This is a genomic window from Bradyrhizobium sp. S3.3.6 (genome assembly GCF_040546905.1).
GTDB classification, from domain to species: domain Bacteria; phylum Pseudomonadota; class Alphaproteobacteria; order Rhizobiales; family Xanthobacteraceae; genus Bradyrhizobium; species Bradyrhizobium cytisi.
This window is the reverse complement of sequence record NZ_JBEPOT010000009.1, coordinates 1-55,596: the sequence shown is the minus strand read 5'-3', so window position 1 is coordinate 55,596 and position 55,596 is coordinate 1. Positions and strand designations below refer to the sequence as shown.

Sequence of the window (55,596 nt, the reverse complement as noted above, 5' to 3'; positions counted from 1 at the left end):
TGTGCATCCGCCTCATGCCGGCGTGCGGCGCGCCGCCAGTGCCGTTGGCCGAACCAGACCGCGCAGCCGCCGGCGATCACGCCCAAAGCAGCGACCAGGATCAGCAGCAGGAACAGAGGCAGCGTGACCGACAGGGCCGGATCGGCCGCCATAAAGGGATCGAACGAGACGGTGACGAAATGCCGGTTGGCGACCGCAAAGGTCAACAGGATGAGGGCCAGCGGAATCACGATCAGCGCGGTCAGGAACTTTCGCATCGCGAGCGCTCGTCTTGAATCAAGCTTGCTGCCGCATCATGCGGCCGTTCGGTTAAGCCCGGACGACAGACTTAATCCGGCGCGCCAGGATCCGGATGATCGCGGTTCAACCGCTCGCGCATTTCCTTGCCGGTCTTGAAGAACGGAACGCTCTTCTGATCGACGGGGACATGGGCGCCGGTACGTGGATTGCGGCCGGCGCGCGCAGGGCGGTGCTTCACCGAGAAAGCGCCGAAGCCGCGCAGCTCGACGCGGTCGCCGCGCGCGAGTGCCGCTACGATCTCCTCGAGAATCGCATTCACAATGTTCTCGACATCCCGCTGGTACAGATGCGGGTTGTGCTCGGCGATACGCTGAACAAGTTCGGATTTGATCATCGAGAGATAGGACCCGGGAGCGTGCGGATGACCATTTCCGTGAAAATGCCTTGATCTGTCAAGACGCTAAATGAAGCTTGAGCGTCGTGAAAATGCGTGACAAATGCCGAAAAAGCGGGCTGCGCAGCTACCCGCGAGACGGGAAAAAGCTCTTGAGCTCGCGTTGTTCCCGCCTTTCCGGTCAATTCGACGCAGCCGGCTGCCACAGGGCCAGCATTCCATCCAACCCGACGCGATCGACCGCCTGCACGACGCCGGTTTGCGCGATTTGATGTGCAATCGAGCCGAATCCAAGCGCTTCCAGCGTCACCGCGGCTGCCGTCTTGAGGAACGTTAGGTCGCCAAAGCGTGGCTCGAGCTTGTAATCGCGCACGCTGAGACCCTTCTTGACGCCCTTCTGCTCCTCGAGCCAGGTCACGGCGGTTTTCTCGTCGCCGAGCTGATCGATCAGCTTGAGATCGATCGCCTGGCGTCCGGTGAAGACGCGGCCATCGACGACTTTTTCGAGCTGCGTGTCATCCATGCCACGGCGCTGCTTCACCAGATCCTTGAACCAGGCATAGGAATCCTTCACCAGCGCATCCAGCGCGGCCCGGGCCTCGGGGCTGGTCGGCTCAAAACCGTTGGGCGCGGCCTTCAGCGGCGTGGACTTCACTTCCTCGACCTTGACACCGATGGTCTTCAGGAGGTCCGAGACGTTGGGAAACTGGAACAGCACGCCGATCGAGCCGACCAGCGAGCTCTGCTGGGCGATGATGTGATCGCTGGCAATGGCGGTGATGTAGCCGCCGGAGGCGGCGAGACCCTCGACCACGACGACCAGCGGTTTCTTCGCCTTCAGCCGGGTGAGCGAGTCATACAGCTGCTCGGAGCCGGCGGTGGTGCCGCCCGGCGAGTTGACGTGAACGATGACGGCGGCGGCCTGCGAAGTCTCCAGCCGCTCCAGCGCCTGCGTGCGGTCGGAATCGCTGCGGATCAGGCCATCGATCTGCACACGCGCGATCGAGCCGGCGGTAGCGAAGGTGCCGCGCGCGCCGGGTGTTGCGATCAATGCAAAGCCCGCGATCGCAGCGATCGCGATCAGCGCGGCCATCACGCGCCAGAACGTCAGCTTGCGGCGGATCCTGCGGCGATCGACGATGATGTCCGAATCGAGCGACATCGGAATATCTCCAAATGAAAGGCCGCTGGCGTTGTGCCGTCACAACGTGACCAATGGCTTGTCTGGATACATCAATTGCGGCGCAATTTGAAGAAAACAAGGCCCCGCGTCGCCCGAACGGAGCCGCAGCAAAAAAGCCCCGGCTCGCGCCGGGGCTTTGATGTCAGCGAAAAGAAGCGTTTCGCTTACTTGCTGTCGCGGTTCTTGAGCGCGGTGCCCAGGATGTCGCCAAGCGTCGCACCCGAATCCGAGGAGCCGTACTGCGCGATGGCTTCCTTTTCTTCGGCGACTTCGAGCGCCTTGATCGACACCTGGACCTTGCGGGCCTTCTTGTCGAACTGGATCACGCGGGCATCGACCTTCTCGCCGACGGCAAAGCGTTCGGCGCGCTGGTCGTTGCGGTCACGCGCGAGCTCCGAGCGCTTGACGAAGGTGGTGAAGTCGGTCCCGGCGATCTTCACCTCGATGCCGCTCTCCTTCACTTCGAGCACTTCGCAGGTCACGACCGCGCCCTTCTTGACATCGCCCGGCTCGGCGAAGGGGTCGCCTTCGAGCTGCTTGATGCCGAGCGAGATGCGCTCCTTCTCGACGTCCACATCGAGCACCACGGCTTTCACCACGTCGCCCTTCTTGTAGTTGTCGATCACCTGCTCGCCCGGAAGCTTCCAGTCGAGGTCGGAGAGATGGACCATGCCGTCGACGTCGCCTTCGAGACCCAGGAACAGGCCGAACTCGGTCTTGTTCTTGACCTCGCCCTCGACGGTCGAACCGGTCGGGTGACCTTCGACGAAGACCTCCCAGGGGTTGCGCATGGTCTGCTTGAGGCCGAGCGAGATGCGGCGCTTGACGGAATCGACTTCCAGCACCTGCACGTCGACTTCCTGCGAGGTCGACACGATCTTGCCGGGGTGCATGTTCTTCTTGGTCCACGACATCTCGGAGACGTGGATCAGGCCTTCGATGCCCGGCTCGAGCTCGACGAACGCACCGTAGTCGGTGATGTTGGTGACACGGCCGGTGAAGCGGGCACCCAGCGGATACTTGGCTTCGATGCCCTGCCACGGATCGTCCAGCAGCTGCTTCATGCCCAGCGAGATGCGGTGCGTCTCGTGGTTGATCTTGATGATCTTGACCTTCACGGTCTGGCCGATCGAGAGCACCTCGGTCGGGTGGTTGACGCGGCGCCACGCGATGTCAGTGACGTGCAGCAGGCCGTCGATGCCGCCGAGGTCAACGAACGCACCGTAATCGGTGATGTTCTTGACCACGCCGTCGATGACCTGACCCTCTTCGAGATTCTGCACCAGCTCCTGACGCTGCTCGGCGCGGGTCTCTTCCAGAACCGTGCGGCGGGAGACGACGATGTTGCCGCGACGGCGGTCCATCTTGAGGATCTGGAACGGCTGCGCGTTGTTCATCAGCGGCGCAACGTCACGGATCGGACGGATGTCGACCTGCGAGCGCGGCAGGAAGGCAACGGCACCGTCGAGGTCGACGGTGAAGCCGCCCTTGACCTGGTTGAAGATGACGCCCGTGACCTTCTCGTTGTTCTGGAACGCCTTCTCCAGCTTGCCCCAGCTCTCCTCGCGGCGCGCCTTGTCGCGCGACAGCACGGCCTCGCCGAGGGCGTTCTCGATGCGATCGAGGAACACTTCCACCTCGTCGCCAACCTTGATCTCGCTGTCACGGCCGGGGCCGGAAAATTCGCGCAGCGCAACGCGGCCTTCGGTCTTCAGGCCGACGTCGATGACGGCCATGTCCTTTTCAATTGCAACCACCTTGCCCTTGACGACGGAGCTCTCCTGCAGGTTGCCACCTGCAAAGGACTCGTCGAGCATCGCGGCGAAATCGTCACGCGAGGGGCTATAGGTATCAGCGGAAATCGAAGCCATTTGTTCTCCAGTTGCGGATGTCTTGCCGGCCGTTGGGTTTTTGGGCGTATCGGACGTGCAGTGTCGGAAGGTCCACAAAACCTTCGGGCGACCGCTCGCTGCTCCGGCCTGAAGCCGGAACAGCGGAAGCGGGCCGGCTGGGCCCGCACGTGCGATACGTGGAATCTTTTGTCCGGAGCCTGGATCACGTCGGCCCCAAACAGGGACCGAGAGTATCGACCTCAAAGAGCGGGAGCGGGCGCTTCCTCCAATGACGGCTGCGGCTTAACCCCGCGACCGGCCCGCTCGGACGGCCTCGATAATGTCGATGGCGGCCCGGACGCCGCCTTCTATATCCAGTTGGGAGTTATCTAGCAAGTAAGCATCCGCGGCCGGTTTCAAAGGCGCAATTGGCCTGTTCTTGTCCCGTTCGTCGCGCTGGATGATGTCGGCGAGCACCGCAGCCTCGTCCGCCTCCTCGCCCCGCGCCCTCGCCTCCATGGTGCGGCGGCGGGCGCGGACTTTTGGATCAGCCACGACGAAAATCTTCACGTCGGCATCGGGGCAGATCACGGTTCCAATGTCCCGGCCATCCAGCACCGCGCCGGGCGGACCGGCGGCGAATTGCCGCTGGAAATTGAGCAGGACCTCGCGAACCCTGGGGATCGCCGAAACGATGGAGGCGCCTTCGCCGGCCGCCTGGGTCTTGAGGGCGGGATTGCCGAACTTTTCGGGATCGAGTTCCAGCGCGGCCTGCACTGCAGCCGCCTCGTCCCGGAGATCGTGGCCGGACTGCATCAGGGCGTAGGCGACCGCACGATAGATCACGCCGGTATCGAGGTGACGATAGCCGTAATGATGGGCGAGGCGCTTGCCGAGCGTGCCCTTGCCCGAGGCCGCGGGTCCATCAATGGCGATGATCATGAAAACTCGGCCCCTAGCGACCGCATCATCGGAATGAAGTCCGGGAAACTGGTGGCGATGAAAGCGGTGTCGTCGACCGTCACCGGCTGATCGGACGCGCAGCCCATCATCAGCGCCGACATCGCGATACGGTGGTCCATATGCGTGGCGACCGTGCCGCCGCCGGGGACATGGCCGCGGCCCTCGACAATCAGATCGTCGCCGGAGACAGTGACCTTCACCCCGTTGACGCGGAGCATGTCCGCAGTGGCCTCGAGCCGATCGGATTCCTTGACGCGCAGCTCCTGCAGGCCGCGCATGATGGTCGTGCCTTCGGCGAACGAAGCCGCGACCGCCAGCACCAGATATTCATCGATCATCGAGGGCGCGCGTTCCGGCGGTACCTCGACGCCGCGCAGTTTTGACGCGCGCACACGCAACTGCGCCATCGGCTCGCCGGCGTCGCCGCGCACTTTGCTTTCCTCGATGGAAGCGCCCATTTCACGCAGCGTCGTAAAAAGGCCAGTCCGAAGCGGATTGGTCATCACGTCCGAAAGAACGACATCGGAGCCTTCGACGATCAGCGCCGCGACGACCGGAAATGCCGCTGAGGACGGATCGGCGGGCACGATGACGGTGGCGCCATGCAGCTCGGGCTGGCCGACCAGCGTGATGCGGCGGCCGTGAGCGCCCTCGACGACCGAGGTGATATCCGCGCCAAAATGCTTCAGCATCAGCTCGGTGTGATCGCGGCTGGCCTCGCTCTCGATCACGGTGGTGGTGCCCGGCGCAGACAAGCCCGCCAGCAGCACCGCCGACTTGATCTGGGCCGAGGCGACCGGAGTCTTGTAGGTGATCGGCAGCGGATCACGCGCGCCCTGGACGGTCAGCGGCAGGCGGCCACCCTCAGCGGTAGAAGCGACCCTGGCGCCCATTTTTTCCAGCGGATCGAGGATCCGGCGCATCGGGCGGCTGCGCAGCGAGGCATCGCCGTCGAACACCGCCGAGATCGGGCAACCGGCGACGGCGCCCATGACCAGCCGGCAGCCGGTGCCGGAGTTGCCGAAATCCAGCGCGGCCTTGGGCTGGGCAAAGCCTCCGACGCCGACGCCCTGCACCGTCCAGGCGAAATCGCCGGTGCGCTCGACCTTGGCGCCGAGCGCCTGCATGGATTTGGCGGTGTTGAGGACGTCCTCGCCCTCCAAAAGGCCTGAAATCCGGGTCTCGCCGACAGCCAGCGCACCCAGGATGAGGGCGCGGTGGGAGATCGACTTGTCGCCGGGCACCCGTACTTTTCCGGTCAGGGGACCGCTTGCGCGCGACTTGAGCGGCGTCGGCTTGTCGGAATGGGTCAAGATTGTGTCCTCGAATGCGTCCGAAGAGGCTGCGGGCAGGTACCACATGGTCCCTCCGCCGTCACGAGCATGTCTTTCTCTCGTAATGCGCTATTGACAGCGGGCCGCCAACTAGCCAAGTGAAACACCGCTTTTCAGACATCCCAGGATTCCTCTGCCGTGGCCAAGTCCGAACTCGGAACCAAACGTATTTGCCCGACTACGGGCAAGAAGTTCTACGACCTCAACAAGACTCCGGTGATCTCGCCCTATACCGGCGAAGTGGTCCCGATCGCGCCCGTGGCGCCGGCGCGTGTACCGCGCGGCGCCGAAGCCCGCCACGCTGCAGCAGCGGCGGACACCACGCCGGAGCCGGCCGAGGTCGAAGAGGTCTCCCTCGAGGAGGCCGATGCCGAGGAGAACACCGGCAAGGTCAAGGCCGTCGTCCCCGAATCCGAGGACGATATCGAGGTCGACGAGACCATCGACGACGACGATGACGATGATTCGACCTTCATTGCCGACGAAGAAGAAGGCGATGAGGACGTGACCGACATCATTGGTGATGTCGGAGGCGATGAAGAGACTTGAGATCAGCCCTGATCTGTGAAAAAGGGTGCACCGCGCGAGTCACCAGGCTCGCCGGTCGGGAGTGATCCACCAGGATCGTCCCAGGACTTAAGGGGCCATAGCTCAGCTGGGAGAGCGCTTGCATGGCATGCAAGAGGTCGGCGGTTCGATCCCGCCTGGCTCCACCAGCCTTCGCTCGCTTCGCGAGCTTCGGCTGGGCAAGCCCGGGAAGTCCCTCGTAGCGAGGCCGGGCTTTAGCGACCTACTCCCCAATCACCGCATTCAGCCGATCGCGCAGCGCGACGATCTCGTCCTTCATTGCGACCAGCTCTGCGACCGAGCAGTCCGACGCGGCCAGGATCGACTGGGGGACGCTGCGCGCCTTGTCCTTCAGGGCGTGCCCCTGCGGCGTCAGCGCGATCAGGACCTGACGCTCATCCTCGCTGGAGCGCGTGCGCTTGACGAGGTGCGCGGCTTCGAGTCGCTTGAGCAGCGGCGTCAGCGTGCCCGAATCCAGAAACAGCTTTTCGCCGATATCCTTAAGTGGCACGTCGTCGCGTTCCCACAGCACCAGCATCACCAGATATTGCGGATAGGTCAGGCCGAGCCGGTCGAGCAGCGGCTTGTAGACGCGGTTGAAGGCATGCGCGGCTGAATAGACGGCGAAGCAGATCTGGTTGTCGAGGCGTTGCGGATCCAGGGTCGATAATTTCCGGGCCATAGAGAATCTCACGTGATTGACCCGCATTGTGGGACCGGGCGGGCCGACATTCAATTGCGAACAATTAAATGTGAGGCATGCAAATTTCAATTGCGCACAATCTAATTGTTTGCGATACAGGCGCCACCACAACCCGAAGACCCTGAGGAGACGAAAATGTCCGTGAACGTCCTCTACAAGACCAGCGCAAAAGCCACCGGCGGCCGTGACGGCCACGCCGCGACCCTCGACGGCGCACTCGACGTCAAGCTCACCACACCGAAGGAGCTCGGCGGCGGCGGCGGCGCCGGCAACAATCCCGAGCAGCTGTTTGCGGCCGGCTATGCCGCCTGCTTCATCGGCGCGATGAAGTTCGTGTCGTCGCAGGGCGGCCCGAAGGTTCCCGCCGACGCCTCCGTCACCTCGACCGTCGGCATCGGCCCGCGCTCGGAAGGCGGCTTCGGCCTCGACATCGATCTGGCCGTCTCGCTGCCGGGGCTATCCCGCGCCGACGCCGAGGCGCTGGTCGAGAAGGCACATCAGGTGTGCCCGTACTCCAACGCGACGCGCGGCAATGTCGACGTCCGCCTGACGGTCGTCTGATCTGACGGTGGATTTGGCTGGCCCGAGATCCCCCTTGGGCCGGCCGCTTCCGCCAGATCTGCCGCGCCGCGGGATTGCGCGGCGGCGCATACGCCCCCAAGCGGCAAGCCATTGCTGGCTTGGACGAACCTCGCTAGGCCTGTGATCAGACGTCGACACAGGGGAGCGAAGGCATGACTGAAGCCGTTTTGGGCGCAATGAGCGGACTGCGCGTCGTCGATCTCACGCGCGTGCTCGGCGGTCCCTACTGCACCCAGATCCTCGCCGACCATGGCGCCGACGTGATCAAGGTCGAGCCGCCGGCAGGCGACGAGGTGCGCGACTGGGGCCCTCCCTTCCACGAGGAAGACGCGGCCTATTTCGTCGGCATCAACCGCAACAAGCGCTCCATCGGCCTCGACCTCGCCTCCGAAGGCGGCCGTGTCGTGCTGCTCAAGATGCTGGAGACGGCCGACGTCCTGATCGAGAATTTCAAGCCGGGCACGCTGGAGAAATGGGGCATCGGCAACGACGTGCTCAGCCAGAAATTCCCGCGCCTGGTGCATTGCCGGATCTGCGGCTTCGGCGCCGACGGGCCGCGCGGCGGCAATCCCGGCTATGACGCCATCATCCAGGCCATGACCGGCATGATCGCGGCGACCGGCTCGCCGGAGAGCGGGCCGATGCGGATCGGCGTGCCGCTGGTCGACATCACCACCGGTCTTTACGCAGCGATCGGCATCCTGATGGCGCTGTCCGAGCGGCAGCGCTCCGGCAAGGGCCAGTTCCTGGAGACGACGCTGTACGAGACCGGCCTCGCCATCATGCATCCGCACACCGCGAATTATTTCATGCATGGCAGGCCGCCCGGCCTCACCGGCAACGAGCATCCGAACCTCGTGCCCTACGCGATCTTCCCGACCAGGACCGACGACATCTTCATCGGCGTCGGCAATGACGGCACCTTCCGCAAGCTCGCCAAGGAGATCGGTAAGCCCGAGCTCGGCACCGATCCGCGCTTTGCCCGCAACAAGGACCGCATCGCCAACCGCGACGCGCTGCGCGCCGAGCTTGCCGCGGTGTTCAGCCAGCACGAGGCCGAGCCGCTGTGCAATCGCCTGCTGGCCGCGGGCCTGCCCGCGGGCCCGGTGCAGAAGATCGACCAGGCATTGACCAACCCGCACACGATCGCGCGCGGCGATGTCATCGAGAAGGACTGGTACAAGGGCGTGGCCTCGCCGATCCGACTCGATCGCAACAAGCCGAGCCTGCGCCGCCTGCCGCCGAAATTCAGCCAGCACTCCCAGGAGGTGCTAGGCGAGTTCGGCTACTCAAAGGCGGAGATCGACGCGATGGTCGAGAGCGGCGTAGTCTGCGGGCCCGAGCGCAAGCGCTAGGGCCCTCGCCTCGTCACCCAAGCAAATGCCGCAGTGCGGCACGGGCACGCATGTACACTGCGGACGGAGGAGGCTGCCCGAGCGCGCGTCTTCGCCTATTTGATGGCTTCCCTTTTGGCAGCGCTTGCTGCTTTCGTTTCGGCCGCTTACACAGTCATGTGAACGTCATGTGGCGCTGCTAGCGCAAGCGCTTCTTTTTGACGGCCAAGGGAGGTACTTGATGGCTCTTCGATATTTTGGGGCGGCTGCCGCTGTTGCATTTGCGGTTGGCATGACGGCTTCGCCGGCGCTGGCCGTGACTGAAATCCAGTGGTGGCACGCGATGACAGGCGCGAATAACGACGTCATCGTCAAGCTCGCCAACGACTTCAATGCGTCGCAGAGCGACTACAAGGTCATCCCGACCTACAAGGGCAGCTATCCCGACACCATGAACGCCGGCATCGCCGCGTTCCGCGCCGGCAACGCCCCGCACATCATGCAGGTGTTCGAAGTCGGCACCGCGACCATGATGGCCGCGACCGGCGCCGTGAAGCCCGTCTACAAGCTGATGACCGATGCCGGCGAGAAGTTCGATCCGAAGAATTATCTGTCCGCGATCACCGGCTACTATTCGACCTCGAAGGGCGAGATGCTGTCCTTCCCCTTCAACTCGTCGTCGACCGTCATGTGGGTCAACCTCGACGAGCTGAAGAAGGTCAACGCAGAGATCCCGAAGACCTGGCCCGAAGTGTTCGAGGTCGCCAAGAAGCTGCACGACAACGGCCATCCGACCTGCGGCTTCTCCAACTCCTGGGTCACCTGGGTCAATCTCGAGCAGCTCTCCGCCTGGCACAACGTGCCGCTTGCCAGCAAGGCGAACGGCCTCGACGGCTTCGACACCAAGCTCGAGTTCAATGCGCCGCTGCAGGAGAAGCATCTCGAGAAGCTGGTCGAGCTGCAGAAGGACAAGACCTACGACTACGCCGGCCGCACCAACCAGGGCGAAGGCCGCTTCACCTCGGGTGAGTGCGCGATCTACCTGACCTCGTCGGCCTTCTTCGGCAACGTCAAGGCGCAGGCCAAGTTCAACTTCACCGCTGCGCCGATGCCGTATTATCCTGACGTCAAGGGCGCACCGCAGAACTCGATCATCGGCGGCGCTTCGCTCTGGGTCATGGGCGGCAAGTCGGCCGACGAATACAAGGGCATCGCCAAATTCCTGACCTTCCTCTCGGACACCGATCGTCAGGTCTACATCCACAAGGCTTCGGGCTATCTGCCGATCACCAAGGCCGCCTACGAAAAGGCCAAGGCCGAGGGCTTCTACAAGGATCAGCCCTATCTCGAGACCCCGCTGCTCGAGCTGACCAACAAGGAGCCGACCGAGAACTCGCGCGGCCTGCGCCTTGGCAACATGGTTCAGCTCCGTGACGTCTGGGCCGAAGAGATCGAGCAGGCGCTGGCCGGCAAGAAGACCGCCAAGCAGGCGCTCGATGCCTCCGTCGAGCGCGGCAACACGATGCTGCGTCAGTTCGAGAAGACCGCCGTAAAATAAGGCGAAGGCGCCGGCGGAACCGCACGACGAGCGGCCCGCCGGCGCCACCCCCATCATGCAAAAGCAAGCGATTTTCCAATCAAAGCTGCTGCCCTACGCGCTGGTTGCGCCGCAACTCGCGATCGTTCTGATTTTCTTCTACTGGCCGGCCGTGCAGGCCGTCATTCAGTCCTTCCTGCTGCAGGACGCTTTCGGCCTCTCGACGAGCTTCGTGTGGTTCGAGAATTATGTCGAGCTGTTGAGCGATCCCGCCTATTTCGAGACGATCGTCCGAACCTTCTTCTTCTCGTTTGCGATCGCGGCGTCCTCGCTCTCCGTGGCGCTGCTGCTCGCGGTGATGGCGGACAAGCCGATGCGCGGCGGCGCCGTCTACCGCACGCTGCTGATCTGGCCCTATGCCGTGGCGCCGCCCGTGGTCGGCGTGCTCTGGGTCTTCATGCTGCATCCCTCGCTCGGCGTGCTCTCGCGCTATCTGCGCGCCGCCGGCATCGAATGGAATCCGCTGCTCGACGGCAATCAGGCCGCGACACTGGTCATCCTTGCCGCCGCGTGGAAGCAGATCTCCTATAACTTCCTGTTCTTCCTCGCAGGTCTCGCGAGCATTCCGAAGAGCGTGCTCGAGGCCGCCGCGATCGACGGCGCGCGCCCGATGCGCCGGTTCTGGACCGTGACCTTCCCGCTGCTGTCCCCGACCATCTTCTTCCTGCTGGTCGTCAACATCGTCTACGCCTTCTTCGACACCTTCGGCATCATCGACACCATGACCCGCGGCGGTCCCGGCAAGTCGACGGAGACCCTGGTCTACAAGGTCTACAACGACGGCCTGATCGGCGGAAACCTCGGCAGCTCCGCGGCGCAGTCGGTGATCCTGATGGTCATGGTCATCGTGCTGACCGGAATCCAGTTCCGCTTCGTCGAACGCAAGGTGACCTACTGATGGTAGAGCAAGAAGGCTTTCGACGCTACGTCGCCCACATCATCCTCTGGATCGGGATCGCGATCGTCGCCTTCCCGGTCTACGTCGCCTTCGTCGCCTCGACCCAGGACAACGCGCTGATCGCCAACGGGCAGATGTCGCTGTTGCCCGGCGGACATTTCTTCGAGGTCTACTACCAGACCATCTTCGTCGGCACGAGCGGCTCGACCCGCGAGCCCGTCGGCAACATGATGCTGAACTCGCTGGTGATGGCGTTGGCGATCGCGATCGGCAAGATCGCGATCTCGATCATCTCCGCCTATGCGATCGTCTATTTCCGTTTTCCCTTTCGGATGCCGATCTTCTGGATCATCTTCATCACGCTGATGCTGCCGGTCGAGGTCCGCATCTATCCGACCTACAAGATCGTCGCCGACCTGCACATGCTCGACAGCTACGCCGGCCTCGCGCTGCCGCTGATCGCGTCGGCCACGGCAACGCTGCTGTTCCGCCAGTTCTTCATGACCGTGCCGGATGAATTGCTGGAGGCCTCGCGCATCGACGGCGCCGGCCCCTTGCGCTTCTTCTGGGATACGCTGTTGCCGCTGTCGCGCACCAACATGGCCGCGCTGTTCGTGATCCTCTTCATCCTCGGCTGGAATCAATATCTCTGGCCGCTGCTGATCACCACCCGCGACGACATGCAGACCATCCAGATCGGCATTCGCAAGATGATGACCACTAACGATGCGCTGACCGAATGGCCGATCGTGATGGCGACCGCCGTGCTGGCCATGCTGCCGCCGGTGTTCGTCGTCGTCGCCATGCAGAAACTGTTCGTGCGCGGCCTGGTCGAGACGGAGAAGTAGAGAGTTATGGCCAACGTCACCCTGCGCAACGTCCGCAAGACCTATCCCGGCGGCTTCGAGGCCATCAAGGGCGTCAACGTCGATGTCGGCGACGGCCAGTTCTGCGTGCTGGTCGGCCCCTCCGGCTGCGGCAAGTCCACGCTGCTCCGCATGGTCGCGGGCCTCGAGACCGTCACCGGCGGCGAGATCGACATCGGCGGCCGCGTCGTCAACCAGGTCGAGCCCGCCGATCGCGACATCGCGATGGTGTTCCAGAACTACGCGCTCTATCCGCATATGAGCGTGTTCAACAACATGGCTTACGGCCTGCGCAATCGCGGCATGAAGGAAGCCGAGATCAAGACCCGCGTCGAGGAAGCCGCGCGCGTGCTCGAGCTCTCGGCGATGCTGGAGCGCAAGCCGCGCCAGCTCTCCGGCGGTCAGCGCCAGCGCGTCGCCATGGGCCGCGCCATCGTGCGCCAGCCAAAGGTGTTTCTGTTCGACGAGCCGCTGTCGAACCTCGACGCCAAGCTGCGCATCGCGATGCGCGTCGAGATCCGCAAATTGCAGCGCCGCCTCAAGACGACGTCGGTCTACGTCACCCATGACCAGCTCGAGGCGATGACGCTCGCCGACATCCTCGTCGTGATGAATGGCGGCCAGGTCGAGCAGATCGGCAATCCCCTCGCGATCTACGAGAAGCCGGCCACGACCTTCGTCGCCTCCTTCATCGGCGCGCCGCCGATGAATCTGATGTCGATGCGCACCGAGGAGATCAAGTCGCAGCTTGGCGGCAGCGCGGGCGAGGCCGGCATCCTCGGCATCCGTCCCGAGGATTTTGCCATCACCGACCAGACCCCGGCCGGCGGTGTCGCATTGCCGCTGACGGTGGAAGCGATCGAACGCGTCGGCGCCGAAACTTTTATTTACGGCTCGCGCGCCCAGGACGAGCAGCGCGTCGCCGCCACTCCGGGTGAGCTGCCGCCGGGCGAAGTCATCGTCCGCATTCCCGGGACCGAGGCCCCGGCGATCGGTGAGAAAATCCGGGTCGCGGCAGTGCGCCAAAAGCTGCATTTGTTCAGCGGCGACGGGCGGACGCGGATCGAGGCCTGACGGGTCCGACAGAACGGCCGACTAAAGACCCGAAAACAACCCCATGCACAGTAGAGCGGGGCCTGTTTTCATTGGGATAAATCGCCCGCAAATTCGTCACGGCGGGGCGACGGCGGAAGCAGTGAATCCACAGCCCCTGCTACGTCCTTGAACCCACATGGGGATATGCCCATATTGCTGAGCAAGGGGCGCCGCTTCCGGGCCCTGAAATGCCAAAGTCGCTTCGAGAGGACTTTGTAAACTATGTCTCGTGTTCCCACGTTATCCAGTCCGTTCCTTCTGGGCTTCGACGAGATTGAGCGCGTGCTCGATCGCGTCGTCAAAGGCGCCGACGGTTATCCTCCCTACAATATCGAGAGGTGCGACCGGTCGGACGGCCAGCCCGAGCGGTTGCGCATCACGCTGGCGGTCGCCGGATTTACCCGCGACCAACTCGATGTAACCATTGAGGAAAACCAGCTCGTGATCCGCGGACGACAGCAGGACGACAAGACCCGGCAATACATCCATCGCGGCATCGCCGCGCGCCACTTCCAGCGCACCTTCGTGCTGGCGGAGGGGATGCTAGTGCTGGGTGCGGATCTGAAGAACGGGTTGTTGTCGATTGATCTTGCCCGGCCAGAACCGGAGAGGATCGTTAAGACAATCGCTATCAATGAGCACGAATAATGGAACGAGTAGCGGACTCGACCGCTTAGTTTCTGTGAAGGAGTCGAGACCATGAGTGAAGGTCATGTTGCGTTCGAATATGAAGCCAAGACGGTCTCTCCGGAGACGCTGGCAAGCCTCGGCGAAGGCCACATCGCCTATGTGAAGCAGATCCGCTCCGAGGACGTGCCCGGCCTGTTTCCCGAGGCCCCGAAGATTGCGCCCGGCCTCAAGCTGTTCGCGCTCCACGCCGCCGACGGCACGCCGATCATGCTGACCGACAGCCGCGAAGCCGCAGTCGCCAATGCCTGGAGCAACGAGCTGCAAGCGGTGAGCGTGCACTAAGCACGCTCGCGTCGCACGAATAGAAATTTGGCGGGCATGCCTTCATACGAAGGCATGCCCGCTTTGCGTTTCGAGCAAGGAGAGTTGGCCAGCTCCAGCGGAGGCAGCCGATCACGCTCAAGATAACGTAACAAACGTCGCTCATGTATAATGGTAAAATCATCGAAATTGACGAAAGCGATTGCGTACCTGAGGACGTCGAGTGCGGCCAATGTCGGGGCCGACAAGGACAGCGACAAGCGCCAGCGGGCCGCGATCGAAGCATTGGCGAAGCGGGCCGACCTGGAGATCACGGAGGAGTTCTACGACCAGGACGTCAGCGGTGCGGACCCGATCGAGAGCCGGCCGGGATTTTCGGCCTTGCTGGACCGGATCGAGTCCAACGGCGTGCGGACCGTGGTGGTCGAGGATGCATCGAGGTTTGCGCGCCAACTGATCGTTCAGGAGGCCGGCATCATCGCGCTGATCGAGCGCGGCGTTCGGGTGCTTACCAGTTCCGGCGATGACCTCACTGAGACGAACGACCCGTTCAAGATCGCCATGCGCCAGATCGCCGGCGTATTCGCCCAGCTTGAGAAGGCGCGGCTCGTCGGCAAGCTGAAAGCCGCGCGGGATCGGAAACGCGCCACAGGCTTGAAGGTCGAAGGCCGCAAGAGTTATCGCGAGATCGACAACGAGAAACACGACGGCAAGATGATCGCCATGGCCAAGCGGCTCCGCCGAAAGAAGCCTAAGGGCGGTCGCCGGTCGCTCAGAGCCATCGCCTATGAACTGGCGATGGCAGCCTACAAGAGCGAAAGTGGAAAGCCCTATGCGGCGACCGCGATCGGACGAATGTTGGGAGAGATCAAGTGATACTTCCGTGGCCAGCCACTGCGTAGGATCCGAGCCGTGCCTGTCGCACTAGGCGTAAACTCAAGCTTTACCCCGATCTTGTGTGCGGGTTGGTTCTAGCCTTCACAACCACTACAGAGCTGGGGAGGGTCAGAAAGGATCGCGGAATGCGCTGCGCAATCAGCATGGTCTTGACCCTCCTGCTGTCCCCGGGAGTCGGTCAAGCGGAACAGGCGCCTTCTTCACCGTTCTGTATCATCACGGTCCGAGATGGCGCGCCGACCGAGAAGGACCACAATCAAGCTTGGCGGATGATGGACAAGATGATCATGCTGCCCGGCGTGCCGCGTCCCATCATCTACGCGATCGACCGGGGAGGCGTCTGGACCATCGACGAGAACCGAGCCTTCGTCCCGTTTGGGGGAGACTTTCCTCAGAATATATTTTGGGACAAACTCGCGCACGATCCGGAGACCGGCCGGTTCGTTGGCGTCAACGCCCACAGTGGGATCTTCGCGCTCGATCCCGGCGGAACACAATTCACAAGACTCTACGGTGTTAGCAAGGCTGCTCTGCGGCATCCCTATTCGGTGGAGTTTATTCCGCGTTTCAACGGCTTCGTCATCTCCGACGCAAGCGGTCTCTATCTGTTGGACCGGGCGGGTGCGCTCAAGCCACTGCCGGTCTTCAGCCTCATCTCCACAGGCATTCCCTTCACCGTATTTGACTTGCCAGCATTCGACGCGCTCTTGATCAATGCGAGCATACAGGGACCTGCAATGGCGACCGGCTCTCCTGCAGTGGTCGTCCGCTATGACGACGGTCAGGCCATTGTTCCGACCTCGCTCAAGCGGTACGACTTTGTTCGAGGCATCACCGTAGGGGCTGATGGCAGCATCTCCGTGCGGACGCAATTTGATCATCGGACCGTCCGCTTGAGCCGGATACCGAACGCGCCCATTGCTCAGGGCCAGTCGTTTGTCGTGGAGGAGCGCCTGGTACGTCTGGGGACGACTCGCATCGAAGCTCGAAGCATCGGCAAGATCATCGCGAAGGACCCAAAGTCGGGTCTTGCCGAATTGGGACCCGGCGGACCTGCACCGATCGCACTTCCGTTCGATCCTATCCGGGAGCGAATCGACGATATGGTGGACATGCCAGAGTACAGCGCGGTCCTGATCATTACGAATGCTTCGGCTTACATGCTTCGGGAGAACGGCGGCGTCAGCGAAATCAGAGGGGCGCGAGAAGTTGGGGTTTCTCCGATCACGGCTTCAAAAATCCGCCTCATCCCAGTCCGGAACGAAACGATCTTCCTCGGCCGCAACAGCATCAATCTGCTCGTAGACACGCGAATTTCCGGCGAGGCTGCCTGCAACTCCGGCGCTCCGCCGAGGCCATCGGGAACCGCTCACTGAAATTGATCGTCGGCCGCAGGCTCATGGCACGCGCGACGCCCTTAAAAAGCTGGTGAGGCGCCCGTCTCTTCCGACGTGGTCCGGCTTGAAAATGGTACACGACGTCGGTACACAGACCCTACCGGACGGCTTAAAAATCCTAGAAAATGCAGGTTTTCTGGCTGGTGGCGACCCAGTCCTTTCCTGGACACCGCACTTTTTATATCCGTGCATCAGTTGGCTCGCCTGCTTTTGCTGGCACTTGCGTGGGGCGAAGGCCGCCTGGAGCAACGAGCTGCAGGCGGTGAGCGTGCACTGAGCACGCGCGCGTCACACGATAGAGTTTCAGCGGGCGTGCCTTCGTACGAAGGCGTGCCCGTCTTCTTTCTCTTGGGCACCAGCTAGGCCCTCACGGTGATGGCGTTTGCTTGTAACGATCCGACAGCCGCGCGCGGATGTCCGGCTTCAGCACCTTGCCGACCTTGGAGCGCGGCAGGTCGTCCCAGACTTCGATCTGCTTTGGTGTCTTGACGCTGCCGATCCGCTGCTTGACGAACGCCGCCAGCCCAACCGCATCGACGCTCTGGCCGGCGCGGGGCTGCACCACGGCGACGATCCGCTCACCCCATTTTTCGTCCGGAAGGCCAATCACGGCGCAATCCTGCACCGCCTCATGCGCCCGCAGCGCGTTCTCGACCTCGATCGAGTAGACGTTGAACCCGCCGGTGATGATCATGTCCTTGGCGCGATCGACGATATAGAGGTAGCCGTCGTCGTCGATGTAGCCGATGTCGCCGGTGTGGTGCCAGCCATGCGCGGAGGCCTCCACTGTCGCCTCTGGATTTTTGTAATAGCCCTCCATCACCAGCGAACCGCGGACCACGATCTCGCCGCGCGCGCCGGTCGGCAGCAAATTGCCGTCGCCATCCATGATGCCGGCCTGCACCAGCGGGCTGATCCGGCCGGCCGAGGCGAGACGCTCCATCGCGATGGTGCCGTCGGCATTGTAATGCTCGCTAGGTGCCATCATCGAGATCATCATCGGCGCTTCGGTCTGACCGAACAACTGCGCCATCGGCCCGATACGCTGGAGCGCCTCCGCAAGCCGCGCGGCCGAGATCGGCGCCGCACCGTACCAGAAGCATTGCAGCGACCCGAGCTTCGCGGAATCGAGCTTTGGATGATCGAGCAGCATGTAGATCACGGTCGGCGGCAGGAAGGTATGCGAGACGCGATAACGCTCGATCAAATCGAGAAATTCGGCGATGTCGGGGTGATGCATGATCACGATGCGGCCGCCGAGCGCCATGATCGGGAAACACAGCACGCCGGCCGCGTGGGTCAGCGGCGCGAGCGCGAGATAGATCGGACGCCCCTTGAAAGGATAGCCCATCAGCGTCAGTGCCGTCATAGCCTCGATATTTCGGCCCGACAGCATGACCCCCTTCGGCTTGCCGGTGGTGCCCCCCGTGCCGGGGATCATTGCGAGATCGTCGATCGTCTCACGTTGATAGGGATCGTCGGCGAGGCCGGCGAGCCAGCTGTCGAACGAGGGGGCGAAGGATAACTCGGCATCGAGGCAGACGAGGGCGCGCAGCTTTGGCAGCTCTGTGCGCACCGCCTCGACCATCGGCGCGAAGCTCGAATGAAACAGCAGCAGGCTGCAGTCGAATTGGTCGAGGATGAGCCGATTTTCGACCGCCTCGTTGCGCGGATTGATCGGGCACCAGACCGCACCGCCACGGGAAATGCCGAACACGCAAGCAAACGCGACCGGATCGTTGCCGGAGAGGATTGCGACCTTCTCGCCGGCAGCAATACCCGATCGCGCGAGCCCGCGCGCGACGCGGTAGCTCAGCCCCTGCACCTCGCGATAGCTGAGGTCGCGCCCGTCCATGGTCAGGCACGGCGCACCAGCGCCGAGCGAGGCACCTTTGTCCAGGTAATCGATGAAGCGCATGATCAACACCCGAAGCGGCAGCGGGTGACGCGGAGGTCCGCGCCACCCGCGATTGACTTAATCGTGCACGGTCAGAACAGGCTTGCTGACGAGCCCGAAGCTGCGCAATTGCCCGAGCAGCTCGTGATGGCCGAACGCCTGGCAGCCGGAGGCGAACCCCACGCGCTTCGGAGGCTGCTGCAGCAGGTGCGCCGCGGCATAGGCCTGCAACATGCCGGTCTGCTTGTAGTTGCTGTTGCCATTGATGACGCAGTGCGCGCGCCCCAACGGGCCGGAGGCATGCACCGAATCCAGCGACTTGTTGACGCGCGGGTTCTCGCGCGGCGGCATAGTGTTCATCACACCGGCGGCGGTCTGCGCCAACGCGGCGTAGCGGTCGTCGGGCTTCATGTCCTTGGTCGCGTCCAGCGCGGCGGCGACGATCTGCGGCACGGCCAGCATCAGCCCGCGGTTGAACACGCCGCCCAGCACCTTCACGTTGGCCACGCGCGGATCGCGCTTGAACCACACCGGGTGCGAGGTGCCGCCCCAGGGCAGCGCCAGCGCCAGCTCGTGCTGGCCGGGGATGGCGAGGTTGTAGAGGCCGGCATCGGGCTGATGCTCGACGTACTTGTTTTGCTCCAGGTAGTAGGCCTTGGCCATCGCGGCGTTGACCAGGATGGTCTGCGTCGATGCGATGGTCGGGCTGCCACCCCAGAACACGGCGATATCAAGCGTGTCGAGGCCGGGCGTCTCCAGGCACAGCTGCGCGGCGATCTCGCCGGTGGTGTACATCTGCGCGATGCCTGGCGCCAACAGCAGCCCGGCATTGGCGAACTTCGCGCCCCACTCCTGCTCGAGCGTGATCAGCCAGTCCTGCTCGCCGGTGGTGTCGCTGTAATGACACTTGGAAGCCAGGCAAGCCTGCACCACTTCGCCACCGAACTTGGCGAAGGGGCCCACGGTGTTGAGCACCACCGAGGCGCCCTTGAACAATTCAGTCAGCGCGGCCACGGTGTGCGGCACCTTGACCACCTCGTAGTCGGCGGTCTCGATGCCGGCCACATTCGACTTCATCGCGGCGTTGAGCTTCTCAGCGCTGCGGCCGGCGGCGATGAAGGGGATGTTGTACTCGCGTAAGTATTCGCAGACCAGCCGGCCGGTGTAGCCGGAAGCGCCATAGACGATGACGGGCTTCTTCTCGCTCATTGCGATCCTCCAAATTGCTTGTTGTCGGCCTTGTTGTCACATGCCCATGCCGCCATCGACCGGCAGTCCGATGCCGGTGATGAAGCGCGCCTCATTCGAGCACAGGAACACCGCGGCATCGCCAATGTCCGAGACCTCTGCGAGCCGGCCGAGTGGGGTTTGCTCGACCACCGAGCCGACTGCGGCGTTGACGTCAGCCGCGAGTCCTACCTTGACGATGTCGTTGGCGAGCTGCACTCCCATGTCGGTCGGGATCAGGCCCGGATAGATGCAGTTGACGCGGACCCCATAACCGAGCTTGCCGGCTTCCATCGCCGCGACCCGCGTCATGCGGTCGACCGCGGACTTGGTGCCGGAGTAGACCGCGATGCTCGGGAAGGCGATCGTTGCCGCGACCGAGGCGATGTTGACGACGGCGCCGCCCTTGCCGGCCGGCCCGCCCGGGCGCATGGCACGGAAGGCGTGCTTCATGCCGAGCACGGTGCCGACGATATTGACGTCGCACATCCGCCGCGCGTCCTCGGCCTTGACCTCGCTGACGAGCGACGTGATCTCGATGCCGGCATTGTTGATCAGGATGTCGTAGCCACCGAGGGTTGCGACCGTCTTGGCGATCGCCCGCTCCCATTGGGCGTCATCGGTGACGTCGAGCTGGACGAATCCCGTCGTCACGTCTTCCTTCGCGACTGCAGCCGCGCTGGCACGGCCGGTCTCTTCCAGGATATCGGCGATCATGATCGAGGCGCCGGCTCGCGCCAACGCCTGTGCGATGGCCGCGCCGATTCCGCGGGCACCTCCGGTGACCAGGGCTTTCCTGCCTGCAAGGCTCTTCCCACTCATGACGCACTCCTCCGTTGCTGGTGATTGATCGATGCGTGCTGCGCCAATCGGCGCGCACCAGGTCGATGGGCGCCAAGCCTTTCGGCGGCACCCAGCGAAGCGTTCCTCCATGGTCGGATGTCTTGACGACCGTCCAAATTCTTGATGCGAACCTCCGCCAGAAGCTTGACACTTGTCAAGAACGAATTTGACAGTTGTCAAAGGAAGTGGTTGTGAGGGGATGGAGCATTCCGCGGTCGGCGCGGTATAAGTCCTTAAAAGAACGGGACTGAGGATAAGGACAAGATGGCGCGGCAGGTGACGGGAGCGGCCCGGCGTGTGGCTGATGCGGCCGAGGTGCTGCGCGACGAGAAGTTCAATGCACGGCGCATCGAGCTTGCCGAGGCCGCGCTCGAAACGCTTGGAGAGCTCGGCTTCGCACGCACCAGCCTGCGCGAAATCGCGCAGAACTCGGCGTTCACGCACGGCGTGTTCCACTATTATTTCAGCGACAAGCTCGACCTGATCTGCTGCTGCGTCCGCCACTACAAGGCGAAGTGCGTGACGCGATATGATGATGTCGTCACGACAGCAACGAGCCGCGACGAGCTGACGGAGGGTTTCCTCGCCAAGCTCGCCGCAACGCTGCAGAACGAAGCCCGTATGCACCGTCTCTGGTACGACTTGCGCTCGCAGGCGATGTTCGAGGCGGCGTTTCGCAAGGACGTGCTCGAGATCGACAAGAGCCTGGAAGCGATGATCTGGCGCATCGCCTCCCGCTATGCCGAGCTCGGCGGCAAGCGGCCGGCGTCGTCGCCGGCCGCGCTCTATGCACTGTTCGACGGTCTATTCCAGAGTGCTCTGCTCAAGCACCTCGCGGGTGACAAGACGGCGATGCCCGAACTGCTCGACGAAGTCCGGCACCTGCTGCCGACGGTCTGCTGAAGCGCACGAGACGCGTCGGCGATGTTTCCGCGTCGTCATTGCGAGCGCAGCGAAGCAATCCAGAATCTTTCCGCGGAGGGACTCTGGATTGCTTCGCTGCGCTCGCAATGACGGCGTTGAGACAGCTACGCGCTCGATGACGAGCGATTACGCCGCGGTCGCGGGCGGCAGCGCCAGCACCGAATAGATCGCCTGCGCATCGCGCGAGGCGCGCAGCTTCTTGGCGATGTCCTGGTCGCGCAGCAGGCGGGCGATGCGGGCCAGTGCCTTCAGATGATCGGCGCCGGCGCCTTCGGGGGCGAGCAGCAGGAAGACGAGGTCGACCGGCTGGCCGTCCATCGCTTCGAAATCGATCGGGCGATCGAGCCGGGCGAACAGGCCGAAAATCTTTTCCAGCTTGGGCAGCTTGCCGTGGGGAATGGCGACGCCGTAGCCGACCGCGGTGGTGCCGAGCTTCTCGCGCTGGAGCAGCACCTCGAACACGGAGCGCTCGTTCTGGCCGGTCAGCTCAGCGGCCCTGGCTGCGAGCTCCTGGAGCGCCTGCTTCTTGCTGTTGACCTTCAATGCCGGAAGTATCGCCTCGGGCGCGACCAGATCGGTAATCGGCATGGAAGTGTTCCGAGGTGAATTAAACCGTCAGGTTCCGAATTGGCCGGCTCGATCAGATCGAGCCCGGCCGGCGTCAAGAAGGTGAAGCAGGAGGCGGACTTAGCCCCGATCCTGATGTTGGGGCGCTTCTACTCCAACGCAATCCCGGTGCCAACTCCCGCGTGCGGCTTTGCCCTGCTCATTGTTAAGGGCTGTGGTTGATACGGGGACTCCTAGCCGCCCGATTTGGCGCCCGGGGGGTCGATCCAGCCGACATTCCCGTCGGCCCGGCGGTAGATGATGTTCACCCGGCCCGAGGAACCGTGCTGGAATACCAGGCAGGGTGCCCCGCTGAGGTCGAGTTCCATGACGGCTTCGCTGACCGACATCTGCTTTAGCGACGTCGTGGCCTCGGCGATGATCACGGGGCTGTAGCCGGTGACCTCGTCGTCGTCCTCCCCCTCGCCCGGCGCCTCGAGCACGTAAGCAGTCGCGTCGAGCGCAGCCAGCGCCGCGGAAGCGACATGGGTCTTGCGGGCCGAACGGTCCTTGAGCCGGCTCTTGTAGCGCTTGAGCCGCTTCTCGATCATGATCAGAGCCTGGTCGGCGCTAGCATAGGCGTCCGGCGCGTTCGATTCGGCCTCCAGCGTAATTCCCGAATCGAGATGCAGCGCGCAATCGGTCCGGAAGCCGAAGCCATCCTTGCTCAGGGTGATGTGGCCGGAATAATTGCCGTCGAAATATTTACGCAGGACCTCATCGGTCCGGTCGGTCACGCGGCCGCGCAGGGCCTCGCCAACGCTGACGCTCTTGCCCGAAATCCGAAGAGTCATGTGATGCCTCGCTTGGTTTGACGCCGAGCTACCATGACTGCGTCATCGCAGCTCGGGTTGTTCCCTGCGCATGATCTGGCCGGAAAACCGCCGGACACTTTTCCGGATCATGCGCGTGCTTGGATCGATCGCGACAGGGAGGATGAGAGTAGCGCGATTTCGCGCCAGCGCAATCAGGCCGGTTCGGTGTTGCGGGAGCGATCGGACATTGCGGTGGAAAGGACGTTACCAAGAGCGCTCTGCTTGTCACGACGGCGTTGCACCGAGGACGGAATGCGCATGGCTTCGCGGTACTTCGCGACCGTGCGGCGGGCAATATCAATGCCCGAGGCGCGCAAGCGTTCCACGATGGTATCATCCGACAGGATCGCGGCCGGTAGCTCCGAATCGATCAGCTGCTTGATGTGGTGACGCACGGCTTCGGCCGAATGCGCCTCGCCGCCGTCGGCCGAGGCGATCGACGCCGTGAAGAAATATTTCAACTCGAATGTGCCGCGATTTGTCGCCATGTATTTGTTGGCGGTGACGCGCGACACCGTGGATTCATGCATCTGGATGGCGTCGGCGACGGCCTTCAGATTCAGCGGCCGCAGATGCGCGACACCGTGGGTGAAGAAGCCGTCCTGCTGCCGCACGATCTCGGTTGCAACCTTCAGGATGGTACGGGCGCGCTGGTCGAGCGCGCGCACCAGCCAGGTCGCGTTCTGCAGCGCGTCGGTGAAATACGACTTGTCGCCGTCCTTGCCTTTTTTCTTCGACAGCTCGGAATAGTAGGTCTGGTTCACCAGCACGCGCGGCAAGGTGTCGCTGTTGAGCTCGACATGCCAGCCGCCGTCCGGACCCGGGCGGACATAGACGTCCGGCACCATGGTCTGCAGCCGCGCCGAGCCGAACTTCATGCCGGGCTTGGGATTGAGGCGGCGAATTTCGCCGATCATGTCGGCGATGTCCTCGTCGTCGACGCCGCAAACCTTGCGCAGACCTGCGATGTCGCGCTTGGCAAGGAGATCGAGATGCTCAACCAGCGCCTGCATCGCGGGATCGTAGCGGTCGAGCTCGCGGAGCTGGATCGCCAAGCATTCGCTCAAGTTGCGCGCGCAGACGCCGGGCGGATCGAATTTTTGCAGCACGGCAAGAACACCGTCGACGTCGGCTTGCGACGCGCCAAGCCGTTCGGCGGCTTGCCCGAGATCGCCCGGCAGATAGCCGGCCTCGTCGACGAGGTCGATCAAATACTGCCCGATCATGCGCTGCGCCGCACCGGTGAAGGCAACCGAGAGCTGCTCGGCAAGATGGTCGCCGAGCGTGGTTTCCGCCGCAACGAAGGCTTCGAGATTGTAGTCCTCGTCGCCAGAGGCGCCGCCGCCCCATTCCGTGTAGGTGGTCGGCGCGACGTCCTGGGCGTTGCGCGCCGCCGCCTCGGCGGGCTCCTCCGAGAAGACGTTGTCCAGGCCCGTATCCAGGGTCTGCTCGATCTCGGCGCGGGTGCCGAGATCCTTGCTCATCCATTCTTCCTGGCCCGGCTCGAAGGCGTTGCCGCTGCCGCCAAAACCGTCATCAGCACCCTGGCTGCCTGAATCATCGCCATCGTTGTCGCTGAACTGGCCGGCCTCGGCCGGGGCTTCGCCGCCGGGGGCCTCGTCATTGGCCCGCTCCAGCAGGGGATTACGCTCGAGCTCCTCCTCCACGAAGGTGGTGAGATCGAGATTGGACAATTGCAGCAGCTTGATCGCCTGCATCAGCTGCGGCGTCATGACCAGCGACTGCGATTGCCGGAACTCTAATCTCTGCGTAAGCGCCATTTAACAAGAACCGTTCCCAAAAATTGGTCCAATTCTTGCTTATCTTAGTCCTGGCCCGATGTACACGCCTTGACGAAATGGAAAAAAGGGCTAGAGGCGGAACTCCTCGCCAAGGTAAAGGCGACGAACATCCGGATCGGCGACGATCTCGTCCGGGCTCCCCTCCGTCAGGATTTCACCGGCATAGACGATATAGGCGCGATCGGTGAGGCCGAGCGTCTCGCGCACATTGTGGTCGGTGATGAGCACGCCGATGCCGCGATTGGTGAGATGGCGAACCAGGTCCTGAATGTCGCCGACCGCAATCGGATCGATGCCGGCGAAGGGCTCGTCGAGCAGCATGTAGTTCGGACGCGTTGCGAGCGCGCGCGCGATCTCGACGCGGCGGCGCTCACCGCCGGACAGCGCGATCGACGGCGATTTCCGCAGGCGCGTGATGTTGAACTCGTCGAGCAGGGAATCGAGCTGATGCTCGCGCTTCTTGCGCGAGGGCTCGACCACTTCGAGCACGGCGCGGATGTTCTGCTCGACGGTGAGACCGCGGAAGATCGAGGCTTCCTGCGGCAGATAGCCGATGCCAAGCCGCGCGCGCTGATACATCGGCAGCTTGGTGACGTCGTGGCCGTCGAGCTCGATCGCGCCGCGATCGGCCTTGATCAGCCCGGTGATCATGTAGAACACGGTGGTCTTGCCGGCGCCGTTCGGACCAAGCAGGCCGACCGCTTCGCCGCGCCGCACATAGATGCTGACGCCGCGCACGACCTGGCGGCTGCCGAAACTCTTTTCCACGCTATGCACAGCCAGGAAACCCGGCCGCTTCAGGAGTTGCGGTCCGCTTGTGCCGTTGGACTTTGCAGCGGGCCTGGCGCTGGATTTGGCTTTGGGCGGTTGAGCGGCCGGCTGACGCGTCCGCGGCCGGGCCTCAACGCCATAGGGGTCCGAGGCCTGCATGGGCTGGTCACGGGCAATCGGCGGCGCGTCCCGCACCGGGCTCGCCACCAGGCCGCCGACGCTGTCACCGAGCGCGGTAATGTCCTGACGGGCAAATCCTGGCCGGCCGCGCTTGGCGGGGCGCCGACGGAACATGCTGAATAGATCGACCATCCCCGCCTTCTTTACGGATCCTGCGCGGTGCTCGCGCGGTCTGCCGCGCCGGCCGCTTGCTTCGCCGACGCAGCATGAGTGTAGGGATGTCTCATGCCCAGTGAAACACGCCCGAAAAGCGGCGGACCCCGCTTAGAAAGCCCTGCGCGCTAGATACAGCCTCGCCGGGCAAGCTTCAACCTCGGATCGGCCGCACCTGGGCCAAGCTCTTGAATTTACTTTTGTTTACCTGAACCGGGCAACTGCAAGGGCGAGCCCGCGCCCGGGGCTACCGGCGTTCCGCATTTGCCGTTCGCGCCGCCCTGGGACTGGATGAACAGGCCCTGCACCTTGCCGCTGTCGGATTCCACCCGGGAGACGCCGGTGGTCATGTCGACCATGAGGCGGTCGCCGCGCAGCACGTTCTGGCACTGCGTCAGCACGACGCCGCCGAGCATGGTGATGAGGTTGGTCTTGGTGTCGAACACCGCGGTCTCGCCGGTCACCACCTGGTCCTTCTGGGTGACGACGACGCTGCCGCGCGCTTCCAGCCGCTTGATCGAGGAGGCGCCGCCCGGCCCCGGTGTCGCCGATTGCATCGGCGCCGCCTTCTGGCCTTTTGCAGAAGCGGATTGGGCCGGCGCAGCCTGCGGCGCGGCGGCCTTGTCGCTGCTCGATTCGTAGAACACCACCAGCGTCTTCGAGGTCATGGTGGTGTCGCCCTGCACGACCTTCACATTGCCGGCGAAGGTCGCTTCCTTCTTCTTGTCGCGCATCTCGAGCGAGGCGGCCTCGATCTGGATCGGCTGATCGCGGTTCTGCGAAAAGCCCTGCATCGCATTGGGCACGCCTTGCATCGTGCTTTGCGCGAGGGCTGCACCGGTCGCAATCAGCGCAGCACCGCCAAGCGCGATCGCTGCGACGATGGCGCGACGCCTGCTGTCGTTGCGCGGAAAAAAATCAGCCATGAAAATCACTTTGAGTTCGCAGATTTGTTCTTGGACTTCACGGGCGCTGGCGCGGGCTGCTCGACCGGCGCGGGCGCAGCGTCATCCGTGCTGATCTTGTCCAGATGCATCACGACATTGCCTTCGAAGCGGATGACGTCGCCGCCCTCCGTGATGCGCAGTCTATCCGCGGTCAGCGTGCCGTTGGTCAGCTTGACGTCGACGTGGTCATCGGAGGAGACCGTGCCCTTGTTCATGTCGACGAAAGCCGAGTTCAACCGCGCCTCGTAGCCTGTCGAGGTGCGCAGGAAGATGTCCTTGTGCAGATCGAGCTGCTGCTGCTTGTTGTCGAAGCGGCCGGTGCGGGCATCAAGAAACAGGGTCGACTGGTCTTCCATCAGCACCTTTGCCTTGAGGTCATTGAGATCGACGTGGTCGGGGTCGGTGATGTCCTGCGTCGCGGTCTTGGCCCAGAGCTCGTAGGGCCGCTGGTCCGGCGTGAAGCCGGACAAATGCGGCGATTCCATCGTGATCCTGGTGCCCGTCACCACCATGTTTCCGGAATCGACCTTCACGGGGATCATGGTGAAGGGGTTGAGGAAGGTCGACACCGCGACGATCGAGGCCATGGCCAGAACCACGGTCACCGGCACCGCGATGCGCAGAATCCGCACCAGGCGGCTGTGGCGCGCCGCGCGGGCAAACTTCGCCGCAAGCGCGGCGTCGTAGGTTGGAAACTGGGCCGAGTTCACCGCTGCTCCGGGGGCATCGCTTGCCTGGTCAGAAGGCTCCAATCGAGGGCGCCCCATTGTACCCGCGACCTCAGGAATATGCAGCCTTTGGAATAGGCAGCCTTGGGCATACCAGCTTTGGACAGGCCGTTACGAAAGTGTCCGAAACGGGGCGGCAACCTCAGCCTGGGTGCCGCTAAACGGCTCAGGAGTGCGCGAAAATGTCCTCTTCCGCCCAGCCCTGGAGGTCGAGCAGGGCGCGGGTCGGCAGGAAGTCGAAACAGGCCTTGGCCAGCGCGGTGCGGCCCTCCCGGACCAGCATGGCGTCGAGCCGCTCACGCAGGGCGTGCAGGTGCAGCACGTCCGAGGCAGCGTAGGCAAGCTGCGGCTCGCTCAGGCTGTCGGAACCCCAGTCGCTGGATTGCTGCTGCTTGGAGAGGTCGATATTGAGCACCTCGCGCACGAGGTCCTTGAGGCCATGGCGGTCGGTATAGGTACGGGTCAGGCGGGAGGCGATCTTGGTGCAGTAGATCGGCCCGGTCATCACACCGAGGCTCTGGTACAGCACCGCGACGTCGAACCGGGCGAAATGGAAGATCTTCGTGATGGCGGGATTGGCGAGCAGGGCCTTCAGGTTCGGTGCGTCGGTGTGGCCCTTGGGGATCTGCACCACGTCGGCGCTGCCGTCGCCTGGCGAGAGCTGGACCACGCAGAGCCGGTCCCGATGCGGGTTCAACCCCATGGTCTCGGTGTCGATCGCCACCGCGCCGGTGTAGCGGGTGAGGTCAGGCAGGTCGCCGCGATGCAGGCGTACGGTCATGGCGTTTCAAACCCTCAATCGAATCGGCGCTAGATCAAATTAATGCCTGAAGCGGCAACTGGCGAGGGCCGGCCGGACCGAACATCCGCCAGCAGCCTTGCGCGCCGCGATGTAGCTGCTGGCCACGGTCGGCGCAAGCATCGGGGCCGTATTTCAACCGGCCGGCGCGCGTTCGGCGGCCGAGACGCAGAGCCGTCCGGTCCGGAACACCACGTCACGCTGCGAGGACAATGTCTCGCAGCGATCGACGACGTAATCGATGCCGTGCCCCGCGGCATAGGCCAATCGTGCGGCGTGGGACTCCAGCGCCTCCGTCTCGGTCATGCGCTCGTGCCAGATCGGGTAGTAGGACGGCGTCCACATCGCGGCGGCGCCGCGCTTCTGGTCGACCCAGATGCGGCGATGCGCCACGAATTCGAAGATGGTCACCCGCGCGAGCGCGAGGTCCCCGGGATGCGCCGTCGTGGTTTCCGCGCCATGGGGTAGCGGCAGGAAGATCGCATCGGTCCGTGTCGCAGCGCGCGCCCAATTGCCGACGTCCTGCCACTCACCGACCGCTTCGTTGAAGAGGCGGTTGACGGCGACGTTCTGCCAGACCGCAAGCGGCCATAGCACCAGACCCGCCAGCGCCAACGCCGCATAGCCGAACCGGCGATGCGAGGCGGGCGCGTCGTCCGTCACGCCCGTGGCCAGGATCACGCCCACAACCAGTGGAACGACGAGCGCGATTGCGATGCCGTTGATGCCAAGGCAAAGCACCATCAGGCACCCCGGGAGGAAGGCGATCGCACGGTCACGGCTCAGCCAGTTGGTCGCGAGCGCCGCCATGGCAAGTCCGGCCAACAGATAGATCTGCGTCCCAGACCGCAGCAGCTGAAGATTGAGAATGAGATTCGCACTGGAGACAAATGGAATGACGATACCGACCGCATAGACCAGGACCGCGCCGAGATAGGCCGCCCACAACGCGCGCGCCCCGGCGCCGAACCACGCCAACGCGGCGGCGCCGGCGGCGATCACCGCGACCATCACGAGGATGCTGTCGAGATCCACCGCCGTGATCAGCGAATGGCCGGCATAATATTCACGGAGATAGGCCGGATAGTCGAAACCGGGCGGCTTGCCGAACTCTGGATTGCCGAGCACGGCATGCAAGACCGGATAGGCAATGGGGAGCGAGATCATGAGCCCGGCGAGGGTCCGCCAGCAGACGGTCCGCAGCGTCGTCTCGCCTCGAAGCATCGAGGTGACCGCGACGAGAACCAGCAGCGGCGCCAGCCAGACGGCAACGAAGGCATTGACGAAGAAGGTGACACCGCAGGCAATGGCCGCCGACGTGAACCATCCTCGCGCCGCGAAATAGATTGCGAGCAGGACGGTGCCGTTGGCGATCTCGGAATGCGTGAAATAGTTCACGAACAGTCCGCCCATGCCGGCCCGGCCGTAACCGTCGAGGAACGCGATCGCGCACAGGATCAGGCTGAAGACGATCTTGTCGCGCCGCGTGACGACGCCGAGCAGCGAGGCGCAGCACAGGAACCCGACGAAGGACAACAGGCGCGACAGATAATTCAGGACGAAGAACAGCACTTCCGTCTGCCCGACGTCCTTCTGGGTGTCGTTCAGCAGGATCCAGACGCCGGAGGCGAAATAGCGCAGGGACTGGATGAAGGCGTCATCGTGAAACTGCGGCTCGTTGCCGAGCCCGGCGACGATCGGAAGATGGAACAGGTTATTCCAGATGCCGAAGGCGAAGCCGGTGCGCAGCAGGGACACCACGGCCGCGAACGCCGCAATCACCAGCGTATCCACGATCGCAGGCGAGAGCGCCCGCAAGCCCTTCCGGCTCGCGGTACCCAGGCTCGATATCGCCAGGCTCATCAGATCGCCGCCAGCATGATGCAGACCATCGCCGCCACGGTGGTGCGGCTCGCGCCGTCCCGGAAGGCGTAGATGATGGGATCGTCGGGCATCTCGCGGCGATGCGCGATCATCAGGGCGCGGCCGAACCAGTACAGCAGCAGCGGCGCGAGCAGCCACAGCAGCCAGGGACGGCTGTAGAGCGGCGTCACCGCGGAGGACGAGACGTAGAGCGCGAACACCGTCACCGCATTCATGGCGCTCGCCGCCGCCATCGCGGCGATGATGTGCAGATCGCTGATGCGGTAGTCGCGGTTGGAGGGATCGGCGAGGCCTTCGCCCTGGCGCATGCTGAGCTCGCTGAAGCGCTTGATCAGCGCGAGCGAGGTGAACACGAACAGCGAGAACACCATCAGCCACTCCGACAGCACGACGCCGGCCGCGACCGCGCCGGCGCCGATGCGCAAGGAATAGAGGCCGGCGAGCGTGACGACGTCGACCAGCATCTTGCGCTTGAGCACCAGCGAATAGGCGATGGTGGTGGCGAGATAGGCGGCGAGCACGCCGAGGAAGGTCAAGGAGATGCAGAGGCTGGCAGCGAGGGCGAACAGCCACAGCACAGGGATCGCCGATAGTGCCGAGGAGATCGGCAGGTCGCCCGACGCGAGCGCGCGATGGCGCTTGGTCGGATGCTGGCGGTCGGCGGCGAGGTCGAGCAGATCGTTCAACAGATAGGCGCCCGACGCACAGGCCGAGAACGCCAGGAACGCCAGCAGCGTGGTGCCGAGCGTGGCAAGGTTCAGCTGATGCGCCGTGATGACAGGCACGAACACCAGCGTGTTCTTGGCGTATTGATAGAGCCGCAGCGCCTTCGCCCAGGTATTCAGACTCGCGCGGCCGCGGCCTCGATGCGCGATGCGCTCGATCGCGGCGCGGTTGAACGGAAGGTGATCGCCCGCAGCAAGATCGGCCGCCGTAATGACGCCGTCAAAACCGAGATGGGCGGCGATGCAAGCGGCATGATTGGCGAAGCGGCCGGCGACCAGGAAAATCTTGGCGCCGCGCGCCCGCGCCGCCAGCGCCTGGTTCAGCACGTCGGCATCATAGGGAAGCTGGGCGTAGTCGAGCTCGGCGCGCGCCAGAATATCCGTGAGCGCCGCCATGCCTGCGCGCCCCCCCGCGCCGAAGCGGGCCAGCATGCGCGCGGGACTCGAGAACAGCGCCTCCATCAGCAGCTCCGAGCGCAACAGGGCGCCCTCGAGATCGATGACGAGGGTGCGCCCGGACGCGGGCGCTGTCGGCGCGGCCTCACTCCGATCGTGCTGCCTGACGGGCTGCTCCATCCGAAAACGCTCTGACTGACCGCGACACGGCCGGCCCAAGGGCTGGGGAGGCCGGGGAGCAGGAAAATGGACGGCCGCGAGCCTAGGGAGCATTCGCTAAGGGCGGCTTAATTCGACCGGCCGAACGGCGGCCGAGAGGGTCCGCCGCCAGGCTGTGTTGCCGGGATCCCACAATCCGGCGTGCGCGCGATATACCAGCGGAACTTGAGGCCGGTGCCCGTGGAAATCGCCCTCGCCCACCCTATCTGAGCCCAGCTTCTTACACGCATCAGGTGCCATGACAGACCAGACGCTCGCCGCGCCGATCGACGATCAACAGCAACGCCAGCGCGGCTTTTCGCGCTACCAGTCACTCCTCGTGGCATTGCTCGCGTTCGCCCAGTTCACGATCATCCTCGATTTCATCATCATGTCGCCGCTCGGCGCCATCCTGATGCCCTCGCTCGACATCACCGCTGGGCAATTCGGCGTCGCGGTGTCGGCCTATGCGTTCAGCGCCGGACTCTCCGGCATCCTCGCCGCCGGCTTTGCCGACCGTTTCGATCGCAAGCGGCTGCTGCTGTTCTTCTATGTCGGCTTCACGCTCGGAACGCTGCTCTGCGCGCTGGCGCAGACCTACCACGTGCTGCTGCTCGGCCGGATCGTGACCGGATTGTTTGGCGGCGTGATCGGCTCGATCGTGCTGGCCATCGTGACCGATCTGTTTCCGCTGCATTTGCGCGGCCGCGTGACGGGATTCGTGCAGACGGCGTTCGCCGCGAGCCAGGTGCTGGGCGTTCCGGCCGGACTGTTTCTCGCCAGTCACTGGAGCTGGCATGTCTGCTTCTTCGCGATCATCGGCCTGTCGATCCTGGCGATCGCCATCATCGCCTTCGCCATGGAGCCGGTCGACGCGCATCTGAAGCTGAAACAGGACAAAAACCCGTTCCACCATCTGGTCGCGACCATCGGCGAGCCGCGCTACACGCTGGCCTTCGCGGTCACGACATTGCTGGCGACGGGCGGCTACATGCTGATGCCGTATTCCAGCGCCTTCACCGTCAACAATATCGGCATCGACATCGTGCATCTGCCGACGATCTATCTGGTCTCCGGCCTGTTCAGCATCGTCACAGGACCGCTGGTCGGCCGCGCCAGCGACGCCTTCGGCAAATATCCGACCTTCGTGTTCGGCTGCGCGATGACCGTCGTCATGGTGCTGATCTACACCCATCTCGGCCACGTCTCGCTGGTGACCGCGATCATCGTCAACGTGCTGCTGTTCGTCGGCATCTTCTCGCGCATGATCCCGTCGCAGGCGCTGATATCGGCGATCCCCGATCAGAGCCAGCGCGGCTCGTTCAGCGCAGTCAGCGCCTCGCTCCAGCAGCTCTCTGGCGGGCTCGGCTCGGTGCTTGCGGCTGCGATCATCTCGCAACAGCCGGATGGTTCGCTGCTGCATTTCGAGCGGATCGGCTACGTCGTCGTCACCACGACGATCATCACGCTGGTCGCGATGTATTTTGTGCAGAAGTCGGTGACGGAAAGGGCGGGGCGGAGTGTGCTGTGAGGGCGCTGGTGGAGGAGCAGCATGGCGATACCAGCGGATTCGGGCGACGCGCTTGAAAACCTTGCCACAAGGCTGGTTGAGCTAGATGCTGCGATCGCACGCGGGCTGTCACAGCTGAGATCGATGACACCACCGTGAAACACCCCAATCCAAGGAAGCATCGATTGGTTCGGCGGCTCCAGTGGAATCCCGATCGCGCGGGCATCATGTGGATGCTGGCGTCAGCAATTATCGCTACGACCATTTTTGCGGCGGTTGTAATTTACTATCCTTTCTTACCACAGCGGAACGCTGGTGCGGGCTTTGGACCCGACTGGGATTGCACCCCTCACCCCAGCGGCGAACCCACATGCATCAAGAAAATCGGCCGCTGAAAGTGAAGTTTCGATGAGGCTTGAACCCAGCCGTCGCGAGCCCTCGCTTTAATCGTTCAATCGAAAAGCAAAGCAATTCCGCTGGGACCAAATTCTTGAACGCTTGGCGATGCTACGAGCGCTGCTTCCAAACTAGGGGATCGCGACTCGTATGAAACACCGCAATGACATAGACCGCATCGTGCGTCTCACGAAATACGAGAATGTAAGGGAAGCGGCGTAGCAAAGCGCGGCGTGTGTTCTTGAGAGCCGGCGGAAACTGCTTCGGATTCTCCGCGATCCGCATCAGCGCTGTGCGCAAGGCCTAACGAAATTGCGGCACGACATGCGGAGCGTGGGTGTCGTACCAACCGACGGCATCGGCGAGGTCCGCCCTCGCCGCAAGCGTAAAAAGAATTTTGGCCACTTATCGGGACCGGCGGTCAAGCTCGGTGTCGATATCCTCCCAGGGGATCGCTTCGCGACGGTCCGCGTCAAACGTCGCAAGCCGACGGTCGAGTTCGGTCACCTGCGCCGGGGTCAATTGCACGTCGGCAGCGGAGAGGCTGTCCCAGAGCTCGCCGATAAGGTCAAGCCGTTCCTTGGGCGTCAAGCGGCTGATGTCGAGCGTTGCCATAGTCTCGAATCCTTTGGCCCTTTTGCCAACGAAATCACAATCCGCACGGAACCGTCGAGACCAATATCGTTATCGCCGCGATGAACGGAAAGAGCCGGCTCCGATGACTTTAGGACGATTCCGCAACATTATTGCGGACCAAGCTGCCGCCGGCACCCGCGACGGGTGAGCGCCTAACAACCTTCGGACTGCACCTTGGGGGTATCCAAAGAAAAAAGCTGGTGCCCAGGAAAGGACTCGAACCTTCACGGCCGTTAAGCCACTGGCACCTGAAGCCAGCGCGTCTACCAATTCCACCACCTGGGCATGCCGTTTGGGGCACGGAGGCGGTTACTACGGTTCAGTGACGCTGTTGTCAATTCATGGTTCGGCTTGCCGATTGCGCATTGCAAACCGGGCCGATACAAGCCTGACAACACTCTGCTCTTCCGCAGGAATGGACCCCGGGAATAGATCTCATGGCATCGAATCTGGAAACTCTCGTCACGGTTTTCGGCGGATCGGGGTTTTTGGGCCGGAATGTCGTCCGCGCGCTGTGCAAGCGGGATTACCGGATCCGGGTCGCGGTGCGGCGGCCGGAACTGGCCGGATACCTCCAGCCCTCGGGCAAGGTCGGCCAGGTCCACACCATCCAGGCCAATCTGCGCTATCCGGCCTCGGTCGAGGCGGCGGTGCGTGATTCGGATGTCGTGATCAACCTGGTCGGCATCCTCACCGAGGGCGGCGGGCAGACCTTTGACGCCGTCCAGGCCAAGGGCGCCGAGACCGTCGCCAAGGCGGCAGCCGCCGTCGGCGCAAGGCTGATCCACGTCTCCGCGATCGGCGCCGATGCCGAATCGCCCTCGCGCTATGCCAAGGCCAAGGCCGCGGGCGAAGCCGCGGTGACGGCTGCGGTGCCGGCGGCCACGATCTTCCGCCCCTCCGTGATGTTCGGGCCCGAGGACCAGTTCACCAACCGCTTCGCGGCGCTGGCGCGGATGTCGCCGGTGCTGCCGCTGATCGGCGCGAGCACCCGGATGCAGCCGGTCTATGTCGGCGACGTCGCCACCGCGATTGCCGATGCCGTCGACGGCAAGGCCAAGGCGGGCGCCACCTACGAGCTCGGCGGGCCGGAGGTGCTGACCATGCGCGAGATCATCGAGGCCATCGTCGCCATTGCCGATCGCAAGCCGATGCTGGTGCCGCTGTCGTTCGGCCTCGCCCGCTTCCAGGCCAACTTCCTGCAATTTGCGCCTGGGGCCTTCAAGCTGACGCCGGACCAGGTCACGCTGCTCGAGCGCGACAATGTCGTGTCGGATGCGGCCAAGGCTGCCGGCCTGACGCTGGAAGGCCTCGGCATCACCCCCGATTCGCTGGAAGCGATCGCCCCGCAATATCTCTGGCGCTTTCGCCCGCAGGGCCAATTCCAGCGCAAGAGCGTGTGAGGCTTCCGCGCCGTCATGGCCGGGCTTGACCCGGCCATCCACGTCTTTCTTAACGCGGATGCTAAGAACGTGGATGCCCGGCACAAGGCCGGGCATGACGAGCTTGTCGCGCGAGCAGCAGCAACCTCAGAACTTCAGCTTCTTGAACACCGCCTCCGGCAGCGTCTTGATGATGAGCATCACGAGACGCCATTTGCCGCTGACATAGACGACATCGGTCTTCTTCTCGACCGCGCCCAGGATCGCATCGCCGACGACAGGCGCATCGACGGTGAGCGGGCCGATCAGCTGCATGCCTTCCGTCATTTTTGTGCGAACGAAACCGGGTTTCACGGTGACCACATGCACGCAGCCGCGGCCGGCGCGGGCGCGCAGGCCCGACAGGAAAGCCGAGAAGCCGGCTTTCGCCGAGCCGTAGACATAATTCGAGGCGCGGCCGCGATCGCCTGCCACCGACGACACGCCGACAATCGTGCCATTGCCGCGGCCTAAGAATTTTTCGGCGAACAGGCCGAGGATCAGCGACGGTCCCTCGTAGTTCGAGCGCATGATCGTGGTGGCGTGCGCGAGGTCGCTCTCGGCATTTTGCTGGACGCCGAGGAGGCCAATGATCGAGACGACGACATCAGGCAACACGGGAAGGCCGGCGACAAAGCCATCGAATGATCGCGTGTCGAGCACGTCGAATCTCCACGTGCTCGCTTCGATGCTGTAGCGCGCGCGCAGATCCGCCGCGTCGGGCTCCAGCGCGGCGACATCGCGGCCGGCGAGGCCAACATCGTATCCCGCCTTGGCAAAGGCGCGTGCCGCGGCGCGGCCGATATCGGAGGAGGCACCGAGCACCAGAACGGTCTTGCGTGACGTCACGGCTTAAACCTCATCGAACAGGCGTTGTGAAAGCTTGGAGCGGATGTTGCTGGCGGGATCGAGCGATTTGCGGATCGCGTTGAAGCGTGACAGCGCGGGATAGCCGGCCTCGAAAGTCGCGCGCGACTGCCGCGCATCCTTGGCGAGATAAAGCCGCCCGCCGGCGGCGACGACGAGACGGTCGATCTCGTCGAGGAAGTTCAGGATGTCGCCCTTCACCGGAAAATCCAGCGCCAGCGTGTAGCCGGGCAGCGGAAACGACAGCAGGCCATCGCCGTGACTGAGCTTCTTCAGCACCGCGAGGAACGAGGCATCGCCGCGCTTCGAGACACGATCGAGGATGTCGCCGAGAGTGGCGCGCGCGCCAGCTTCCGGAATCACGCATTGATGCTGGAGGAAGCCGCGCCGTCCGTAGATGCGATTCCAGTCACCGATGCTGTCGAGCGGAAAGAAATACGGATAGAGCGAGACCACATGGTCGCCGCCGGCGCGCCTTGCGCCCATGCGGTAGTAGAGCTCGTTGAAGGCACGGACGCTCAAGCGATTGAGCGTCATCGACGGCAGATCGAAGGGCACGGCGAGGTGGGGATTTTTGCCGATTGGAAAGCGATCGGCGTCCTCAGTAAGCTCGTCGGCGCGGGCGTGCTCACCGAGATAGATCAACGAGCGGCCGAGATCGCGCCCTCGCGCCACGCAATCGATCCATGCCACCGAATAGGTCGCGGACTCGCTCGCCTCGAGCGCGCGCATCGCGGCGTCGAGATCGGATGCGGATATCACCCGCTCGCGGATCCAGCCGGTCTCGACGGGACGCAGCCGCATCGTGGCTTCGAGGATGATTCCTGTAAGGCCCATGCCGCCGACGGTCGCGAAGAAGGCATCGGAATTTTGCTCGCGCGAGATCTCGATCGTCTCGCCCGCCCCGGTGCGCAGCAGAATGCTGTCGACATAGCGGCCAAATCCGCCCTCGCCATGATGATTCTTGCCATGCACGTCGGCCGCGATGGCGCCGCCGACCGACACAAATCGCGTGCCCGGCACCACGAACGGCAGGAAGCCGCGCGGGCCAAAGGTGTCGATCAGGTCTGACAGCAGCACGCCGGCTTCGAGCCGGATGCGGCCAGTTGCCGGATCGAACCACCTGACACGGTCGAACGTGGTCATCCCGATCGTCCTGACGGCGCCGATCGCGGCATCGCCATAGGCGCGGCCATTGCCCCTGGCCACGGAGCCGGTCACAGCGACAGCCGCACCCACGGCCTCGAACGACCGCGGCCGCAGCACTTCGCTATCGACGACCGGGAAGCGCCCCCAGCCGCTGACGAGGGTCATCATTCAGCTCCGCCTGCGGGCCACCCCGCTCCGGACACTGCCTACCGGTCAAAAGCTGATATTGCGTTGAGGCTTGTCAGCAGATTGTCAAAGGTTAATGGCCGAGCGCCAGCGCGATCAGGCCGAGCGTGCCGACGATGACGCGCCACCAGGCGAACACCACGAAGCCGTGGCGGGTGACGTATCCGAGGAACGCCTTCACCACGATGACCGCGGTGATGAACGACACCACGAAGCCGATCGCGACGATGCCCATGTGGTCCATCGTCATCTCGGAGCGGTTCTTGTAGAAATCGTAGGCGAACGCGCCGATCATGGTGGGGATGGCGAGGAAGAACGAGAACTCCGCCGCCGCCCGCTTGTCGGCACCCAAAAACATCGCGGCGACGATGCTGGCACCGGAGCGCGACACGCCCGGGATCATCGCAACGCACTGGGCGATGCCGATATAGAGATACATCAGCAGCGGAAACCTGGTGGCGTCATGCTCGCGCGCCTTGAGATCGAGCCGATCGACCCACAACAGGATGGCGCCGCCGACGATCAGCGAGAAGCACACGACCCAGGGGTTGAACAGCATGCTCTTGATGTATTTGCCGGCGATGAGACCGACGATCACCGCAGGCAGGAACGCCACCAGCACGCCGATCACGAAGCGCCGCGCATAGGCATCACCCGTGAACATGCCGATCGCGACGTCCCACAATTTCTTGAAGTAGAGCACGACGATCGCAAGGATTGCGCCGAGCTGGATCAAAACCGTAAACGAATCCCAGAAGGCGCCCTCGCCAAGGCCGAAGAAGCGCTCCGCCAGCAGCAGGTGCCCGGTCGAGGAAACAGGAAGGAACTCGGTCACACCCTCGATGATGCCGAGGATCACTGCCCGTATTGCATCTGACATATTTACGGTCCATTTCCGCTGGAAAAGCGGGGCTCTTCTCGCCCATTCGCCTCTTTCCCGCAATCGCAAAATGCGGCATCGCACCCTTGCTTCGCGGTTTTGAAAGACTAGTGTGGCGCCGCACAAACATTGATGGATTCTTAAGCACCATCAAATAGTCAAAGGCTTCATGTTTACGCTCTTTCATCATCCGTTCTGTCCGCATTCGCGCTTCATCCGCCTGATCGCGGGCGAATACGGGCTCGAACTGAAGCTGGCCGAGGAGCGCAGCTGGGAACGGCGCGAGGCATTTCTGCTGCTCAATGCGGCCGGGACGACGCCGGTGCTGGTGGACGACGAGCAGCCGCCGATCCCCGGCGCGGCCATCATCGCGGAGTATCTCGACGAGGCCTATGGCGCCGAGATGGGCCCCAAGCGCCTGATGCCGGAGACGATCGCCGAGCGCGTCGAGGTGCGCCGGCTGATGGCCTGGTTCAACGAAAAGTTTTTCGAGGAAGTCTCCCACCCGCTGGTCACCGAGCGCATCTACAAGCGCTTCATGAGCGAGGAGAATGGCGGCGGCCCGCCCTCACCCGACGTGATGCGCGCGGCGAAGGCCAATGTGCGCTACCATCTCGCCTATATCGGCTGGCTGGCGCAGACGCGTAACTTCCTCGCCGGCGACCGGCCCACTTACGCGGATTTCGCCGCCGCGGCGCATCTCTCGGCGATCGACTATCTGGGCGACGTGCCATGGAGCGAGGACGACGCAGCAAAGGCGTGGTACGCGCGGGTGAAATCCCGCCCGTCGTTCCGTCCGCTGCTGAGCGAATGGCTGGCGGGCGTGCCGGCGTCGCGGACCTACGTGGATCTGGATTTCTGAACGCCGATCCGACCGAACTGAAGGCGGCGCTGGCGCGCGAAGCGCGCGCGCTCGGCTTCGACTGCATCGGCATCACTGAGCCCGGCACGATCGAGAACGCTGGAAAACATTTCCTCGAGTTCATCGCCTCCGGCGGCCATGGCGACATGGACTGGCTCGCGAACCAGCCGGAGCGCCGGGTCGATCCACGCGGGCTGTGGGCTGATGTGCGCAGCGTGATCATGCTCGGCGTCAATTACGGCCCCGACCAGGATCCGCTCGCGATCCTGCGAGAGCGCACGCGTGCGGCGATCTCGGTCTATGCGCAGGGCGACGACTATCACGACCTCATCAAGAAGCGGCTGAAGGCGCTGGCGCGCTGGCTGGTCGCAACCGCGACTTGTGAGGTGAAGACTCGTGAGGTGAAGACTCGTGAGGTGAAGACTTGCGAGGTCAAGGTGTTCGTCGACACCGCGGCGGTGATGGAGAAGCCGCTCGCGCAAGCGGCCCATCTCGGCTGGCAGGGCAAGCACACCAATCTGGTCTCGCGCGAATTCGGCTCGTGGCTGTTTCTCGGCGCGATCTACACCACGCTAGAGCTGCCGCGCGACGGCGCCGAGATCGATCATTGCGGCTCGTGCCGCGCCTGTCTCGACATCTGCCCGACCGCAGCGTTTCCCGCGCCCTACAAGCTCGATGCGCGGCGCTGCATCTCCTATCTCACTATCGAGAACAAGGGACCGATTCCGCGCGAGTTTCGTAAAGCGATCGGCAACCGCATTTATGGCTGCGACGATTGCCTCGCAGCGTGCCCCTGGAACAAGTTTGCGCAGGAGGGACGTGAAGCCAGGCTCTCCGCACGCGACGAGCTGCGTGCGCCCGGTCTTGCTGAACTTTCACGGCTCGACGATACCGCGTTTCGCGCGCTGTTCACGAAGTCGCCGGTGAAGCGGATTGGTCGCGATCGCTTCTTGCGCAACGTGCTGATTGCGATCGGTAACTCCGGCGATGCAGCCTTGGCAGAAGAGGCGCGGCGATTGCTCGGAGACGAGAGCGCGCTGGTGCGCGGGGCCGCTGTGTGGGCGCTGGGGCAGTTGCTGTCGCGGGATGAGTTTGCAGCGATGAAGACGAATGCGACTGCCAACGAACGCGACGAAAGCGTGCGTCAAGAGTGGCAGGCCGCTTCCTAACACTCGGTGTCATGCCCCGCCTTGTGCGCAGTTGCGCACTGGGGCGGGGCATCCAGTACGCCGCGGCCTCTCGATTTAATCACAGCCTTCTTGGAGTACTGGATCGCCCGGTCAAGCCGGGCGATGACAGTGGCTGTTGGTAACCCCGCTGTCATTCCGGGGCGTGCGAAGCATGAGCCCGGAATCCATCAGGCCGCAAGAATGGTGGCGGAATGGATTCCGGGCTCGCGCCAAGTGGCGCGCCCCGGAACGACAGCTACGCCAGATGCCGCTTCATCTCTGGCCGCGCCTTCAGCTCCGCGCCCTGCTTGCCGACGATCTTCGCAATCCGCTCTGGCGCAAACTTCAGATCGACGAACGCCGGCGCGGTGTTGGCGACCTCGTGGTAATTCACGATCTTGCCGTCGCGCAGCGTCATGATCGCAACACCTTCGAACATCGCCCGCGAACCGTTCGCTTCCGGCAGGGTCGATGTGTAGCTGAAGGTGTAGCGCGCATAGAGCGTGGTGCCGTTGCTGACGGGATCATGCATGTCCCAGCGAAAATCCGTCGCCGTGCGATAGAACCAGTCGTCGACCATCGCGGCGATCTTGTCGCGGCCGGCGAACGCGCCGTAGAACACGTCGTGATAGACGCCGTCGTCGGTGAACAGATCGGCAAAGGCGCGACCGTTGCGCTGTTCGACCGCGTCGCAGAAGGCGCGCAGCATGGCGGTGGTGGTCATTGGGGTTTCTCCCTCTCCTCCGTCATGCCCCGCGAAGGCGGGGCATCCAGTACGCCGAGACTTTTCGGCTCAAACACAACGGCCTCTGGAATACTGGATCATCCGCCTTCGCGGATGATGACATCGAATTCTGGGCACCACGTCACCCGATCTCCGCCACCGCGGCAAGAATGCGCGCGATGTCTTGCGGGCGGGACAGGCGGTGATCGCCGTCCTGGATCATGGTGAGCACGACGTCGTCGGCCGGCAGGCGATGTGTCAGCGCGAACGCGTGCTGCCACGGCACATCGGGATCCTGGGCTCCCTGCAGAATTCGGACGGGGCAGCCGAGATCGATGGCGCTGCCGAGCACGAGGTGGTTGCGCCCCTCCTCGATCAGGTTCCGCGTAATCGGATAGGGCGTGCCGTCGCCATATTCGGATGGCCGCAGCCAAAAACCCTTGGTCTCGATCTCTTTCCTCACCTCGGGCGAAAAGTTCTTCCACATCAGCTCTTCCGTGAAGTCGGGCGCCGGCGCGATCAGCACCAGGCCCGCGAGCGATGCCTGTCCCGAACGCTTCTTGATCTCGCGCGCGAGCAGCAGCGCCATCCAGCCGCCCATGGAGGAACCGATCAGGATTTGCGGACCGGTGCAGAAACGCTCGAACACCGCGACGCTATCCTCGAGCCAGCGTCCGATGGTCCCGTCGGCGAAATCGCCGCTGGATTCGCCATGGCCGGAATAGTCGAACCGGACCGCGGCACGGCCATGCTCGCCGGCCCAGCCGTCGAGCGCCACCGCCTTGCCGCCCTGCATGTCCGACTTGAAGCCGCCGAGCCAGACCAGGCCGGGCCCTTGTCCGGCGCGGCTGCGCACCGCGATCCGGCGCGCCGACGGACCCTCGCCCAATTCGACAAAGTTGAGCACGGCATCGGGAATTGCTGGGGTCATGGAACGTTTACTCTGGCTGTGGGGTTTGAGCTGTCCGGGCGCATTTCCGCGAAGCAACCCTATATTGGCATTGACCCTTTGGGACGCTTGCGGAACGGGTGCAAGGTGTCTATGTCGAGCACCGTGCCGATGGGCGTGACCAAAATGCCTCGCATTTGAGGGTTTTCGCTCTCCGCAGGAGCGACTTGCTTGCCGGCAAACGCATCTTCCTGCAAAATAGCCGCTTCCTTTCACAACTTTGGAGAACCACCCATTCGCCGTCCCAATAGAGCCCCGGCCCCTGCCGCCAAAGACGGGCCGCGCATCAATGATGATATTCGCAATGCGCAGATCCAGCTGATCGATCAGACCGGTGACAACAAAGGCACCGTCGAGACGATGCTTGCCATCAAGTTGGCCCAGGAAGCCGGCATGGATCTGGTCGAGATCTCGCCAAATGTCAGCCCTCCCGTCTGCAAGATCATGGACTACGGGAAGTATAAGTATTCCGCCCAGAAGAAAGCCGCCGAAGCCCGCAAGCGTCAGAAGACCGTCGAGATCAAGGAGATCAAGCTCCGCCCGATGATCGACGATCACGATTATGACGTGAAGATGCGCGCGATGCTGCGGTTCTTCGAGGAGGGCGACAAGGTCAAGATCACCTTGCGCTATCGCGGCCGCGAAATGGCGCACCAGGAGATCGGCACCAAGCTGCTGGACAAGATCAAGACTGACGTCGCCGAGCTCGCCAAGGTCGAGCAGGATGCCCGATTCGAGGGCCGTCAGGTCGTCATGGTCCTGGCGCCGCGCTGACGCCGGCTCTTCAGGACTGAAAGTTCAACGGCCCGTCCGGATCTCCGGCGGGCCGTTTGTGTTTTCAGGTCCGCGTTGCCTGCCAGGTGCCGCTGCATTGGTCGCCAGAGATGATACCCCTCCAGGAGCCCGCACCCGCCGCGCCGCCAAGCCGGCCACCGCCGCTGGCATGGGAGGCGCCGACCGACACCTGGACCGCGACAGCACCGCCGCGATTGATCGTGCCGGACACCCGGCCGCCGCCGGCGGACGACACCCGGCTGCCGGTCACGGTGAAGGGCACGCTGTAACCCGAGCTGCAACTGCCGCGGGTGGTCGCGAAGGTGACATTCCAGACCCCGTCATAACTGACGATGCGGGCATCGGCGGCCGAGGGGACGGCGGCAGCGAGCACGGCGAATAGCGCCAGGTGGCGCGGACGGGCGAAAACCGACAAAATCGATTGGGAAAAATGGGCCATTTTGGTCCTGCTCCGGACGGGACGACGTGAACAATGAGGTGGTAACCCCCAATAGTCGGCGGCCAGGTTCCGGCGGTTCATCGTTGCCAATTGGCCTGTCCTCTGTCATAAGGCCGACCTTCATCGCCCGGCTGATTAAGGGCTGCCGTGGCGGTGTTTCGTGCGGGTTTCGCGCTTGTTCGCAAAACCTGAGCACAATCAACGCTCTAACGAGCATTTTGACGGCCAGCCGCCTTCGCGGGCGGAACTCTGTGGCCATTAGGAGAGCCAAATGCCCAAGCTGAAGACCAAATCGGGCGCTAAAAAGCGCTTCAAGGTGACTGCCACCGGCAAAGTGATGCACGCCCAGCGCGGCAAGCGTCACGGCATGATCAAGCGGACGAAGAAGCAGATCCGTCAGCTCCGCGGCACCCGCGTGCTGTTCAAGACCGACGGCGACAACGTCAAGAAGTACTTCTTGCCGAACGCCTGACCGCGTCCACGATCATTGCCATCTCTGCCGCGCTTTAAGCGGCGATCCGAAAAACCAAGTCATCTCTGAAGGATTTTGTCATGTCTCGCGTCAAACGCGGTGTGACCGCCCACGCCAAGCACAAGAAAGTCTACAAGGCCGCCAAGGGTTTCTACGGCCGCCGCAAGAACACCATCCGCGCCGCCAAGCCGGCCGTCGAGAAGGCCCAGCAGTACGCCTTCCGTGATCGCAAGCGCAAGAAGCGCACTTTCCGCGCGCTCTGGATCCAGCGCCTCAACGCTGCCGTCCGTCCGTTCGGCCTGACCTACAGCCGATTTATCGACGGTCTCGCCAAGTCGGGCATCACCGTGGACCGCAAGGTGCTGTCGGATCTCGCGATCCACGAGCCCGCGTCGTTCCAGGCGATCGCCGAGAAGGCCAAAGCTGCGCTCGCAGCCTGAGGCTTGCGCTAGCGGGCGTTCCGGCCCGCGGCCTTCAGCGCGTGGTGGGAGTAACGCCGGGCCACCTCCGCCCGGCAGAATGCCGTAAACGAGAGATACATGGTGCCGGACTTGTTCCGGTACTTGCGGTCGCACACGCGCAGCTCGCGTTGGTAGGCCTGCGCCTGCGCGGCGTTGAGGCCGGACTTGAAGTCGGCCTCACATTTCTTTTCGACGGCAGCACCGAGCCCGACATCGCCGCTTGCGGTCAGTTCGCAATCCCTGAAGACCTTCATCGCGCTTTCGCAGCTCTTCTGCGCGCTGATGGTGTCTGCGACCTCGTCCAGCGTCATGGATTTGTCCATGCAGACCATGGCGCGCGCCGGGGTGCCTGCCACCGACAGAACGACCGCCACGACGGCAAGAAGAACAGCAAGGCAGCGTTTCGAAAGCATCGCAAAGGCCTCCACGTATCCCCCTTGGTGCCCGGCCCCCATGCGAGGTTCAACCCAGCTGGTCCCACGCTCGAAATGACCGGCTTTTTGCTTGACGTTACGGCCTTCGGGCGGCGACAACCCAGCCGAATTTGGAGCTAAGGATTTGACTGTGTCCGACCTCGCAACGCTCGAAACATCCATCCTCGACCAGATCGCCGCCGCCGGCGACGAAGCCGCGCTCGAAGCGGTGCGCGTCGCAGCCCTCGGCAAGAAGGGCACGATCTCGGCGCTGCTTGCCACGCTCGGCAAGATGTCGCCCGACGAACGCAAGTCGCAAGGTGCGGCGATCAACCAGGCCAAGGACAAGGTCACCGAGGCGCTCGCCGCACGGCGCGACGTGCTGAAGTCGGCGGCGCTCGATGCGCGGCTGGCATCGGAGACCGTCGACGTGACCTTGCCGCTGCGCGATGCGGCAACTGATGCCGGCCGCATCCATCCGCTGAGCCAGGTCTGGGACGAGCTGACCACGATCTTCGCCGACATGGGATTCTCGGTCGCCGAAGGTCCTGACATCGAGACCGACGACTACAATTTCACCAAGCTCAACTTCCCGGAAGGCCATCCGGCGCGCGAGATGCACGACACGTTCTTCTTCCATCCGAAGGAAGACGGCTCGCGCATGCTGTTGCGCACCCACACCTCGCCGGTGCAGGTGCGCACCATGCTCACCCAGAAGCCGCCGATCCGCGTGATCTGCCCGGGCCGTACCTACCGCATCGATTCGGACGCGACCCACACGCCGCAATTCCACCAGGTCGAAGGTCTCGTCATCGACAAGCACTCGCATCTCGGCCACCTCAAATGGATCCTGCACGAGTTCTGTAAGGCGTTCTTCGAGGTCGACCACATCAACATGCGCTTCCGGCCGTCGTTCTTCCCGTTCACCGAGCCGTCGCTGGAAGTCGACATCCAGTGCCGCCGCGACAAGGGCGAGATCCGCTTCGGCGAGGGCGAGGACTGGCTCGAGATTCTCGGCTGCGGCATGGTGCATCCGAACGTGCTGCGCGCCTGCGGCATCGATCCCGACGAGTACCAGGGCTTCGCCTGGGGCATGGGCATCGACCGCATCGCCATGCTGAAATACGGCATCGCCGATTTGCGCCAGCTGTTCGACAACGACGTCCGCTGGCTCAACCATTACGGCTTCAAGCCGCTCGAGGTGCCGACACTCGCGGGAGGGCTGAGCTCGTGAGGCTCGTGTTCGGACATGAGTTTGCCATGACTCTCTCCGTTCCCTCCCCCCTTGTGGGGGAGGGTCAGGGAGGGGGGTAGCCGCGGATGCCGCACGCAGTCGTAAGCGAGCGTCAGCGCAGCCGGGCGAAGCAGCTTCGCCGGGCGATGACGCGCGCCGAAACACTGCTGTGGCGCTATCTGAAAGCTAACCGAATGGACGGTGTGGGCATCCGTCGCCAAACGCCGATCGGAAACTACATAGCCGATTTCGTGTGCTTCTCATCGAAGATTATCATCGAGCTCGACGGGGAATCTCACGATTTCGAAGAGCGTCAAAAGGCAGATCAACGTCGCGACGCGTTCTTTGCTGCCGAGGGATTTCTGGTTCTACGCTTCACCAATAATCAGGTGATGACCAATTTGGAGGGAGTCGTTGAGGTAATTCGCCAGGCAGCTTCTGCCGGAGCCCGCGGCTTACCCCCCTCCCTGACCCTCCCCCACAAGGGGGGAGGGAACACTACCACCGACCAAAGCAATTCAGTCATCACCGATAAGAGCCGAGGCACACAGCCATGAAATTCACCCTCTCCTGGCTGAAGGATCATCTCGACACCGACGAGCCGCTGGAAAAGCTTGCCGACAAGCTCACCATGATCGGGCTCGAGGTCGAGAACATCGAGGACAAGGCGAAGGCGCTGCAGCCTTTCACCATTGCGAAGGTGATTTCGGCCGAGCAGCATCCCAATGCTGATCGGCTGCGCGTCTGCATGGTCGACACCGGTGACGGTGGCGCGCCGGTGCAGGTCGTGTGCGGGGCGCCGAATGCGCGCGCCGGGCTCGTCAGCGTGTTCTCTCCGCCCGGCACCTACATTCCCGGCAAGGACATCACGCTCGGTGTCGGCACTATTCGCGGCGTCGAGAGCCGCGGCATGCTGTGCTCGGCGGCAGAGCTGCAGATCTCCAACGACCATGACGGCATCATGGAATTGCCGGCGGATGCGCCGATCGGCGCCGGCTATGCCGAATGGGCCGCGCTCGGCGATCCCGTGATCGAGATCAATCTGACGCCGAACCGGCAGGACTGCACCGGCGTGCACGGCATCGCGCGCGACCTTGCCGCCGCCGACATGGGCAAGTTCAAGGACGCCTCGATCAAGCCGATCAAGGGCGAGTTCCCGTGTCCGGTGAAGGTCACGGTCGAGGACGCTGCGCTGTGCCCGGGTTTTGCGTTGCGCCTTGTGCGCGGCGTCAAGAACGGCCCGTCGCCGGAATGGCTGCAGAATCGGCTGACCGCGATCGGCCTGCGCCCGATCAATGCGCTGGTCGACATCACCAACTTCATGACCTACGACCGCGCGCGTCCGCTGCACGTGTTCGACGCCAAGAAGGTGGTGGGCAATCTCGTGGTGCGCCGCGCCCGCGACGGCGAGGCGCTGCTCGCGCTCGACGGCCGCGCCTACAATCTCGATCCCTCGATCTGCGTGATCGCGGACCAGCACGGCGTCGAATCGCTCGCCGGCATCATGGGCGGCGAAGCCTCGGGCTGCGATGAGAACACCACCGACGTGCTGATCGAATCGGCACTGTGGAACGAGATCAATGTCGCCCAGACCGGCCGCAAGCTCGGCATCAACTCGGATGCGCGCTACCGCTTCGAGCGCGGCGTCGACCCGGCCTTCATGGTGCCCGGGCTGGAGCTCGCCACCAAGCTGGTGATGGAGCTGTGCGGCGGCACTCCGTCAGAGAACGTCGTGGTGGGCAAAACCTTCGGCGACGATCGCGTGATCGATTTCCCGCTCACCGAGGTCAAGCGTCTCTCCGGCATCGAGGTGCCGCAGGTCGAGATGAAGCTCATCCTGACCCGTCTCGGCTTCATGATGGCGGGGCCCGGCCCTGTGGTGAAGGTCGCGGTGCCCTCCTGGCGCTCCGACGTGCACGGGAAGGCCGACATCGTCGAGGAGGTCATCCGTATCTACGGCGTCGACAAGGTGCCGATGACGCCGTTCGAGCGTGGCGAGGACGCGCGCAAATCCGTGCTGACGCCACTGCAGCTTCGCACCCGCCGCGCGCGGCGCGCACTCGCGAGCCGCGGCATGACCGAAGCCGTGACGTGGTCGTTCATCACCAAGCCCGCGGCACAATTGTTCGGCGGCGGCCAGCGCGAGCTCGAAGTCGCCAACCCGATCGCCGCTGATCTATCGGACATGCGGCCGAGCCTGCTGCCGGGCCTGGTCGCAGCCGCACAGGCCAATGCCGATCGCGGTTTTGGCGACGTCGTGCTGTTCGAGGTCGGTCAGGTGTTCAGGGGCGATCGCCCGCAGGATCAGTTCATGGCCGCAAGCGGCGTACGCCGCGGCCTTGCGTCGTCGGACGGATTGGGACGGCACTGGTCGGGCTCGGCGCAGGCCGATATCTTCGACGCCAAGGCCGACGCGCTCGCCGTGCTGGCTGCGGCCGGTGCTCCGATGCAGGCGCTCCAGATCGTTGCCGGCGGCCCCGCCTGGCTGCATCCGGGCCGCTCCGGCACGATCCAGATCGGCCCGCAGAACGTGCTCGGCACTTTCGGCGAGATGCATCCGCGCGCGCTGGAGGCGCTCGGCGCCGACGGCCCGCTGATGGTGTTCGAGGTGATCCTCGATCGCATCCCCGAGACCAAGAAGAAGCCGACCCGCGCCAAGCCGCTGATCGAGCTGTCGGCGTTCCAGCCGGTGTCGCGCGACTTCGCCTTCATCGTCGACCGCGCCGTGAAGGCGGGCGATATCGTGCGCGCCGCGCAAGGCGTCGACAAGAAGCTAATCACCGGTGTCAACGTGTTCGACCTCTATGAGGGCAAGGGCATCGACGACGGCAAGAAGTCGATCGGCATCGCCGTGACGATCCAGCCGCGCGAGAAGACGCTGACCGATCAGGAGATCGAGGCCGTCGCGGCGAAGATCGTGGCCGAGGTCACCAAGAAGACCGGCGGCTCTTTGAGAGCATGACGATTGCCGACCTCCTTCCCAAGGACGTCAGTCTCCGCGGCATCTGCTATGCGCTGATTGCGACGGCGGTGATCGCCGGGCTGCCGGTGCTGGACGGGATCTTGCGGCAGTTCGCCTACTACCGCGGCGCGCGGCGCCGCTTGGTCGACTGCGTCGGCACCTCGGCCGGCTCATCCTTCAGCGCACCGATCTTGCGGAGCGCGGCGTCCGCGGCGCGCTCGCCGCTTTCCCAGGCGCCGTCGACCGTGCCCCACAGCGTCTCATGCGTGGCTTCGCCGGCGAGGAACATGTTACCGATCGGCTCGGTCAAGACTTTTCGCGACAGCTGGCCGCCGGGCGAGGCCGCCGACATCGCGCCCATCACATAGGGCGAGGCGTTCCAGCGCGTCACAGCGGTCTTCTGCACGTTCGCCACCGCCTCGCTGCCGAACAGCTTCGTGATCCACTCCTTTGCGAAGGCCGCCATCGCCTTCTCGCCCTGCTCCGAGAGATCGCGGCCGAACGAACCGCCGACGTCGATCGAGCACAGCGAGGAGCCGCCGATATTGGCGAACATCAGCGCGGTGCGCATCGAGTTGCTCTGCTCGATCAGGATGTCGTCGCGCGAGAGCCCGAGCGGATTTCCCGGCAGTTGCAGCACGATATGATCGTAACTGCCGAGCGTAAGCTTGGACGCCGCATCGAGCGTGCGCTTGGGGATATCAGGCGCGAACTTGATCGCGCCGCCGGCGAGCACATTGGTCGAGACCGTGATGATGGCGGCGCGCGCGGCGATCTTCCCTCCTTGCGTCTCCACGCTGACGTCGCGATTGCTCCAGACAATCCGGCTTGCCGGTGTCGCAAGCGCAACCGGCGCCTGCTCGCCGAGCCTGGCGATCAGGGTACCCAGACCCTGGCGGCAGGCGATCGGGGCATTGCGGTCCTGCGCACGCGCCTTGTCGATCGCCGACAGCTCCTTCAGGTCCTTGCCGGCAAAACTCGCACCAAGCACGAACTCGGTGGCGCCCGCCCAATCGCCGAGATCTTTTGGCTGGACCGACGCGCAGGACGTATCCAACTTGCCGCGCGCTGCCTCGTCGATGGCACGATTGGCGCGCACCAGCGCCGCCAGGAACTCCTCGGTCTCGCCCGCGCGCGCGTTGCGGCGGCCGATGCGCATCTTCTGGCCCGACGGTGCCGGGAACACATCGAGCCCGGCACTGCGCGCCAGCCGGATCATCGGGTTGGTGTCGGGATTGTGCATCCAGCGCGCGCCGCGATCGAACGGCACGTCGAATGTGGTGGTGTCAGTGATACAGCGCCCGCCGATTTGCGAGGCCGCCTCCACCACGATCACCTTGCGATTGGCGGCCATGACGCGCCGCGCTGCAGCGATTCCGGCCGCACCCGCACCGATCACGACAATGTCAGCCTCGCGCGGCAGCGGCGCGGCCGTTGCGCCCAGGACCGGCATCGCGGCAAAGGCCGCCGAAGCCGATAGGAAGCCGCGGCGCGTGATTGTCATGTCATGGTTTCCGGGGACTTGCAGCGAACGGGAACAGCAAGCGAACCTTGCCGCATCTGATGTTGCGCAGCAACTATCATGGTGAATCAATCGTGCTTGATCTCACAGACTGATGAACCGAATGGCAACACGTTTCGACCATGATAGAGAAGGAAAAAAGCGGCCGGAAAGGCCTGGGGGAGTTCGATATGGGGACGGTCCTGGATTCAGTCGGCAAGTTGATTGCCGCGTACCTCTCGAAGGAGGTGCCGGGCTATGAGCCGTTCACGCCGAGCGACCCCGAGCATCTCCGCGGCGTGATCCAGCCCGGCGATGTCATGCTGGTCGAGGGCAACAACCGCATCTCCGGCATCATCAAATATCTGACGCAGTCGACCTGGTCGCATGCCGCACTCTATGTCGGTCCGGTCGAAGGCGCGGTGGAGCCCGACGGCGAGCCGCATGTGCTGATCGAGGCCAATATCGGCGAGGGCGTCACCTCCGCGCCGCTGTCGAAATATTTCCCCTACCACACCCGCATCTGCCGCCCGGTCGGGCTGTCCTACGAGGACCGCACCACGGTCTGCCGCTATGCGATCAACCGCATCGGCTTCGGCTACGACACCAAGAACATCATCGATCTGATGCGCTTCCTGTTTCCTCTGCCGATACCGCAGCGATGGCGGCGGCGCATGATTGCGATCGGGTCGGGCGATCCGACCAAGATCATCTGCTCGGCGCTGATCGCGCAGGCTTTCGACGCGGTGCGCTATCCGATCCTGCCGAAGATCACCAAGGCCGGCAGCCGCGCCGCCCGCCGCGAGATCCTGCACATCCGCGATTCCTCGCTCTACATGCCCCGCGACTTCGACATCTCGCCCTATTTCGAAGTGGTCAAACCCACCATCGTGCACGGCTTCGACTACACAGCCTTGCACTGGGCCGACAAGCAAAAGCCGCTCGAGGAGGTAGCGGGCTCATTCGGTGTGTTTCCAGAAACGCTCCGTGCGCCGCCGCTCGTTCCTGAAGCGGCTGACGAAGAAACGCCGGCCGAAATTCCGGCTGAGCAAGTGATGCGTGAGGCGGTGGCCGAGATGGACGCCACCTTCTCCGATCAATTTGTGCTGCTGAACGAGCTCGCGATGTACCGTGCGCGGGCGCAAGAGATCGCGGCTTAGACCATCACTCCCGCCGTCGTCATTGCGAGGAGCAAAGCGACGAAGCAATCCAGAAATCCTTCCACGGAGGGATTCTGGATTGCTTCGCTGCGCTCGCAATGACGACGGTGAGACCCTACCTTTCCGCCCGTCCAATCACCGCCATCAGCTCCGCGAGCTTCTCGCGCTGATCCGCCTTGTCCCCGCTTGCGATCGCGTGCTCGACGCAATGGGCGACGTGGTCCTTCAAGACCTCCTCCTCGACCCGGCGCAGTGCGGCGCGCACTGCCGAGATCTGCGTGACGATGTCGATGCAGTAGCGGTCCTCCTCGACCATTTTCGACAGGCCACGAACCTGGCCCTCGATCCGGCCGAGACGTTTTCCGACGGATGCCTTGATGTCCTTGCGCATGGCGCCTATATACCCCTACCGGGTATAGGTTACAAGGCCGGAGTGCAGGAATGAACGACGCGGACCACAAGCACCATCACGACGGGGACACGCATTCCGGAGGCTGCTGCTCGCCCAAGACCGCGGCGCCCCCCAAGCCTGCGGCTTCGTCCTGCTGCGGCGATCATGCTGGCCATGCCCATCACCACGCCCATGACCTTGGCGCAGCCGCGCCAAAAGTCCTCGATCCCGTTTGTGGCATGACGGTCGACCCCGCGACCTCAAAGCATCGCTTCGAGCCTCACGGCGAGACCTTCCATTTCTGCTCGGCCGGCTGCCGCACCAAATTCGCTGCCGATCCCGCCAAATATCTCGCAAAAGAGAGGACGCCCGAGCCGGAGACCCCGGCGGGCACGATCTATACCTGCCCAATGCATCCGGAGATCCGCCAGGCCGGACCCGGCAGCTGCCCGATCTGCGGCATGGCGCTGGAGCCGGAGGTCGCGAGCCTGGAGACCGGGCCCAATCCGGAGCTCGCCGACATGACGCGGCGGTTCTGGATCGGCGGCGCGCTGGCGCTGCCGCCTGTGGTGCTGGAGATGGGCGGACACCTCGCGGGTCCGCACAACTGGATCGAGCCTGTGCTGTCGAACTGGATCCAGCTCGTCTTCGCGACACCCGTGGTGCTCTGGGCCGGCTGGCCGTTCCTGGTACGCGGCTGGCAATCGCTGCTGACGCGCAACCTCAACATGTTCACGCTGATCGCGATGGGCACCGGCGTTGCCTATATCTACAGCCTGATCGGCACCATCGCGCCGCAGATTTTCCCCACCACCTTCCGCGGCCATGAGGGCGCGGTCGCCGTCTATTTCGAAGCCGCCGCTGTCATCACCGTCCTGGTTCTGCTCGGCCAGGTGCTGGAGCTGCGCGCCCGCGATGCCACCTCGGGCGCGATCAAGGCGCTGTTGCAGCTCGCGCCGAAGACCGCACGGCGCGTCGAGCCTGATGGCAGCGAGCATGAGGTCGAAATCGACTCTCTGCACGCCGGCGATTCCTTGCGCGTACGTCCCGGCGAAAAAGTGCCGGTCGACGGCACCATTCTCGAGGGCCGCTCCTCGCTCGATGAATCGCTCGTGACAGGCGAATCCATGCCTGTCAGCAAGGAGGTTGGCGCAAAAGTCATCGCCGGCACGCTCAACCAATCCGGCAGCTTCATCATGCGCGCCGACAAGGTCGGGCGCGAGACGTTGCTGTCGCAGATCGTGCAGATGGTCGCCGATGCACAACGCTCGCGCGCGCCGATCCAGCGGCTGGCGGACCAGGTCGCCGGCTGGTTCGTGCCGACCGTGATCGCAGTCGCTGTCACCGCCTTCGCCGCCTGGGCCTGGTTCGGCCCGGAGCCGAGGCTCGCCTTCGGCCTCGTCGCGGCCGTCAGCGTGCTGATCATCGCCTGCCCCTGCGCGCTGGGCCTGGCGACCCCGATGTCGATCATGGTCGGCGTCGGCCGCGGCGCGCAAGGAGGCGTTCTGATCAAGAACGCCGAGGCGCTGGAGCGGATGGAGACAATCGACACACTGGTGGTCGACAAGACCGGCACGCTGACCGAGGGCAAGCCGAAAGTGGTCGCGATCGTGCCAGCGGCCGGCTTTGCCGAGGACGACATCCTTCGGCTTGCAGCCAGCGTCGAGCGTGCCAGCGAGCATCCGCTCGCCGACGCCATCATGCGCGCCGCGAAAGAAAAGCAGCTCACGCTCGGCCAGGTCGAGCAATTCGATTCGCCGACGGGCAAGGGCGCAACCGGCAAGGTCGATGGCAAGACTGTCGTCCTCGGCAACGCCAGGTACCTGACATCGATCGGCATCGACACCAGTACGCTCGATGCGGGGGCCGAACGCCTGCGTGGCGACGGCGCCACCGTCATCAACATGGCGATCGACGGCAGGCTCGCCGGACTGTTCGCCATCGCCGATCCTGTCAAGGCTTCGACGGCGGAGGCGCTGAAAGCGCTCGCGGCCGAAGGCATCAAGGTCATCATGCTGACCGGCGACAACCGCACCACGGCCGAAGCCGTCGCGCGCAGGCTCGGCATCGCCGATATCGAAGCCGAGGTGCTGCCGGACCAGAAGAGCGCAGTCGTGACCAGGTTGCAAAAGGCCGGACGCAGCGTCGCGATGGCCGGCGACGGCGTCAACGACGCTCCGGCATTGGCGGCGGCCGAGGTCGGCATCGCCATGGGCACCGGCACCGATGTGGCGATGGAAAGCGCGGGCATCACCCTGCTCAAGGGCGACCTCACCGGCATCGTCCGCGCCCGAAAACTGTCGCAGGCGACGATGAGCAACATCCGGCAGAACCTGTTCTTCGCCTTCATCTATAATGCCGCCGGCATTCCGATTGCCGCCGGCATCCTCTATCCCGCCTTCGGCGTACTGCTCTCGCCGATCATCGCGGCCGCGGCGATGGCGCTGTCCTCGGTGAGCGTAGTCGGCAATGCCCTGCGGCTGCGCGCGACGCGGCTGTGAAGATGATGGCGCGCTCCCTCGCCCCGTTCTTACGGGGTCGCGACGAGCTTCGCTCGCGCTGAGAGGGTTGGGGTGAGGGGCTGCTTCCACAACGACGGTAAGAGTTGCGTTCGCGGAGAGTCCCCCTCACCCGGAATTCAAGCTACGCTTGAATTCCGACCTCTCCCCGCAAGCGGGGCGAGGTAAGAAGAGCGCCACCCGCGGAGAGGACCTGATGCAGCGGATTACGATCACGATCGAGGACGATTTGCTGGCGGAGATCGATGCCGCAGCCGAAGCGCGCGGCTACCAGAACCGCTCAGAGATTATCCGCGACCTCGCCCGCGCCGGGCTGCAGCAATCGAGCGAGGACACGGCGCAGAGCGGCGCTTGCGTCGCCGGCCTCGTCTATGTCTACGACCACGCCGCGCGCGATCTCTCGAAGCGGCTGGTGCAGGAATTCCACGGCCACCACGACCTCGCGCTGGCGACCCTGCACGTCCACCTCGACGACAACAATTGCATGGAGATGACGGCGCTGCGCGGCGACGCCGCCGGGGTCAGGCACTTTGCCGACCACATCATCGCGGAGCGTGGCGTACGTTATGGACGTGTGGTGATGATCCCGACGGGAGAGAGCAAGCCGGCGAAGGTGCGGAAGCACGGGCATCGGCATGAGTAGGCTTGCCGCAAGGACGGTGCGTCCCCTCTCCCCTTGTGGGCTATGGGATGCCCGAAAGTGATTCCCCGGAGTTTATGGATGTGATTCAAGGCCTTTCGACCTGTCTGGGACGGAGGGCCTGCGATGTCT

The 55,596-nt window shown here is 63.9% G+C and carries 55 protein-coding genes and 2 tRNA genes (1 of these 57 only partly in view); 26 read left to right on the top strand and 31 right to left on the bottom strand.

What is annotated here, in order from left to right; all coding sequences use genetic code 11:
* The 6 genes from ABID59_RS24455 to aroA all read right to left on the bottom strand — a co-directional run.
* Positions 1–257, bottom strand: partial view of a lipopolysaccharide assembly protein LapA domain-containing protein gene (locus ABID59_RS24455; protein ID WP_354085080.1) — the 5' portion only. Its footprint begins 136 nt before the window's first position; 257 of the gene's 393 nt are visible here — the first part of the coding sequence; its start codon is at positions 255–257; the stop codon falls past the left edge of the window.
* 71 nt (positions 258–328) lie between these two features.
* Entirely contained in the window at positions 329–634 is a 306-nt protein-coding gene (locus tag ABID59_RS24450) for an integration host factor subunit beta (RefSeq protein WP_007598410.1), read from the bottom strand.
* Between the two features lie 181 nt (positions 635–815).
* Positions 816–1,796: a signal peptide peptidase SppA gene (sppA, locus tag ABID59_RS24445; RefSeq protein ID WP_354031291.1), complete on the bottom strand. Its 981-nt coding sequence runs from the start codon at positions 1,794–1,796 to the stop codon at positions 816–818.
* A gap of 185 nt (positions 1,797–1,981) precedes the next feature.
* Positions 1,982–3,688: a 30S ribosomal protein S1 gene (rpsA, locus tag ABID59_RS24440; protein ID WP_148749073.1), complete on the bottom strand. Its 1,707-nt coding sequence runs from the start codon at positions 3,686–3,688 to the stop codon at positions 1,982–1,984.
* 264 nt (positions 3,689–3,952) lie between these two features.
* Positions 3,953–4,591 carry a (d)CMP kinase gene (gene cmk, locus ABID59_RS24435; protein WP_354085079.1) on the bottom strand — a complete coding sequence of 213 codons (639 nt, stop codon included), beginning with the start codon at positions 4,589–4,591 and terminating at the stop codon, positions 3,953–3,955.
* Positions 4,588–5,973, bottom strand: a complete 1,386-nt coding sequence (gene aroA, locus ABID59_RS24430; RefSeq protein ID WP_502916827.1) for a 3-phosphoshikimate 1-carboxyvinyltransferase — start codon at positions 5,971–5,973, stop codon at positions 4,588–4,590. Before aroA ends, cmk begins: the two co-directional genes overlap by 4 nt.
* Positions 5,974–6,084: 111 nt before the next feature.
* On the opposite strand from aroA, the gene ABID59_RS24425 reads away from it, so the two are divergent.
* Positions 6,085–6,495: a TIGR02300 family protein gene (locus tag ABID59_RS24425; RefSeq protein WP_148749070.1), complete on the top strand. Its 411-nt coding sequence runs from the start codon at positions 6,085–6,087 to the stop codon at positions 6,493–6,495.
* A gap of 91 nt (positions 6,496–6,586) precedes the next feature.
* Positions 6,587–6,662, top strand: a tRNA-Ala gene (locus ABID59_RS24420).
* A gap of 74 nt (positions 6,663–6,736) precedes the next feature.
* On the opposite strand, the gene ABID59_RS24415 is transcribed toward ABID59_RS24420, so the two are convergent.
* The gene (locus ABID59_RS24415) at positions 6,737–7,195 is read right to left on the bottom strand and encodes a MarR family winged helix-turn-helix transcriptional regulator (protein ID WP_354085077.1); all 459 of its coding nucleotides are present in this window, start codon (positions 7,193–7,195) and stop codon (positions 6,737–6,739) included.
* Positions 7,196–7,351: 156 nt separating this feature from the next.
* Here ABID59_RS24415 and ABID59_RS24410 point away from each other — a divergent pair, with 156 nt between their 5' ends.
* The 10 genes from ABID59_RS24410 (at position 7,352) to ABID59_RS24365 (ending at position 16,812) form a co-directional block, all read left to right on the top strand.
* Entirely contained in the window at positions 7,352–7,777 is a 426-nt protein-coding gene (locus tag ABID59_RS24410) for an organic hydroperoxide resistance protein (protein ID WP_148749068.1), read from the top strand.
* 173 nt (positions 7,778–7,950) lie between these two features.
* Positions 7,951–9,153: a CaiB/BaiF CoA transferase family protein gene (locus ABID59_RS24405; protein ID WP_354085076.1), complete on the top strand. Its 1,203-nt coding sequence runs from the start codon at positions 7,951–7,953 to the stop codon at positions 9,151–9,153.
* Between the two features lie 220 nt (positions 9,154–9,373).
* Positions 9,374–10,690 (top strand): sn-glycerol-3-phosphate ABC transporter substrate-binding protein UgpB, encoded by a 1,317-nt coding sequence (gene ugpB, locus ABID59_RS24400; RefSeq protein WP_148749066.1) that lies wholly within the window; start codon positions 9,374–9,376, stop codon positions 10,688–10,690.
* Between the two features lie 55 nt (positions 10,691–10,745).
* Positions 10,746–11,627, top strand: a complete 882-nt coding sequence (gene ugpA / locus ABID59_RS24395; RefSeq protein ID WP_148749065.1) for a sn-glycerol-3-phosphate ABC transporter permease UgpA — start codon at positions 10,746–10,748, stop codon at positions 11,625–11,627.
* Complete coding sequence (ugpE, locus tag ABID59_RS24390) at positions 11,627–12,475, top strand: sn-glycerol-3-phosphate ABC transporter permease UgpE (protein WP_354085075.1); 849 nt, start codon at positions 11,627–11,629, stop codon at positions 12,473–12,475. The genes ugpA and ugpE overlap by 1 nt, the downstream gene beginning before the upstream one ends.
* Positions 12,476–12,481: 6 nt before the next feature.
* The gene (locus tag ABID59_RS24385) at positions 12,482–13,567 is read left to right on the top strand and encodes a sn-glycerol-3-phosphate import ATP-binding protein UgpC (RefSeq protein ID WP_354085074.1); all 1,086 of its coding nucleotides are present in this window, start codon (positions 12,482–12,484) and stop codon (positions 13,565–13,567) included.
* 243 nt (positions 13,568–13,810) lie between these two features.
* The gene (locus ABID59_RS24380) at positions 13,811–14,236 is read left to right on the top strand and encodes an Hsp20 family protein (protein ID WP_011083554.1); all 426 of its coding nucleotides are present in this window, start codon (positions 13,811–13,813) and stop codon (positions 14,234–14,236) included.
* 51 nt (positions 14,237–14,287) lie between these two features.
* Entirely contained in the window at positions 14,288–14,560 is a 273-nt protein-coding gene (locus ABID59_RS24375; protein ID WP_148749062.1) for a BQ00720 family protein, read from the top strand.
* 168 nt (positions 14,561–14,728) lie between these two features.
* Entirely contained in the window at positions 14,729–15,415 is a 687-nt protein-coding gene (locus ABID59_RS24370) for a recombinase family protein (protein ID WP_354085073.1), read from the top strand.
* Between the two features lie 146 nt (positions 15,416–15,561).
* The gene (locus tag ABID59_RS24365; protein ID WP_354085072.1) at positions 15,562–16,812 is read left to right on the top strand and encodes a hypothetical protein; all 1,251 of its coding nucleotides are present in this window, start codon (positions 15,562–15,564) and stop codon (positions 16,810–16,812) included.
* A gap of 388 nt (positions 16,813–17,200) precedes the next feature.
* Here ABID59_RS24365 and ABID59_RS24360 read toward each other — a convergent pair whose 3' ends face one another.
* Genes ABID59_RS24360 through ABID59_RS24350 form a run of 3 tightly spaced genes read right to left on the bottom strand, consistent with a single transcriptional unit; the run spans position 17,201 to position 20,779 of the window.
* Positions 17,201–18,751, bottom strand: coding sequence for an AMP-binding protein (locus tag ABID59_RS24360; protein ID WP_354085071.1), 1,551 nt, complete (start codon positions 18,749–18,751; stop codon positions 17,201–17,203).
* A 57-nt stretch (positions 18,752–18,808) separates the two neighbouring features.
* Entirely contained in the window at positions 18,809–19,939 is a 1,131-nt protein-coding gene (locus ABID59_RS24355) for a DUF5938 domain-containing protein (RefSeq protein WP_354085070.1), read from the bottom strand.
* A gap of 36 nt (positions 19,940–19,975) precedes the next feature.
* Complete coding sequence (locus ABID59_RS24350; RefSeq protein WP_354085069.1) at positions 19,976–20,779, bottom strand: SDR family NAD(P)-dependent oxidoreductase; 804 nt, start codon at positions 20,777–20,779, stop codon at positions 19,976–19,978.
* Positions 20,780–21,064: 285 nt separating this feature from the next.
* On the opposite strand from ABID59_RS24350, the gene ABID59_RS24345 reads away from it, so the two are divergent.
* Complete coding sequence (locus ABID59_RS24345; protein WP_354085068.1) at positions 21,065–21,703, top strand: TetR/AcrR family transcriptional regulator; 639 nt, start codon at positions 21,065–21,067, stop codon at positions 21,701–21,703.
* Positions 21,704–21,850: 147 nt separating this feature from the next.
* Here ABID59_RS24345 and ptsN read toward each other — a convergent pair whose 3' ends face one another.
* The 9 genes from ptsN to ABID59_RS24300 all read right to left on the bottom strand — a co-directional run bounded on the left by ptsN (position 21,851) and on the right by ABID59_RS24300 (position 31,710).
* Positions 21,851–22,312, bottom strand: coding sequence for a PTS IIA-like nitrogen regulatory protein PtsN (gene ptsN / locus ABID59_RS24340; RefSeq protein WP_014438750.1), 462 nt, complete (start codon positions 22,310–22,312; stop codon positions 21,851–21,853).
* Positions 22,313–22,524: 212 nt separating this feature from the next.
* A complete protein-coding gene (gene hpf / locus ABID59_RS24335) occupies positions 22,525–23,124 on the bottom strand; it encodes a ribosome hibernation-promoting factor, HPF/YfiA family (RefSeq protein ID WP_354031283.1) in 600 nt (199 codons plus the stop codon).
* A 173-nt stretch (positions 23,125–23,297) separates the two neighbouring features.
* Positions 23,298–24,926, bottom strand: a complete 1,629-nt coding sequence (gene rpoN / locus ABID59_RS24330; protein WP_148749034.1) for an RNA polymerase factor sigma-54 — start codon at positions 24,924–24,926, stop codon at positions 23,298–23,300.
* Between the two features lie 90 nt (positions 24,927–25,016).
* A complete protein-coding gene (gene lptB / locus ABID59_RS24325; RefSeq protein WP_354085067.1) occupies positions 25,017–26,030 on the bottom strand; it encodes an LPS export ABC transporter ATP-binding protein in 1,014 nt (337 codons plus the stop codon).
* A 215-nt stretch (positions 26,031–26,245) separates the two neighbouring features.
* Complete coding sequence (locus ABID59_RS24320; protein WP_354085066.1) at positions 26,246–26,977, bottom strand: LptA/OstA family protein; 732 nt, start codon at positions 26,975–26,977, stop codon at positions 26,246–26,248.
* 5 nt (positions 26,978–26,982) lie between these two features.
* A complete protein-coding gene (lptC, locus tag ABID59_RS24315; protein WP_354085065.1) occupies positions 26,983–27,708 on the bottom strand; it encodes an LPS export ABC transporter periplasmic protein LptC in 726 nt (241 codons plus the stop codon).
* Between the two features lie 184 nt (positions 27,709–27,892).
* On the bottom strand, positions 27,893–28,507 hold the full coding sequence (locus ABID59_RS24310) for a ribonuclease D (RefSeq protein WP_148749038.1): 615 nt from the start codon (positions 28,505–28,507) through the stop codon (positions 27,893–27,895).
* 153 nt (positions 28,508–28,660) lie between these two features.
* A complete protein-coding gene (locus tag ABID59_RS24305) occupies positions 28,661–30,388 on the bottom strand; it encodes a hypothetical protein (RefSeq protein ID WP_354085064.1) in 1,728 nt (575 codons plus the stop codon).
* Positions 30,388–31,710: a UbiA family prenyltransferase gene (locus tag ABID59_RS24300; RefSeq protein WP_354085063.1), complete on the bottom strand. Its 1,323-nt coding sequence runs from the start codon at positions 31,708–31,710 to the stop codon at positions 30,388–30,390. The genes ABID59_RS24305 and ABID59_RS24300 overlap by 1 nt, the downstream gene beginning before the upstream one ends.
* 277 nt (positions 31,711–31,987) lie before the next feature.
* On the opposite strand from ABID59_RS24300, the gene ABID59_RS24295 reads away from it, so the two are divergent.
* Complete coding sequence (locus tag ABID59_RS24295) at positions 31,988–33,259, top strand: MFS transporter (RefSeq protein ID WP_354085062.1); 1,272 nt, start codon at positions 31,988–31,990, stop codon at positions 33,257–33,259.
* 486 nt (positions 33,260–33,745) lie between these two features.
* Here the strand turns inward: ABID59_RS24295 and ABID59_RS24290 are convergent, their stop codons facing one another.
* The 3 genes from ABID59_RS24290 to ABID59_RS24280 form a co-directional block, all read right to left on the bottom strand.
* A complete protein-coding gene (locus ABID59_RS24290) occupies positions 33,746–33,934 on the bottom strand; it encodes a type II toxin-antitoxin system RelE/ParE family toxin (RefSeq protein ID WP_354085061.1) in 189 nt (62 codons plus the stop codon).
* Positions 33,935–34,039: 105 nt separating this feature from the next.
* Positions 34,040–34,249: an addiction module protein gene (locus ABID59_RS24285; protein WP_354085060.1), complete on the bottom strand. Its 210-nt coding sequence runs from the start codon at positions 34,247–34,249 to the stop codon at positions 34,040–34,042.
* Between the two features lie 219 nt (positions 34,250–34,468).
* Positions 34,469–34,555: transfer RNA gene (locus tag ABID59_RS24280), tRNA-Leu, on the bottom strand.
* 152 nt (positions 34,556–34,707) lie between these two features.
* Here ABID59_RS24280 and ABID59_RS24275 point away from each other — a divergent pair.
* Positions 34,708–35,673 carry a complex I NDUFA9 subunit family protein gene (locus ABID59_RS24275; protein WP_354085059.1) on the top strand — a complete coding sequence of 322 codons (966 nt, stop codon included), beginning with the start codon at positions 34,708–34,710 and terminating at the stop codon, positions 35,671–35,673.
* Positions 35,674–35,799: 126 nt separating this feature from the next.
* Here ABID59_RS24275 and ABID59_RS24270 read toward each other — a convergent pair whose 3' ends face one another.
* From ABID59_RS24270 to ABID59_RS24260, 3 genes are all read right to left on the bottom strand, one after another.
* On the bottom strand, positions 35,800–36,540 hold the full coding sequence (locus ABID59_RS24270; protein ID WP_354085058.1) for an SDR family oxidoreductase: 741 nt from the start codon (positions 36,538–36,540) through the stop codon (positions 35,800–35,802).
* 3 nt (positions 36,541–36,543) lie between these two features.
* Complete coding sequence (locus tag ABID59_RS24265; protein ID WP_354085201.1) at positions 36,544–37,872, bottom strand: FAD-binding oxidoreductase; 1,329 nt, start codon at positions 37,870–37,872, stop codon at positions 36,544–36,546.
* A 94-nt stretch (positions 37,873–37,966) separates the two neighbouring features.
* A complete protein-coding gene (locus ABID59_RS24260; RefSeq protein WP_148749047.1) occupies positions 37,967–38,773 on the bottom strand; it encodes an undecaprenyl-diphosphate phosphatase in 807 nt (268 codons plus the stop codon).
* 169 nt (positions 38,774–38,942) lie between these two features.
* Here ABID59_RS24260 and ABID59_RS24255 point away from each other — a divergent pair, with 169 nt between their 5' ends.
* Both ABID59_RS24255 and queG read left to right on the top strand, forming a co-directional pair.
* Positions 38,943–39,635, top strand: a complete 693-nt coding sequence (locus tag ABID59_RS24255) for a glutathione S-transferase family protein (RefSeq protein ID WP_148749048.1) — start codon at positions 38,943–38,945, stop codon at positions 39,633–39,635.
* A complete protein-coding gene (queG, locus tag ABID59_RS24250) occupies positions 39,584–40,804 on the top strand; it encodes a tRNA epoxyqueuosine(34) reductase QueG (RefSeq protein ID WP_354085057.1) in 1,221 nt (406 codons plus the stop codon). The genes ABID59_RS24255 and queG overlap by 52 nt, the downstream gene beginning before the upstream one ends.
* A gap of 256 nt (positions 40,805–41,060) precedes the next feature.
* Here the strand turns inward: queG and ABID59_RS24245 are convergent, their stop codons facing one another.
* The gene (locus ABID59_RS24245; protein ID WP_354031268.1) at positions 41,061–41,528 is read right to left on the bottom strand and encodes a nuclear transport factor 2 family protein; all 468 of its coding nucleotides are present in this window, start codon (positions 41,526–41,528) and stop codon (positions 41,061–41,063) included.
* Positions 41,529–41,670: 142 nt separating this feature from the next.
* The gene (locus ABID59_RS24240; RefSeq protein WP_354031267.1) at positions 41,671–42,459 is read right to left on the bottom strand and encodes an alpha/beta hydrolase; all 789 of its coding nucleotides are present in this window, start codon (positions 42,457–42,459) and stop codon (positions 41,671–41,673) included.
* Positions 42,460–42,711: 252 nt separating this feature from the next.
* Here ABID59_RS24240 and infC point away from each other — a divergent pair, with 252 nt between their 5' ends.
* Positions 42,712–43,251, top strand: a complete 540-nt coding sequence (infC, locus tag ABID59_RS24235) for a translation initiation factor IF-3 (RefSeq protein WP_148749060.1) — start codon at positions 42,712–42,714, stop codon at positions 43,249–43,251.
* Between the two features lie 64 nt (positions 43,252–43,315).
* On the opposite strand, the gene ABID59_RS24230 is transcribed toward infC, so the two are convergent.
* Positions 43,316–43,711 (bottom strand): hypothetical protein, encoded by a 396-nt coding sequence (locus tag ABID59_RS24230; protein WP_354031266.1) that lies wholly within the window; start codon positions 43,709–43,711, stop codon positions 43,316–43,318.
* Positions 43,712–43,982: 271 nt separating this feature from the next.
* Between ABID59_RS24230 and rpmI the strand changes: the two genes are divergently transcribed.
* Positions 43,983–44,183 carry a 50S ribosomal protein L35 gene (gene rpmI, locus ABID59_RS24225; RefSeq protein ID WP_008539890.1) on the top strand — a complete coding sequence of 67 codons (201 nt, stop codon included), beginning with the start codon at positions 43,983–43,985 and terminating at the stop codon, positions 44,181–44,183.
* An 80-nt stretch (positions 44,184–44,263) separates the two neighbouring features.
* The gene (gene rplT, locus ABID59_RS24220; protein WP_014490867.1) at positions 44,264–44,623 is read left to right on the top strand and encodes a 50S ribosomal protein L20; all 360 of its coding nucleotides are present in this window, start codon (positions 44,264–44,266) and stop codon (positions 44,621–44,623) included.
* An 8-nt stretch (positions 44,624–44,631) separates the two neighbouring features.
* On the opposite strand, the gene ABID59_RS24215 is transcribed toward rplT, so the two are convergent.
* Positions 44,632–45,057, bottom strand: a complete 426-nt coding sequence (locus tag ABID59_RS24215) for a hypothetical protein (RefSeq protein ID WP_354085200.1) — start codon at positions 45,055–45,057, stop codon at positions 44,632–44,634.
* Positions 45,058–45,208: 151 nt separating this feature from the next.
* Between ABID59_RS24215 and pheS the strand changes: the two genes are divergently transcribed.
* From pheS to pheT, 3 genes are all read left to right on the top strand, one after another.
* Positions 45,209–46,291, top strand: coding sequence for a phenylalanine--tRNA ligase subunit alpha (gene pheS / locus ABID59_RS24210; protein ID WP_148749052.1), 1,083 nt, complete (start codon positions 45,209–45,211; stop codon positions 46,289–46,291).
* 86 nt (positions 46,292–46,377) lie between these two features.
* Complete coding sequence (locus tag ABID59_RS24205; RefSeq protein ID WP_354085056.1) at positions 46,378–46,848, top strand: endonuclease domain-containing protein; 471 nt, start codon at positions 46,378–46,380, stop codon at positions 46,846–46,848.
* Entirely contained in the window at positions 46,845–49,253 is a 2,409-nt protein-coding gene (gene pheT / locus ABID59_RS24200) for a phenylalanine--tRNA ligase subunit beta (RefSeq protein ID WP_354085055.1), read from the top strand. Before ABID59_RS24205 ends, pheT begins: the two co-directional genes overlap by 4 nt.
* A gap of 118 nt (positions 49,254–49,371) precedes the next feature.
* Here the strand turns inward: pheT and ABID59_RS24195 are convergent, their stop codons facing one another.
* A complete protein-coding gene (locus ABID59_RS24195; RefSeq protein WP_354085054.1) occupies positions 49,372–50,757 on the bottom strand; it encodes a flavin monoamine oxidase family protein in 1,386 nt (461 codons plus the stop codon).
* Between the two features lie 188 nt (positions 50,758–50,945).
* Between ABID59_RS24195 and ABID59_RS24190 the strand changes: the two genes are divergently transcribed.
* A complete protein-coding gene (locus ABID59_RS24190) occupies positions 50,946–51,914 on the top strand; it encodes a YiiX/YebB-like N1pC/P60 family cysteine hydrolase (protein WP_354085053.1) in 969 nt (322 codons plus the stop codon).
* A gap of 115 nt (positions 51,915–52,029) precedes the next feature.
* Here the strand turns inward: ABID59_RS24190 and ABID59_RS24185 are convergent, their stop codons facing one another.
* Positions 52,030–52,305, bottom strand: a complete 276-nt coding sequence (locus ABID59_RS24185; protein ID WP_148749057.1) for a metal-sensitive transcriptional regulator — start codon at positions 52,303–52,305, stop codon at positions 52,030–52,032.
* Between the two features lie 50 nt (positions 52,306–52,355).
* Here ABID59_RS24185 and ABID59_RS24180 point away from each other — a divergent pair, with 50 nt between their 5' ends.
* Together ABID59_RS24180 and nikR are read left to right on the top strand one after the other, a co-directional pair.
* Entirely contained in the window at positions 52,356–54,806 is a 2,451-nt protein-coding gene (locus ABID59_RS24180; protein ID WP_354085052.1) for a heavy metal translocating P-type ATPase, read from the top strand.
* Positions 54,807–55,020: 214 nt separating this feature from the next.
* Positions 55,021–55,467, top strand: coding sequence for a nickel-responsive transcriptional regulator NikR (nikR, locus tag ABID59_RS24175; RefSeq protein ID WP_148749059.1), 447 nt, complete (start codon positions 55,021–55,023; stop codon positions 55,465–55,467).
* The last annotated feature ends 129 nt before the right edge of the window (positions 55,468–55,596 follow it).

Bases quoted from the DNA above. Each gene is read 5' to 3' on its own strand.
- ABID59_RS24190 (WP_354085053.1), top strand. From the start codon at position 50,946: ATGGGGACGGTCCTGGATTCAGTCGGCAAGTTGATTGCCGCGTACCTC.
- ABID59_RS24195 (WP_354085054.1), bottom strand. From the start codon at position 50,757: ATGACAATCACGCGCCGCGGCTTCCTATCGGCTTCGGCGGCCTTTGCC.
- pheT (WP_354085055.1), top strand. From the start codon at position 46,845: ATGAAATTCACCCTCTCCTGGCTGAAGGATCATCTCGACACCGACGAG.
- ABID59_RS24405 (WP_354085076.1), top strand. From the start codon at position 7,951: ATGACTGAAGCCGTTTTGGGCGCAATGAGCGGACTGCGCGTCGTCGAT.
- queG (WP_354085057.1), top strand. From the start codon at position 39,584: ATGGCTGGCGGGCGTGCCGGCGTCGCGGACCTACGTGGATCTGGATTT.
- ABID59_RS24285 (WP_354085060.1), bottom strand. From the start codon at position 34,249: ATGGCAACGCTCGACATCAGCCGCTTGACGCCCAAGGAACGGCTTGAC.
- ABID59_RS24185 (WP_148749057.1), bottom strand. From the start codon at position 52,305: ATGCGCAAGGACATCAAGGCATCCGTCGGAAAACGTCTCGGCCGGATC.
- lptB (WP_354085067.1), bottom strand. From the start codon at position 26,030: ATGGTCGATCTATTCAGCATGTTCCGTCGGCGCCCCGCCAAGCGCGGC.
- aroA (WP_502916827.1), bottom strand. From the start codon at position 5,973: ATGTGGTACCTGCCCGCAGCCTCTTCGGACGCATTCGAGGACACAATC.
- rpsA (WP_148749073.1), bottom strand. From the start codon at position 3,688: ATGGCTTCGATTTCCGCTGATACCTATAGCCCCTCGCGTGACGATTTC.
- ptsN (WP_014438750.1), bottom strand. From the start codon at position 22,312: ATGCCGATTACCGATCTGGTCGCGCCCGAGGCGATACTTCCGGCATTG.
- ABID59_RS24310 (WP_148749038.1), bottom strand. From the start codon at position 28,507: ATGACCGTACGCCTGCATCGCGGCGACCTGCCTGACCTCACCCGCTAC.
- ABID59_RS24245 (WP_354031268.1), bottom strand. From the start codon at position 41,528: ATGACCACCACCGCCATGCTGCGCGCCTTCTGCGACGCGGTCGAACAG.
- ABID59_RS24380 (WP_011083554.1), top strand. From the start codon at position 13,811: ATGTCTCGTGTTCCCACGTTATCCAGTCCGTTCCTTCTGGGCTTCGAC.
- ABID59_RS24275 (WP_354085059.1), top strand. From the start codon at position 34,708: ATGGCATCGAATCTGGAAACTCTCGTCACGGTTTTCGGCGGATCGGGG.
- rpoN (WP_148749034.1), bottom strand. From the start codon at position 24,926: ATGGCGCTTACGCAGAGATTAGAGTTCCGGCAATCGCAGTCGCTGGTC.
- ABID59_RS24450 (WP_007598410.1), bottom strand. From the start codon at position 634: ATGATCAAATCCGAACTTGTTCAGCGTATCGCCGAGCACAACCCGCAT.
- cmk (WP_354085079.1), bottom strand. From the start codon at position 4,591: ATGATCATCGCCATTGATGGACCCGCGGCCTCGGGCAAGGGCACGCTC.
- ABID59_RS24295 (WP_354085062.1), top strand. From the start codon at position 31,988: ATGACAGACCAGACGCTCGCCGCGCCGATCGACGATCAACAGCAACGC.
- ABID59_RS24345 (WP_354085068.1), top strand. From the start codon at position 21,065: ATGGCGCGGCAGGTGACGGGAGCGGCCCGGCGTGTGGCTGATGCGGCC.
- ABID59_RS24320 (WP_354085066.1), bottom strand. From the start codon at position 26,977: ATGGCTGATTTTTTTCCGCGCAACGACAGCAGGCGTCGCGCCATCGTC.
- ugpE (WP_354085075.1), top strand. From the start codon at position 11,627: ATGGTAGAGCAAGAAGGCTTTCGACGCTACGTCGCCCACATCATCCTC.
- rplT (WP_014490867.1), top strand. From the start codon at position 44,264: ATGTCTCGCGTCAAACGCGGTGTGACCGCCCACGCCAAGCACAAGAAA.
- ABID59_RS24215 (WP_354085200.1), bottom strand. From the start codon at position 45,057: ATGCTTTCGAAACGCTGCCTTGCTGTTCTTCTTGCCGTCGTGGCGGTC.
- ABID59_RS24365 (WP_354085072.1), top strand. From the start codon at position 15,562: ATGCGCTGCGCAATCAGCATGGTCTTGACCCTCCTGCTGTCCCCGGGA.
- ABID59_RS24205 (WP_354085056.1), top strand. From the start codon at position 46,378: ATGCCGCACGCAGTCGTAAGCGAGCGTCAGCGCAGCCGGGCGAAGCAG.
- hpf (WP_354031283.1), bottom strand. From the start codon at position 23,124: ATGACTCTTCGGATTTCGGGCAAGAGCGTCAGCGTTGGCGAGGCCCTG.
- ABID59_RS24230 (WP_354031266.1), bottom strand. From the start codon at position 43,711: ATGGCCCATTTTTCCCAATCGATTTTGTCGGTTTTCGCCCGTCCGCGC.
- ABID59_RS24415 (WP_354085077.1), bottom strand. From the start codon at position 7,195: ATGGCCCGGAAATTATCGACCCTGGATCCGCAACGCCTCGACAACCAG.
- ABID59_RS24355 (WP_354085070.1), bottom strand. From the start codon at position 19,939: ATGAGCGAGAAGAAGCCCGTCATCGTCTATGGCGCTTCCGGCTACACC.
- ABID59_RS24305 (WP_354085064.1), bottom strand. From the start codon at position 30,388: ATGAGCCTGGCGATATCGAGCCTGGGTACCGCGAGCCGGAAGGGCTTG.
- ABID59_RS24410 (WP_148749068.1), top strand. From the start codon at position 7,352: ATGTCCGTGAACGTCCTCTACAAGACCAGCGCAAAAGCCACCGGCGGC.
- ABID59_RS24350 (WP_354085069.1), bottom strand. From the start codon at position 20,779: ATGAGTGGGAAGAGCCTTGCAGGCAGGAAAGCCCTGGTCACCGGAGGT.
- ABID59_RS24240 (WP_354031267.1), bottom strand. From the start codon at position 42,459: ATGACCCCAGCAATTCCCGATGCCGTGCTCAACTTTGTCGAATTGGGC.
- ABID59_RS24265 (WP_354085201.1), bottom strand. From the start codon at position 37,872: ATGACCCTCGTCAGCGGCTGGGGGCGCTTCCCGGTCGTCGATAGCGAA.
- ABID59_RS24360 (WP_354085071.1), bottom strand. From the start codon at position 18,751: ATGCGCTTCATCGATTACCTGGACAAAGGTGCCTCGCTCGGCGCTGGT.
- ABID59_RS24260 (WP_148749047.1), bottom strand. From the start codon at position 38,773: ATGTCAGATGCAATACGGGCAGTGATCCTCGGCATCATCGAGGGTGTG.
- ABID59_RS24180 (WP_354085052.1), top strand. From the start codon at position 52,356: ATGAACGACGCGGACCACAAGCACCATCACGACGGGGACACGCATTCC.
- sppA (WP_354031291.1), bottom strand. From the start codon at position 1,796: ATGTCGCTCGATTCGGACATCATCGTCGATCGCCGCAGGATCCGCCGC.
- ABID59_RS24300 (WP_354085063.1), bottom strand. From the start codon at position 31,710: ATGGAGCAGCCCGTCAGGCAGCACGATCGGAGTGAGGCCGCGCCGACA.
- ugpB (WP_148749066.1), top strand. From the start codon at position 9,374: ATGGCTCTTCGATATTTTGGGGCGGCTGCCGCTGTTGCATTTGCGGTT.
- ABID59_RS24255 (WP_148749048.1), top strand. From the start codon at position 38,943: ATGTTTACGCTCTTTCATCATCCGTTCTGTCCGCATTCGCGCTTCATC.
- nikR (WP_148749059.1), top strand. From the start codon at position 55,021: ATGCAGCGGATTACGATCACGATCGAGGACGATTTGCTGGCGGAGATC.
- ABID59_RS24385 (WP_354085074.1), top strand. From the start codon at position 12,482: ATGGCCAACGTCACCCTGCGCAACGTCCGCAAGACCTATCCCGGCGGC.
- ugpA (WP_148749065.1), top strand. From the start codon at position 10,746: ATGCAAAAGCAAGCGATTTTCCAATCAAAGCTGCTGCCCTACGCGCTG.
- rpmI (WP_008539890.1), top strand. From the start codon at position 43,983: ATGCCCAAGCTGAAGACCAAATCGGGCGCTAAAAAGCGCTTCAAGGTG.
- ABID59_RS24375 (WP_148749062.1), top strand. From the start codon at position 14,288: ATGAGTGAAGGTCATGTTGCGTTCGAATATGAAGCCAAGACGGTCTCT.